Raw genomic sequence first — 53,696 nt, 5'->3', positions numbered from 1 at the left:
GGTGTTGCCCGGCCCCTATGGGCGGCATCAACAGGTAGACCGGCCCCGCGCGCGAATCTCATCGCCGTACGTCCCGGAAAATCGCCGCCTCCTCGCGGCCCGGCCGTACCAGCAGAGCACCGCGGCCGCCGGGCGGCAACATTTCCCGAGGGGCCGGGGCCTGGGCCCCGGCCGCGCCGGACAGGACTTGGCCCTAGCCCTCGGCGATCTCCCGCACCTCCGAGGTGACGTCCCACTCCGTCTCGTGGACCTGGAGGAAGCGCTTGGTCCACTCGATCGCCTCGGCCTTGTCCTTGGCCTGGATGATCGCGTAGCCGCCCACGACCTCCTTGGACTCGGTGAACGGGCCGTCGGTGACGGTCAGTTGGCCGCCGTTCCAGCGGACCCGGGTGCCCTCGGCGGTGGGGGTGAGCCCGGCGGTGTCGAGCAGGACCCCGGCCTTGGTCATCTCCTCGATCAGGTTGCCCATCCGCTCCATGAGCTCGGGGCTGGGGCCGCCCGCGGGGGCGTTGTTCTCGTCGATGCGGACCATCGTCAGATAGCGCGGCATGATCGTCTCCGTTGTCCGTGGATCCCGTTTCCGCGGGTTCCGTGCGGGGCGGGGATGGTTTCCCCGCCTCTCACTCATACGTCGAACGGGAGACGGCCCGATCGACACCGTCCCGGAAGTCCGCCGGATTTTTTTCCGGAGCCGGTCGGAAGCCGGTCAGGCGCTGGTCAGAACGACGAGCTGCTGGGTCGCCCGGGTCATCGCCACATAGCGGTCGACCGCCCCCTCGATGCCCTCGCCGAACTCCGCCGGGTCGACGAGCACCACCAGGTCGAATTCCAGCCCCTTCGACAGCTCCGGCGTCAGCGACCGGACCCGGGACGTGGCCCGGAAGCCGGGCGCCCCGATGACGCAGGCGATCCCGTCGGCGTGCTCGGAGAGCCAGCGCTCCAGGACCGCGTCGAGGTCCGCGACGGATCCGTGGACCACCGGGACGCCGCTGCTGCGGATGGACGTCGGCACGTTGGCGTCCGGGAGCGCGTCCCGGATGACCGGCTCGGCCTCGGCCATGACCTCTTCCGGCGTGCGGTAGTTGATGCTGAGCGAGGCCACGTCGTTCCGGTCGAGCCCAATCCGCTCCAGGCGTTCCTGCCACGACTCGGTGAAGCCGTGCCGGGCCTGCGCGCGGTCCCCGACGATGGTGAAGCTGCGGGACGGGCAGCGAAGGAGCAGCATCTGCCACTCCGCGTCGGTCAGTTCCTGGGCCTCGTCCACGACGATGTGCGCGAACGGTCCGGCCAGGAGGTCCGGTTCGGCGGTGGGCAGGGCGCTCTCGTCGATCAGGGTGTCCTGGAGGTCCTTTCCGCGCAGCATGCGCAGCGCGCCTTCGCTCTCGTCGCCGGCCGAGTTGAAGTTGGAGGCCGAGATGATCTCGTCGATGACGCCGGCCATGCGCTCGCGTTCGGCGGCGACCACGGCGTCGTGCTGCCGCTTGCGCCGTTCCGCCTCCCGGTCGCCGAGCCGCAGCCGTGCCGCGTCCAGGAGTGGCAGGTCGGACACGGTCCAGGCCTTGGCGTCCGCGCGCCGCAGCCTGCGTACGTCGTCGGGGGCGAGCCAGGGCGCGCACATCCGCAGGTAGGCGGGCACCGACCACAGGTCGCCGACGACATCGGCCGCGTCAAGCAGGGGCCACGCGTCGTTGAGGGTCTCGGCCAGCTCCCGGTCCTGGAGCACCGCTTTGCGGAACTCCTCGGGCGTGACGTCGTCGCCGTCGCGCTTGTCGAACAGGATCGAGACCAGCGCCTCCCGGACCAGCTCGCGGCCCTCGTTGTGCGGGGTGCCAGGACCAGGCGCGTCGAATGCCTCGGCCCAGTCGTCGGCGGTCAGCCGGACGTCGGACCAGGGGGTCGTGACGGTCATGCCCCGGGTGGGCGGGTCCTCGTAGAACCGGACGGCCGTCTCGATCGCCCGCACCATGTCGGCGGACGACTTCAGGCGGGCCACGTCCGGGTCGCTCTCGTCCTTCGCCGCGGCCCCCTCGGCGACGAGGTCCCGCAGGATGCAGGTCTGCACGCCCTCTTCACCGAGGCTGGGCAGGACGTCGGCGACGTAGTCCAGGTACGGCCGGTGCGGGCCGACGAACAGGACGCCGCCGCGGCGGTGGCCCAGGCGCGGGTCGGAGTACAGCAGGTAGGCGGAGCGGTGCAGGGCGACGACGGTCTTGCCCGTACCGGGGCCGCCGTCGACGACGAGGGCGCCGCGCGAGCCCGCCCGGATGATGGCGTCCTGGTCGGACTGGATGGTGGAGAGTACGTCGCGCATCCGGGCCGAGCGGTTGGTGCCGAGGCTCGCGATGAACGCGGACTGGTCGTCGAGGGCCGCGTGCCCTTCGAGCCCGTCGGCGCTGAACACCTCGTCCCAGTAGTCGCTGATCCGGCCGCGGGTCCAGCGGTAGCGGCGGCGGCTCGCCAGGCCCATCGGCTCGGCGTGGGTGGCCGCGAAGAACGGCTCGGCCGCGGGGGAACGCCAGTCGAGCAGCAGCCGGCGGCCCTCGCTGTCGGTGAGGCCGAGCCGTCCGACGTAGAGGGGTTCGGAGTCGTCCGCGCCGACGATGCGGCCGAGGCACAGGTCGAGGCCGAAGCGGCGCAGCGCGCGAAGGCGGCCGGTCACGTGGTGGACCTCGACGTCCCGGTCCATCACGGCCCGGCCGACGCCGCCGGGCGCCTTGCGCAGGGTGTCGAGGCGGTCGGACAGCTCGGCGATCGTCTGCTCAAGGCTCTCCGCGATGGCGGCGAAGTGCCGCTCGTCGTCGCCGATCAGGGTCGGATCGGCCTTGGCGGCAAGGCGGTCGGGAAGGTCGAAGGCGCTCGTGGTCAGGTTGTCCATGCCATCAGCTCCGCACAGCACACGCACTGAGTGAATCTCCCGTTTCCGCAGGTAGGGGACCTAGGCGAGAGATTGTGCGGCACGATGGGGGCCTTGCCGCAAGCCCCCCGGTGCGCTATATCTTGAGAGTGGCAGGGAGAGTAATTACTCCTTGCCTTCTTCTTTTGTGCTGTCCGCTGATGGACGCGGCGTGCTGTTCACTGATGGATGGTGCGGCGCGTGCCGATGGACGCGGCGTCGGCCACGCACCCCGTGGCCCTAGACGTAGTCCTCCAAGCGGGCCACCGTGAAGCCCTGTTCCTGGATGTGGCGGAGCATGTTCGCGGTCATCTCCGTCATGGACGTGCCCTTGAGCTCCTTGGGGCCGCGGAAGTGCGCCAGGATGATGTCGCCCGGGTGCAGCTTCTTGTCACCGCGCTGGTACTGCATGTTCGTGATCTGCATCGACTCGCGCCACAGCACGATCGCCTGGAGGTCGCAGGACTTGGCGGCGGACCGGGTGTTCTCGTTCCAGTTGCCGTACGGGGGCCGGAAGAGCCGGGGCGCCTTGCCGTACTCCTTGCCCAGCTTCTTCTCCTGGGTGCATATCTCGTTCTTCTGCGCGGCCTCGCCCAGCGTGCGCAGGTTGGGGTGCGAGAGCGTGTGGTTCTCGATGGAGTTGCCGAGCTCCTGGAGCGGTTTGAAGTACCCGTAGTCGTTGCGGATGATGTCGTCGGTCAGGAACATCGTGAAGGGGATCTTCAGGTCCTTCATCATCTCGACGAACTTGGGGTCCTTCTCGGCCCCGTCGTCGAACGTCACGAAGACGATCTTGTCCTTGGTGGGGATGTCGCTCACCACCGGCACCTCGCCGGGCTTCGCCTTGACCGGCTTCTCGGCCGGGGGCGCGGGCGGCGCCGCGAACGGCTTGAGCCCCCACTTGCGGTACGCGGCCTCGGCTCCGGCCGCGTCCGCGCTCGGGGACGCCGTACCGCCGTCGTTCGCGGACGGCGCGGACGCGGAGGGCGTGCTGCCCGATCCACCGCCCGACGAGCAGCCCGCGACCATCAGAAGTCCGAAGACGGCCGCACCGACCGCCTTCTTGCGCACGAGCCAGCCCATGTTCAATTACCCGTCCGTTTCGGCCATCACCTGCTCATAGATTGATGCCGAAAACGGTTGCGAGGTTGCCTTGCGCGATCAGGAAGTGGCACGCGCCGCCCGGGGCGGCCGGCTCAGCCGACCGCCTCGAAGCGCCAGCGGTGCACCGGCCTGGCCACCAACTCCCCGTCGGGATCCGGTAGTTCGGGCAGTTCGGCCTCGTAGGGCGCGTCCCACCAGGTGATCACGAGGACCCGGTCGCCGGGCGCGCACAGGACCTCGCGGCGCAGCGGCGAACCGGCCACACCCCGCTCCCGCACCCAGGCGAGGAGCTCGGCGCCGCGGCCCTCGACCGCCCGGGCCTCCCACATCAGCGCGACGGTCATGAGTACAGGTTCTTCTTGCTGACCTCGTGCACGTGGTCGTGGGAGTGCGCGTGCGCCTCGCCCGGTACGTGCGGCTCGGTCACCGGCAGCGAGGAGTCCGCCGAGAGGTCGAGGTCGGAGGCGGGCCGGTTCCGGGCCACCATCTCCGCGCCGAGGGCCGCGACCATGGCGCCGTTGTCCGTGCAGAGGCCGGGCCGCGGCACCCGCAGCCGGATCCCGGCCCGCTCGCAGCGCTCCTGGGCGAGCGCGCGGAGCCGGGAGTTGGCGGCGACGCCGCCGCCGATCATCAGGTGGTCGACGCCCTCGTCCTTGCAGGCCCGTACGGCCTTGCGGGTCAGCACGTCCACCACGGCCTCCTGGAAGGACGCGGCGACGTCGCGCACCGGGACCTCCTCGCCGGCGTTGCGCTTGGCCTCGATCCAGCGGGCCACGGCGGTCTTCAGGCCGGAGAAGGAGAAGTCGTACGCCGGGTCGCGCGAGCCGGTCAGGCCGCGCGGGAACGCGATCGCCTTCGGGTCGCCCTCCTTGGCGAGCCTGTCGATGACCGGGCCGCCGGGGAAACCGAGGTCGAGGACCCGGGCGATCTTGTCGAAGGCCTCGCCCGCCGCGTCGTCGATGGTGGCGCCCATGGGGCGGACGTCGGCGGTGATGTCGGGGGCGAGCAGCAGCGAGGAGTGGCCGCCGGAGACGAGCAGCGCCATCGTCGGCTCGGGCAGCGGCCCGTGCTCCAGCTGGTCGACGCAGATGTGCGAGGCGAGGTGGTTGACCCCGTACAGCGGCTTGTTCAGGGCGTACGCGTACGCCTTGGCGGCCGAGACGCCCACGAGCAGCGCGCCCGCGAGGCCGGGGCCCGCGGTGACCGCGATGCCGTCGAGGTCCTTCGCGGAGATCCCGGCGGTCTTCAGGGCGCGCTCGATGGTCGGCACCATCGCTTCGAGGTGGGCCCGCGACGCGAACTCGGGGACCACGCCACCGAACCGGGCGTGCGTGTCCACGCTGGAGGCGATGGCGTCGGCGAGCAGCGTCGTACCGCGCACGATGCCGACGCCGGTCTCGTCGCAGGAGGTCTCGATGCCCAGTACGAGCGGTTCGTCAGCCATCAGTCAGTCTCTTCTGTTCCTTGGACGTGTTCCTGGACGTTCAGCCGCATCACGAGCGCGTCGACGTTGCCCGGCTGGTAGTAGCCGCGTCTGAAGCCGATGGGCTCGAAGCCGAAGCGCTCGTAGAGCTTCTGGGCCCGGGTGTTGTCCACGCGCACTTCGAGCAGGACCTCGTCGCACTCGAAGGCGGTGGCGTGCTTGAGCAGATCGGTCAGGAGGCGGGCGCCGAGCCCGGTGCCCCACTGGTCGCGGGCGGCGGCGATGGTCTGCACGTCGGCGAGGCCGCCGGCCGCGGCGAGCCCGGCGTACCCCACGAGCCGCCCCTGCGGGTCCTCGGCGACCACGTAGTGGCGGGTGGCTCCGGGCCCGCGCGCGTGCGCGAGCTCGGACCAGAACATTCCCGCCGACCAGGCGTCCTCGGGGAACAGCTCGTGTTCGAGGTCGAGTACGGGCGCGATGTCCCACCAGCGCATCTCGCGCAGTACGGCTTGGGTCACTTGGGGGTGACCACCTTGTAGTTCTTGGGCACCTGCGCGTCCGGGCGGCGCAGGTACAGCGGCGTCGGCGGCAGGAAGGCCGAGCCCTCGGCGAGCTTCTCGGCGGCGAGGGCGGCGAGCGCGCCCGCCGACTGGTACTCGGGGCCTCGCGCGTCGGGGAAGGAGTCCGGGTAGAGCAGGGCGCCGGCGCCGACGACGGGCAGGCCGCTCAGCTCGTCCGCGATGTCGGCGGGCCGGTCGACGCCGGGCTCACCCGCGCGCGTACGGAAGTCGTCGTACTTGGCCCAGTAGACCTCCTTGCGGCGGGCGTCCGTCGCCACCGCGAAGGGGCCCTCGATGCCCGAGGCGTAGGCGAGGCCGTCCAGGGTGCACAGGCCGTGGACGGGGACGCCGAGCACCGAGCCGAAGGTCGCGGCGGTGACCAGGCCGACGCGGAGGCCGGTGTAGGGGCCGGGACCCACGCCGACGACCAGGTCCGTCACGGCGTCGAGTTTCAGGCCGGCCTCGGCGAGCACCCGGTCGACGGCGGGCAGCAGGAGCTCCCCGTGCCTGCGGGCGTCGACCTGACTGGACTCGGCGACGACGGCGGTGCCGTCGTGCAGGGCGACGGTGACGGCTGGGGTGGCGGTATCAACGGCGAGCAAGAGCACGCGAACAGCCTACGACCCCGGCGGCGGGGGCACGGCGTCCTGCCCAAGCCGTCACCTACTGCTACCGTCAGCCGCAGGTATGACCGTAGGCATGCACGTACGTACGAAAGGGGAAGCCCAGGTGGCAAGGAGCAGCACGGGGTTCGTGGCCGGGCTGACCGCGGCCGCTCTCGCGGTGGTCGGCTTCCTCGCCTACCAGGCCTCGGCGAGCGCGCCCCCGCGGGCCGCGCTCGCGGCGCCCGGCACGAGCGCGTCCCCGTCCGGCACGCCGTCGAACGCGCCCCCCGCCGGCTCCCCCGCCAACAAGCCCGACCTCACGGTGCCGGCGAACTCCGGCACCGGTGTCCGTGTCGTGTACGCGCTCGGCGCGAAGCGGGTGTGGCTGGTAGGGGTGACGAAGACGCCCAAGACCTTCGCGGTCGTACCGTCCACCATCAACCCGAAGCCCGGCACCTACTCCGTGCTCTCGCGCACCGGCGGCAAGATCACCGGCTCGGACGGGGTGATGGTCGAGCACGTCGTGCGGTTCGCCATCACCGAGAACGTGACGATCGGCTTCAGCTCGGCGGTGGACGGCTCGATGACGAGCCCCAAGACGGACAAGAAGGCCGGCGGGATCCGCATGACGCGGACGGACGGCAACGCGATGTGGGCGTTCGCGACCCGCAACTCGAAGGTCGTCGTCGTCCCGTAAACAGCCGGCGCCCCACCCGACGAACACCCGACGAACACCCGATAGGACTAAGCGGCGTCCTTGCGCGCGTCACCCTCGTCGGCCGCCGGGGCGCTCTCGCGCGGCGGGGTCGAGACGGCGGTGGCCGCGGCGCACGAGGCGAGCAGATCGTGTATCGACACCCCGAGCGGCACCGGGACGCCCCGCGGGGCCTGCGGCTTCGCTTCGCGTTCCGGCACGGTCATGGCGGCCTCCTGGGGCTGCGGAAGAAGGCGCGGTTAGGTAAACCTAACCAGGTCTCTGTCTCCATGTCACCATGCCCGGTGCAGCCGGCGCAACACTTTGCCGACGTCTTGTCGGAATGTACGGCCCCCTCCAGCCGCACCCGGCCGCGGCCTCAGAGACCCTCCACCCCGGCGCCGGTCCAGCGGGGCCCGATTCCGGTGACGGTGACGATCCTGCGGTCGTCGTCGGTCTCGCCCACGACCCGGTCGATCAGGACTTGGAGCCGGTCGTCGGACAGCTCCTCGACCTTGCCCTCGCCCCACTCGACGACCACCACGGACTCGGGCAGCGACACGTCGAGGTCGAGGTCCTCCATCTCGTCGAGCCCGCCGCCGAGCCGGTACGCGTCCACGTGCACCAGGGCGGGCCCGCCGGTCAACGAGGGGTGGACGCGGGCGATGACGAAGGTGGGGGACGTCACGGCGCCGCGCACGCCGAGGCCCTCGCCGAGGCCGCGGGTGAGGGTCGTCTTGCCGGCGCCGAGCTCCCCGGTGAGCATCACGAGGTCGCCGGGGCGGAGCAGTTTGGCGATGCGGCGGCCCAACTCCTGCATTTCGGAAGGGGAGTTGAGGGTCATGCGGGTGCCGGCGTCAGCCGCCGGGCTGCTGTGCGGTGCTTCCATACGTCCCAACGTTAGCGGCCTGCGGCACCGCGCCGACCCGGGCCAGGAGGTCCGCGAGGCGGTCGGTGACCGTCTCGGGGTGCTCCAGCATCACCAGGTGCCCGCCGTCCGGCACGATGACCAGCTCCGCGTCGGGCAGCAGATCGGCGATGGCCTCGCTGTGCGAGCTGGGCGTGACCAGGTCGCGGTCGCCGGCCAGGACCAGGACGGGGACCTCCGCGAAGATCGCCAGGGCCGCCGTCTTGTCGTGCTCGGAGAAGGCCGGGTAGAACTCCGCGACCACGTCGATGGGGGTGCCCTCGATCATCCGCTCGGCGAACCGGGCCACCGCCGGGTCGACGTCCTTGGAGGAGAACGAGTAGCGCTTGATCATGCCCGCGAACAGGTCGGCCGTCGCCCGCCGTCCCCGCTCCACCAGCTCGGCCTGCGAGCCCAGCGCCTTGAGCACGCCCGGCAGCACCCGGCGCACCGCGTTGACCCCGGCCACCGGAAGGCCGTAGTTGACCTCGCCGAGCTTGCCCGAGGACGTACCGACGAAGCCGACGCCGACCACCCGGTCCCGGATCAGTTCGGGGTACTGGTCGGCCAGGGCCATGATCGTCATGCCGCCCATGGAATGGCCCACCAGGACGAGCGGGCCCTTTGGCGCGGCCGCGTCGATGACGGCCTTCAGATCGCGGCCGAGCTGGTCGATGTCGACCGGGACGCCGTCGCGCTGAGCCTTGCCGCGGTCCGAGCGGCCGTGGCTGCGCTGGTCCCAGTGCACCGTGCGCAGCACTCCGCGCAGGGCGGCCCGCTGGAAGTGCCAGGAGTCCTGGCTGAGGCAGTAGCCGTGCGAGAACACCACGGTGACCGGGGCCGGGACCTTGCGCCCGAACAGCCGGCGCTTGCGCGAGCCGTTGGCGCCCGCCTCGGGCTCGACCTCGTCGGTCTCGTAGTAGAGGACCGTGCCGTCGTCGGCGACCGCCCTGCCGGGCATGCCCCGCAGCGACCCGTAGGGCCCGGACGCGTCGAGCGCGAGCCGCGCCTTTCTGCGCATGCCGCGCCCGACGGTGAGGCGCTCTATGGCGACCCCTGCCGCGGCGCCCGCCGCGACCACGCCGACCGCGGCGCCCGCGATCCCGGCAAGACGCCAGTTCCCCACCGCGGACTGGGCATCCTGGACCGCGGATACGACGGCGTCCCCCGTGCTGCTCTCGCTCACCGTGCCGCTCCGCTCTTACTCGTCGTCGGAACACTCATTCACGTAGACGCGGGGCACCCGTGAACCGATGCGCGTCACGATCTCGTAGCCGATGGTGTCGGCCGCCCGCGCCCAGTCCTCGGCCGTGGGCTCCCCGTGGTCGCCCGGCCCGAACAGCACGGCCCGGTCGCCCGGCTCGACCTTGTCCCCCTCAAGGTCGACCACGAACTGGTCCATGGCAATGCGGCCCGCCGCGGTACGCACTTTCCCGCCCACCAGAACCGGGCCGCGCCCGGAGGCGTGCCGCGGGATGCCGTCGGCGTACCCGAGCGGGACGAGGCCGAGGGTGGTCTCGCTCTTCGTGACGTAGTGATGCCCGTAACTGACGCCGTGACCCGCCGGAACCTGCTTGGCGAGCGCCACCGAGGCCGACAGCGTCATGACCGGCCGCAGGCCGAGCTCGCGCGCGGTGCCGAGCTCCGGCGCGGGCGAGATGCCGTACATGGCGATGCCGGTGCGCACGAGGTCGAAGTGGGATTCGGGGAGGGTGAGCGTGGCCGGGGAGTTGGCGATGTGCCGCACCTCGGGGGTGATGCCCGCCTTCTCCGCGAACGCGGTCATCTCCTGGAACACCGAGAGCTGAGCCGCGATCGAGGGGTGGCCGGGCTCGTCGGCGCAGGCCAGGTGCGACCACAGGCCGGTGACCGCCACCCCGGGGGCGGCGAGCGCCGCGTGGACGAGTTCCGGCCAGTCGGCGGGCTGACAGCCGTTGCGGCCGAGCCCGGTGTCAGCCTTGAGCTGGATCCTGGCGGTACGTCCGGCGGCGCGGGCGGCGTCGGTGACCTCCCGCAGCGCCCACATGCCGCTGACCGAGACGTCGATGTCCGCCTCGATGGCCTCGCGCCAGGGGCCGCCCGGCGTCCACAGCCAGCACATCATCCGGCCCTCGATGCCGGCCGCGCGCAGGGCGAGCGCCTCGTGCGGCGTCGCGGTGCCGATCCAAGCGGCGCCCGCCTGCCGCGCCGCCCTGGCGCACGGCACCGCGCCGTGCCCGTACGCGTCCGCCTTCACCACGGCCATGAGCTGCGCGCCGGGCGAACAGGCGCGCAGCGTACGGACGTTGGCGCGCAGCGCGCCGAGGTCGATCTCGGCACGGGCGCGCCCGGCGGGGTACTGAGTCATCGCGGTCATCGCGCCAAGTCTCTCAGAGCGCACGAGGACTCGGATTGTGCCGCAGGACACACCGGCGGGGGCGGGCTCAGGTGCCCTCGCGGTGCCCCCACACGTAGACGCCGTCGCCCTGGCGCAGGGCGTCCCACAGTTTGCGCGCATCATCGACGCTGAGGTTCACACACCCGTGGCTGCCCTCCGAGGTGTACACGCTGTGGTAGACGGCGTGGAAGGCCTGCCCGCCGTCGAAGAACTGGGCGTACGGCATGGACTGGTGGTAGATCGTCGACCAGTGGTTCTTGTGCCGCCAGTAGACCTTGTGCCACCCGCCCCGGGTGGGCAGCGAGGCCCGCCCACTACGGATGGGCACGGGCCCGAATGTCACCTTCTTCCCCATCTGCACCCACATCAACTGCCGCGTCAGATCCACGCAGGCCACCCGCTGCGCCTTCGCGGGGCAGTTGTGCGCGGCGTTGGGATTCTTGCGCGCGGACAGGAACTGCATCCGGGACCAGGTGACCGGCCCGGCGAACCCGATGGCCGGCGAAATCCCCTGCGTCTGCTGGAACTTGCGGATCGCGTCACAGTCGGCCGAGGACTGCCGCCCGTCCACCTTGAGCCCGAGCCACTGCTCGATCTGCCGCTGATACGGCCCGGCCTTGGCGGTGCAACTACCGGGCTTGGCGGCCACTTCGCTCTGCGGCACGTACTCGATGAGCCGGTACGTCTCCTCGGGCGCGGCAACCGGTTCGAGCCGGTCCTCGGCGGCGTCGGGCTGGTACACGAGCGGGGGCAGCACCTGGTCGGGGGTGTCGAGGGGGCCGGCCTTCGGGTCGAGCGCCTCACCGGGGACGAGGACCTCGGCGGTGGTGGTGTTGCCCGGCGCGGGGTCGCCAGGGGCGGGCGGCGCGGGGTTGCCCGGGGCGGGGTCGCCCGGCGCGGGCGGGACGGGGGCCGCGGGTGCCGCGGGTGCCGCGAGACGGCGGGGTGGCGGGGGCAGCGGGACGCCGGTGCTGGGCGCGGCGGCCCCGAGCGTGAGAGCGGCCGCGACCACCAGCCCGCAAGCCCCCCATTTCTGACGTTTCTGCGGCTTCTGACGTTTTTGACGAATTTGTGCTTGTCTCATAGGCCCAGAGAACCCCCGGCACCGGGCGTGTCGCGGAAGCCGCGCGGCGGATGTCACCCGGTGGCGGGGGTTGCCCTGGTGAGCCCCGGTGGGGAGCGGCGGGCCAGGCCCTCACCCACCTGTGGATGGCGGGGCATCCCGCCAGGCGCAGCACCGGGCCGCGAACTCCTCCACGCTCGCGAAGACCCGGTCCGGGGCGGCGGGCTCCGGACCGCCCGGGGCCACGGCGAACGCCGCCGCGAGGGCCGCCGCCTGCACCCCGCCCCCGCGCCCGCCGACGTACCCGAACTCGGCGAGCGCGCTCCACAGGTCACCGCGGTGCCGCCGGAGGGCCTCGGCGAGGCGCTGCGGGGTGCAGGCCTCGCCCTGCGCGGCGTACGAGGACGCCTCACCAAGCCTCAACAGCCCTGCGGAGGAGGTGAGTTGACCGTCCTCGGCGACGGCGACCTCCCGCTCGACCACCGCGATCCGCTCGACGGGCCCGAGGCCGGCGGGCACGGGCCGGACGACGGCGGTGAGCCCGTCCGCCATGGCCGGGGGCGCGGGGACGAGCACGACGGCAGGGCCGAGGAGCAGCGCGGCGATGCCGCCGGGTTCCAGGGTGACGCGGGGGTGGTCCATGCGAGCCATGAAACCGCCGGGGGCGGCGGAGGGGAGTGCACACACGCGGGGCACGTCCGAGCCGCCCCAGCGGGCTGGGGGTCTGGCGCCCTTCGGTCTGCGGGCCGTGGATGGCTGGTCGCTCCCCCCAACGCGGCGGAGCCGCACGTGTCACAGCCCCGCGCCCCTAGCGGGGTCGACCCTGACCCGCACCGGAGCATTTCAGCCTGTCCGGCGTTTGAGGACGAGCGCCCTTTAGGCGCGAACGGGGTCTGGGGCGGAGCCCCAGGGGACGACCACTGGGCCGCAGCCGAACGACACCCCCCCCCCGGAGGGTCTCGGGAAAGGGCGGGGTGGGGCCCCTCCTCACCCGCCCGACGCGGCAACATCCCGCCAAACCCCCGGCACCGCCTCAACCACCCCGTACGCAGTCGCAGGCGCCCCCTGCGAGGCATGGCGCCCGGCCAGACCATGGAGGTACGCCGCCACCGCCCCCGCATCCCTCGCCCGCAGCCCCGCCGCAAGCAACGAGCCCGCAAGCCCCGACAGCACGTCGCCGCTGCCCGCCGTCGCCAGCCACGGCGTGCCGGTCGGGTTGACCCGCACCGGGCCGGCCGCGTCGGCGACCAGCGTGGTCGAGCCCTTGAGCAGCACCGTCGCCCCGTACCGCGAGGCCAGTTCGCGCACCGAGGCGAGCCGCTCCGCCTCGACCTTCTCGCGCGGCACCCCGAGCAGCGCGGCCGCCTCGCCCGCGTGCGGGGTGAGCAGGGTGGGCGCCGGGCGGGCCCGTACCGCGTCGGGGTCGAGACCGCGCAGCCCGTCGGCGTCCACCAGGACGGGCACGTCCGAGTCGAGCACCTCATCAACGCCCGAACCGTCCCCCAGCCCGGGCCCCACCACCCACGCCTGCACCCGCCCGGCCTTCGCGGGCGAGTCGTCCGACACCAGGGTTTCGGGGAAGCGCGCGATCACCGCGTCGCCGCCGGGCCCGACGTACCGCACGGCGCCGGCCCCGCCGCGCAGCGCGCCCGCGACCGCGAGGACCGCCGCGCCGGGATAGCGGGCCGAACCGGCCACGACCCCGACGACACCCCGCCGGTACTTGTCGCTCTCGGCGGCCGGAGTGGGCAACAGGTCCGCCACGTCGGCGTGCTGGAGCGCCTCGACGCCGGGGACGGAGGGCAGGTCGAGGCCGATGGGGACGAGCCGCACGGCCCCCGCGTACTCGCGCGCCGGGTCGATGAGCAGCCCCGGCTTGTACGCCCCGAACGTGACGGTCGCATCCGCCCGCAGCGCCTCGCCGGGCACCTCGCCCGTGTCCGCGTCCACGCCGCTGGGGAGGTCGACGGCGACGACGACGGCGTTGGACCCGCGGGCCGCCCGGGCGAGCGGGATCGCGTCGGGACGCAGGCCCCCACGGCCGCCGATGCCGGTGATGCCGTCCAGTACGAGGTCGGCGACGGCCAGGACCTCGAAGGGGTCGTCGGCTACGCGGCCGCCGGCCCGGGTGAAGGCGGCGAGGCCCTCGGGGTGGGCGCGGTCCGGGGCGAGCAGCACCGCGCTGACGCCCGCGCCTCGGCGGGCCAGCCGGGCCCCCGCGTACAGGGCGTCGCCGCCGTTGTCCCCGCTGCCGACGAGCAGCACGACCCTGGCGCCGTAGACCCGGCCCAGCATGTCCGCGCAGGCCGCGGCCAGTCCGGCGGCGGCGCGCTGCATGAGCGCGCCGGGCGGGAGGAGGGCCATGAGCTCGCCCTCGGCGGCCCGAACGGTGTCGACGTCGTAGGCAGTACGCATGCCGCCAACTCTCCCCCGCCCCGCCCCTCCCCGAAACCCGCCGGGGGTGGAGGTGCCCTGCCCGGCGCCCCCGGCTCCGCCCCTCACCAGAACCCATGTCGCCTGCGGACCGTACGTGGCTGAGGGGGGATGCGGGCATCTTCAGCCCGTCATGGGGGTCCCCCCTGGCCCTTAAGGCCTTGGGGGAGTTTGAGGACGAGCGCCCATAAGGCGCGATACGGGGTCTGGGGCAGAGCCCCAGGAACGACCACCGGGCCGCACCCGGCAACCAATTCCCGGCGGGTCCAGGGAAGGGGCGGGGAGGGGAAAACTCACCCCTCCGCGATCACCACCGCGGAAGCGACCCCCGCGTCATGGCTGAGCGAAACGTGCCAGTGCCGAACCCCCAGCTCCGCCGCCCGCGCGGCGACGGACCCGCGCACCCGGAGCCGGGGCTGCCCGCTCCCCTCCACGTACACCTCCGCATCCGTCCACAACAGCCCGGCCGGCGCCCCCAGAGCCTTCGCGAGGGCTTCCTTCGCCGCGAACCGCACCGCCAGCGAGGCGACCCCCCGCCGCTCGCCGCTGGGCAGCATCAACTCGTCCTCCACGAACAGCCGTTGGAGCATGGCGGGGGTCCGCTCGATGGACTCCCCGAACCGCTCGATCTCGGCCACGTCGATCCCGACACCAATGATCACGCGCTCACTCCACCGTCACGGACTTGGCCAGGTTGCGGGGCTGGTCGACCTCGTTGCCCCGGGCCGTGGCCAGCTCGCACGCGAAGACCTGGAGCGGCACGGTCGCCACGAGCGGCTGGAGCAGCGTGGGCGTGACCGGGATGCGGATCAGATGGTCCGCGTACGGCGCCACCGCCTCGTCCCCCTCCTCCGCGATCACGATCGTCCGCGCCCCCCGCGCCCGGATCTCCTGGATGTTCGAAACGATCTTGTCATGGAGCACCGACCGCCCCCGGGGCGAGGGAACGACCACAACCACCGGCAGATCCTCCTCGATCAGCGCGATCGGGCCGTGCTTCAGTTCCCCCGCCGCGAACCCCTCGGCATGCATGTACGCCAGCTCCTTGAGCTTGAGCGCGCCTTCGAGGGCGACCGGGTAGCCGACGTGCCGGCCGAGGAAGAGCACCGTGTTCTTGTCGGCGAGCGAGCGCGCCAACTCCCGTACGGGCTCCATCGTTTCGAGGACGCGGTCGACCTCGGTGGCGATCTCGGCGAGGTCGTGCACGACGGCCCGGACCTCGTCGCCCCACTTGGTCCCGCGCACCTGCCCGAGGTACAGCGCGACCAGGTAGCAGGCCACCAGCTGGGTGAGGAAGGCCTTCGTCGAGGCGACGGCGACCTCGGGGCCCGCGTGCGTGTAGAGGACCGCGTCCGACTCGCGCGGGATCGTCGACCCGTTGGTGTTGCAGATCGCGAGCACCTTCGCGCCCTGCTGGCGGGCGTGCCGCAGCGCCATCAGCGTGTCCATGGTCTCGCCGGACTGCGAGATGGCGATGACGAGCGTGCGCCGGTCGAGGATCGGGTCCCGGTAGCGGAACTCGCTGGCCAGCTCCGTCTCGCACGGGATCCGTGTCCAGTGCTCGATCGCCAGCTTGGCGATCATGCCCGCGTGGTAGGCGGTCCCGCACGCCACGATGACGACCTTGTCGACCTCGCGCAGTACGGAGTCGGGGATGCGCAGCTCGTCCAGTGTCAGCGAGCCCGCCGCGTCGATCCGGCCGAGCAGCGTGTCGGCGACGGCCTTGGGCTGCTCGGCGATCTCCTTGAGCATGAAGTAGTCGTAGCCGCCCTTCTCGGCGGCGGAGGCGTCCCAGTCGACGTGGTAGGCCCGGGTCTCGGCCGGCGCCCCGTCGAAGTCGGTGACGGTGACACCGTCCCGGCGCAGCTCGACGACCTGGTCCTGGCCGAGTTCGATCGCGGAGCGGGTGTGCGCGATGAACGCGGCGACGTCCGAGGCGAGGAAGGCCTCCCCCTCGCCGACGCCCACCACCAGCGGCGAGTTGCGCCGCGCGCCCACGACCACGTCCGGCTCGTCCGCGTGCACCGCGACCAGCGTGAACGCGCCCTCAAGCCGTCGGCACACCTGCCGCATGGCCTCGGCCAGGTCCTCGGCCGAGGAGTGGCACTCGGCGAGGAGGTGCGCGACGACCTCGGTGTCCGTCTCGGAGGCGAGCTGGTGGCCGCGCTCGGCGAGCTCGGCCCGCAACGCGGCGAAGTTCTCGATGATCCCGTTGTGTACGACGGCGACCCGCCCGGCGTTGTCCAGGTGCGGGTGCGCGTTGGCGTCGGTCGGCCCGCCGTGCGTGGCCCACCGGGTGTGCCCGATGCCGGTCGACCCGGCGGGCAGCGGCGCCTCCAGGAGCGCCTTCTCCAGATTGACCAGCTTCCCGGCCTTCTTGGCCGCGGCGAGCCCACCGTCCGCGAGGACCGAGACGCCCGCCGAGTCGTATCCGCGGTACTCAAGGCGCTTGAGCCCCGCCACGACGACGTCGAGCGCCGACTGCCCGCCTACGTAACCCACGATTCCGCACATAGAAACCCCTCCATGGCCGCCCGACCAGCGACTTAAGGTGTCACTTACCGCCCCTGACACCCGCTGGGAGCCGGCAGGGAGCTCCAACTCCCGCCGACCCACGCATCGAGCGCTTCGAGGCCACGAGTGCCCGAGTCCGGCCATCACGCGCATGTACGTCCGCGTCCGCTCGCGCACGTACCCGCGGGTGAAGTCCGGGTCCTCATGACCGAGCCACCTTGCCACGAGAACGGGCGGCTCCCCCGCTTCCAGCGGTGTCGCGGCGCAGGTGTGGCGCAGAACGCAGCCCGACACGCGCCGCGCGGCGCTGAACCTGACGCCTCGTCACCCAGGCCCGCGCACCCGACGCCCCGCCTCGCGATCGAGCCGCGTCACGCCGCGCCCCTCCCGCCGTCGTCGAGGCGGAACCACACGGCCTTGGATTCGGGGAACATTCCGCCGTACCGTGTCACGCCCCACCCGTCCGTGAGCTGCTGCAAGATGCACAGCCCATAGCCGCCCACGGGGACGTCAGCGAGCTGCCGCACCTCGGTCAACTCCCTTGCCCACGGCTCCTTCTGGGGCTCGGCATCGTGCACGTGGATCACGACGTACCCCTCGGCGAGCGTCACGACGACGTGCACGAACGGGGAGCGGGTGTGCCGGTGCACGTTGCCCACCACCTCGCTCACGCAGAGGGCCGCGGACTCCGTGAGCCCCGCATGCCCGGTCGCGCCGAGCAGGGCGCACACCATGGAACGGACCTCACGGGCGGCCGTGTCCCGGTTGGCGGTAGAGAGGCGGTGGGTTCTGGTCGAGGCGGTGTCGGGTGGTGCGGGAGGCGTTAAGGCTGCGATCGTCATTGCGTTCTCTCCCAACGCGGCTGTAGCTCGCGCGTTGCCGGCGGACCGTGGCGATGGCCGCCCCCAGGAACGCCTCAACTAGGCGCGCAGCGGCTGCACTTCGGCCGTCCGGCATAGCGAAGCGGTGCTGGAACGAAGGTAGCGCACCCGTCTCACCTGTTGTACCTATTCAGCTAAACCATGGAACTTGTGGACCACCATTGCGGTACGGGGCCACACTGGGGGCCGACAGAAGGGGAACCAGATGCCGCCGAGGAAGGTTCCGACCGCACGGCAACGCCGGTTGGGTGCAGAGCTGCGAAAGATGCGCGAGCACGCCGGCCTACAGCTCACCGACGCCGCTGGGCTCCTGGGGACGGATCGCACCACGATCAGCAACAGCGAATCGGGACGGTTCGGCTTGAGCGGTGACCGCGTTCGCAGTTGGGCCGCCCTCTACCAGTGCCCCGATCCCAAGTACGTCGAGGCGCTGGTCGCCATGGCGGAGGAACGCGTCAAGGGCTGGTGGGACGACTACCGCGGACGGCTGTCGAGCGGCGCACTCGATCTGGCCGAACTCGAAGCGAACGCGGCCGGGTTGCGCGGGGTCACGATCATGCACGTACCCGGACAGCTCCAGACCGAGGAGTACGCCCGTGCCGTGTTCGAGGAGGCGGTGCCACCGCTGAGCCCGGTCGACCTGCGCACTCGCCTGTCACACCGCCTCAAGCGTCGCGACGTACTCGATCGCTCCCAGCCCTTGCACTGCACCTTCCTCATCCACGAAGCCGCGCTGCGCATGCAGTACGGCGGCCCAAAGGTCGCCCGCGCACAGCTCGACCACCTCCTCAAGGAGTCCGAGCGCGACAACGTGATCGTGCGCGTGATCCCGTTCGCGGTCGGCGGGTTCCCGAACGCGGGGAGTTCCACCCTCTACGTCTATGGCCTTGTGCCGCAGCTCGATACGGTGCAGATGGACACCCCAACAGGCCCGGCGTTCCTGGACGCCGAAACCCTTCTCGCCAACTACCGAGCCGTACTCGACCGCACCGAAGAGCGATCGTTGGCCCCGGCCAAGTCGCGAGACTTCATTCACGGAATCGCACAACAAGCATGAAGGCGTGGAGACAGTGGAAATAACGTGGCAAAAGTCCTCGTTCTCGACGGACTCGGAGGGCAACTGCCTGGAGATCGCAGAAGTCGGCGACGAGATCCTGCTTCGCGAGAGCGACAACGGCAACGTGATCGTGCGCACCAGCCGGGAGAAGCTCCGCGCTTTCCTGCTGGGCGCCCAGGCCAACGAGTTCGACCACTTCGTGAAGTAGCCCCGCTCCCACCGGCCCCCCGCCTGATGACGGGGGGCTTCCGCTTGCCGTACAACGAGTTGGCATATGCCGTCTCACTCGTTAGACGTCAAACAGTTGATACGCATCTGTAGCCAGCGCTACGGTCGCAGGGCGATACCGCGCCGGGCGCATGTGCGGAACGACAGCCCCGCGCGGCTCAACTCTCCACGCCATCAAGCCTGTTGGGGGAGAGTCGCCAGCGGTCGTCCTCTCCCCCGCCTGACGGTTGGCGGGGGAGAGAGAGGGCGGCCCCGACCTCGCACTGGAGGGCGGCCCATGCACTCACTGCGCGCACCATCAGAGCGAGCCAGCGGGGTGGCTCCACCGGGCCCGGCCCTCGCAGAGGCCCGTATCCAGCACAGGTACCTGTACGAGGTTCTGCTCTACCGGGCCGCCGAGGACAAGACACCCCGCCTGGTCCGAAGCGCCGTACTGGACACGGCGTCCCGGGCTATCCGCGCGCTGCGCCTCGACCTGCGCGCCGGCCACGTATTCGCCATGACCCCTCAGGAATCGCGCCGGGCCGTCCAATGGGCCGACGAGGGATTCATTTCTGCCCGCGCCCTGCTCGGACTCGGCGAATCCGTCGGATTCACCCTCCGCCTCCACACCGGAGAAATCGCCGAATGGACCGTACGACCGGCCATGTTCCTCTGCCTGACGTCCACCGACTGGTGTGATCCGAAACATCAACGCGGCGACGCAGAACCGGACTTGATGGCATTCCCGTGAACCCCCTCGCTCGCCCCTGCGCAAGGGGCGCGCGTTGCCCATGGGGCAGGGCGAGAAGCCCCGCCGTGTCCGGATCGGTTCTGCGGAGCGTCACCTTCCTTCGCGCGGTGGTGACAGGCCGTGGAACGCGGTGCCAGAGTGTGCGCCCACGCAACCCGTGCGGGACTCCGGCCGGACCCCGTCCCTGTCGCCTCCCGGTGCCGCCGTCCGCGGTGCCGGGTCCTTGGAGCACGCCTCAGCATGCCCCGCCGGTGTCACGCCGGGCCGCGGGCCGGAGAGGGAAACCCGATGGGTTCATGGCAGTGGAACGACCAGCAGAGGCCCACCAGCACGGTCGGCGTCCGGGCCACGGCCGGCGCAGTCACCATGAAAGATGATCCGCAGGCACCCCAGCGGCCGTACGTCTTCGTACGTGGCCTGGACTCGAAGCTGCACGTCAACTGGTGGGACGGCAAGGCGTGGCACTGGAGTGCCCAGGGCGCGCCGAGCGGGCGCAGCATCATCGAGAAGGTCGGCGCGGTCACGGTCCAGGACAGCCCGAACGCGGCGCAGCGGCCGTACGCGTTCGTCATCGGCGACGACTCGAAGCTGTACGTGAACTGGTGGGACGGCGCCAAGTGGAACTGGAGCGACCAGGGCACCCCCAGCGGCCGCCTGGTACGTGAAGGTGCCGGGGTCGTCACGGTTCAGGACAATCCCAGTGCGCCGCAGCGGCCGTACGTCTTCGTCATCACCGACGACTTCCGGCTGTGGGTCAACTGGTGGGACGGCTCCAAATGGAACTGGAGCGACCAGGGCACGCCGCCCAGCCGCACCATCTCCCGCCCTCTCGGCGTCACCACCATGCGGGACAACCCGAACGCCTTCACCCGCCCGTACGCCTTCGTGATCACCGACGACTCCCGGGTATGGGTCAACTGGTGGGACGGCTCCAAATGGAACTGGAGCGACCAGGGCGCGCCGTCGGGCCAGCCGGTCAAGAAGGGCGCCGGAGTCATCAGCGTCCAGGACAACCCCACCGCGGTGGAGCGGCCGTACGTCTTCGTCCAGGGCTACGACTCGAAGCTCTACGTGAACTGGTGGGACGGCGCAAAGTGGAACTGGAGCGCCCAGGGCGCCCCCAGCGGTCGGCTCATCCTCGACTCCGTGGGCACCGTCACCATGAAGGACGACCCCAACGCCTTCAGCCGCCCCTACGTCTTCGTCATCGGCGACGACTCCAAGCTGTATGTGAACTGGTGGGACGGCAAGGCCTGGAACTGGGCCGCACAGGGCACCCCGGCGGGCCGCGTCATCGAGCGCCCCGGTGAAGCGATCACGGTCCAGGACAACCCGAACGCGGCGCAACGCCCCTACGCCTTCGTGATCACCGACGACTCCGACCTCCAGGTCAACTGGTGGTCCCTGCCCTAGGGCCTGTCCGGCGGGCTCCCCAGGGGGCCCGCCGTCCGGTACGCCTCCCCCTCCGTCCGGATTCAGGACGGAGGGGGAGGCCGAGTGACCCACCCCACCCCCCACGCAGGTCATACAGCCGCAACAATGGACCCGTGATCACTTCGCCGCCACGGAGCGCCCACCGCAAGCCGGAGGCGACTCCCTACGTGGACCTGACGCGCGCAGAGTGGAGCGCCCTGCGCGACAAGACGCCGCTGCCGCTGACCGCCGACGAGGTCGAGCGGCTGCGCGGGCTCGGTGACGTCATCGACCTCGACGAGGTGCGCGACATCTATCTGCCGCTGTCCCGGCTGCTCAACCTGTACGTGGGGGCCACCGCCAATCTGCGCGGCACCCTCAACACGTTCCTGGGCGACGCGGGCAACGGGCACGGCACCCAGCACGGCACCCCGTTCGTCATAGGGGTCGCCGGTTCCGTGGCGGTCGGCAAGTCGACCGTGGCACGGCTGCTCCAGGCGCTGCTCGCCCGCTGGCCCGAGCACCCCCGGGTCGAGCTGGTCACCACCGACGGCTTCCTGTACCCGATGGCCGAGCTCCAGCGGCGCGGCCTGATGTCCCGCAAGGGCTTCCCCGAGTCGTACGACCGCCGGGCCCTGACCCGGTTCGTCGCCGACATCAAGGCGGGCAAGGACGAGGTCACCGCGCCCGTCTACTCGCACCTGATCTACGACATCGTGCCGGACGAGCGCCTCGTCGTGCGCCGCCCGGACATCCTGATCGTGGAGGGCCTCAACGTCCTGCAGCCCGCCCTGCCCGGCCAGGACGGCCGCACCCGGGTCGGCCTCGCGGACTACTTCGACTTCAGCGTGTACGTGGACGCGCGCACCGAGGACATCGAGACCTGGTACCTCAACCGCTTCCGCAAGCTGCGCGAGACCGCCTTCCAGAACCCGTTCTCGTACTTCCGCAAGTACACCCAGGTCTCCGAGGAGGAGGCCCTCGACTACGCCCGGACGACCTGGCGCACCATCAACCGGCCCAACCTGGTGGAGAACGTGGCGCCCACGCGCGGCCGCGCCACCCTCGTCGTGCGCAAGGGCCCCGACCACAAGATCCAGAAGATCTCGCTCCGTAAGCTCTGACCTGTGCCGGTCGACGGCAGCCCCAAATTCCGGAAACGCGAAAGCGCCGGCCCACCCTCACAGGGCGGACCGGCGCAAGCACCAACTCCCTCAGCCCAGCGCCGACTTGACGACGTCGGCCAGGCGGCCGGCCACCGAGCGGGCCTGCTCGATGTCCGCGGCCTCGACCATCACGCGGACCAGCGGCTCGGTGCCCGAGGGGCGGAGCAGCACCCGGCCGGTGGCGCCCAGCTCGCGCTCGGCCTCGGCGACGGCCGCGCCGAGCTCGGCGGAGGTGGACACCCGGGACTTGTCGACGTCGGGGACGTTGACCAGGACCTGCGGCAGGCGCTCCATGACCCCGGCGAGGTCGGCCAGCGGACGGCGGGTAGCGGCCACGCGGGCGGCCAGCATGAGGCCGGTCAGCGTGCCGTCACCGGTGGTCGCGTGGTCCAGGATGATCACGTGGCCGGACTGCTCGCCGCCGAGCGCGTACCCGTGCTCCTTCATCGACTCCAGGACGTAGCGGTCGCCGACCGCGGTCTGGACGAGCTGGATGCCCTCGCGCTCCATGGCGATCTTGAAGCCCAGGTTGGACATGACGGTGCCGACGACGGTGTTGCCGCGCAGCGTGCCCGCCTCGCGCATGGCGAGGGCGAGCACCGCGAGGATCTGGTCGCCGTCGACCTCGTTGCCCGCGCCGTCCACGGCCAGGCAGCGGTCGGCGTCGCCGTCGTGCGCGATGCCGAGGTCGGCGCCGTGCTCCACGACGGCCGCCTTGAGGAGGTCGAGGTGGGTGGAGCCGCAGCCGTCGTTGATGTTGAGCCCGTCCGGCTCGGCACCGATCGTGACGACCTCGGCGCCGGCCCGCGTGAACGCCTCCGGCGAGACCCGGGCGGCCGCGCCGTGCGCCTCGTCCAGGACGACCTTGAGGCCGTCGAGACGGTTGGGCAGCACCCCGATGAGGTGCGCGACGTAGCGGTCGAAGCCCTCGTCGTACGAGCGGACGCGGCCCACGCCGGCGCCGGTCGGGCGCTCCCACGGCTCGCCCGTGCGGTGCTGCTCGTAGATCGACTCGATGCGGTCCTCCAGCTCGTCGGCGAGCTTGTGGCCGCCGCGCGCGAAGAACTTGACGCCGTTGTCCGGCATGGCGTTGTGGCTGGCCGAGAGCATCACGCCGAGGTCGGCGCCCAGCACGCCGGTGAGGTACGCCACCGCGGGGGTGGGCAGCACACCGACCCGCAGGACGTCCACGCCCGCGCTCGCGAGACCCGCGACGACCGCGGCCTCCAGGAACTCTCCCGACGCCCGGGGGTCACGACCGACCACGGCGGTCGGCCGATGCCCCTCAAAGGTCCCCGCCTCGCCGAGCACGTGCGCCGCCGCGACCGACAGGCCGAGCGCGAGCTCAGCCGTCAGATCCGAGTTGGCGACACCGCGCACGCCGTCCGTGCCGAAGAGTCGTCCCACGTCTGTCCTCCGAAAACCTCAAAGTGCGGGGTAGATAGACGAACGCCCCGGCAGCACAGAGAAGTGCTGCCGGGGCGAACGAAAGCCGTACAGGCAGGCGCGGATTTAGCGCTTGCTGTACTGCGGAGCCTTGCGGGCCTTCTTGAGACCGGCCTTCTTGCGCTCGACCGCACGGTCGTCGCGGGAGAGGAAGCCGGCCTTCTTGAGGGCGCCGCGGTTGTTGTCCACGTCAGCCTCGTTCAGCGCACGGGCCACGCCGAGGCGCAGGGCGCCGGCCTGACCGGACACGCCGCCACCCGAGATGCGGGCGATGACGTCGTAGCGGTTGTCGAGTTCGAGCACCTTGAAGGGCTCGTTGACTTCCTGCTGGTGGACCTTGTTCGGGAAGTAGTCCTCGAGCGTACGCCCGTTGATCTTCCACTTGCCGGTGCCCGGAACGATCCGGACGCGGGCGATGGCGTTCTTGCGACGCCCCAGGCCGGCGGCCGGCTGCGGGTCACCGAAGCGGGAAGCCATCGACTCGGAGGTGTACTCGCCCTCGACGGGCACCTCGGACTCGAAGGTGGTCACTTCGGCGTAGGTCTCGTCGCCCTCAAGCGGGGTCTCGACGGTGGTCTCGGCCACGATTCTCCTCAGATTTCTTTACGTCTTAGGGGGTGGCCGGAACTACTGCGCGACCTGGGTGATCTCGAACGGCACCGGCTGCTGGGCAGCGTGGGGGTGCTGGTCGCCCGAGTAGACCTTCAGCTTCGAGAGCATCTGACGGCCCAGGGTGTTCTTGGGGATCATGCCCTTGATGGCCTTCTCGACGGCCTTCTCCGGGTTGTTCGCCAGGAGGTCGTCGTAGCGCACCGAGCGGAGGCCGCCCGGGTAGCCGGAGTGGCGGTAGGCCATCTTCTGGGTCTTCTTGTTGCCGGACAGGTGAACCTTGTCGGCGTTGATGATGATGACGAAGTCACCCATGTCCATGTGGGGCGCATAGACGGGCTTGTGCTTGCCCCGGAGGAGGTTCGCGGCGGTGGTCGCCAGACGACCCAGGACGACGTCCCGGGCATCAATGACGTGCCACTGGCGAGTGATGTCGCCGGGCTTGGGGCTGTACGTACGCACTTCGTAGCCTTCGCTTCTTAGTGGATGGGGTCCAAACACACTGCACCCTGAAGCGATCATGCAGCTGGGACTCACAGTGCCGGGGACGCTGCCCGTATGCGAGTCACTGGTAACTGCTCCAGAGAACTTGCGCAAGAGCTCTTCGCGTGAGAACGACCGAGCCAATACGCATAACAAACCTGAACGATACCCGGGCGCCCCCAGGCGGGTCAAAACCGCCCGGGCCCGACCTGGCCGAATTCCGCCACATCGGGCCCTGGCCTGCACAAACGCACTACCTCGCCCGCTCCACCCGTCGCTCGTCCCACACCGGCTCCGCCGTCTCGCGCACCACGCCGTCCGAGCCGAAGACCAGATAGCGGTCGAACGTCTTCGAGAACCAGCGGTCGTGGGTGACGGCGAGCACCGTGCCGTCGTACGACTCCAGACCGTCCTGGAGGGCCTCCGCCGACTCCAGGTCGAGGTTGTCCGTCGGCTCGTCGAGCAGCAGCGCCGTCGTGCCGGCGAGCTCCAGGAGCAGGATCTGGAAGCGGGCCTGCTGGCCGCCGGACAGCTTGTCGAAGGGCTGGTCCCCCTGCCGCTCCAGCTCGTAGCGGCGAAGGACCGACATCGCGGCCCCGCGGTCCTTGGCGTGCTCGCTCCACAGGATGTCGACGAGCGTGCGCCCGAGCAGCTCGGGGTGGGCGTGGGTCTGCGCGAAGTGCCCGGGCACGACCCGCGCGCCCAGCTTCCAGTTCCCGGTGTGCGCCACCGACGGATCCCCCGCGAGCAGCCGCAGGAAGTGCGACTTCCCGGAGCCGTTGGAGCCGAGGACGGCGACCCGCTCGCCGTAGAAGACTTCGAGCGAGAACGGCTTCATGAGGCCGGTCAGCTCAAGGTTCTCGCAGGTCAGGGCGCGGACACCGGTACGTCCACCGCGCAGCCGCATGGTGATCGCCTGCTCGCGCGGCGGCTCCGGCGGCGGGCCCGCCTCCTCGAACTTCTTGAAGCGGGTCTGCATCGCGTGGTAGCGCGAGGCCATGTCCGGGCTGATCGCGGCCTGGTTGCGCAGCCGCAGCACCAGCGCCTTCAGGCGGGCGTGCTCCTCGTCCCAGCGCCGCTTGAGCTCCTCGAAGCGCGCGAACCTCTCCCGGCGCGCCTCGTGGTACGTGCCGAATCCGGCGCCGTGCACCCACACGTCCGTCCCGGCGGGGCTCGGCTCCAGGCTCACGATCCGCTCGGCGGCCCGCGAGAGCAGCTCCCGGTCGTGCGAGACGAACAGCACGGTCTTACGGGTCTCCCGCAGCCGCTCCTCCAGCCAGCGCTTGCCCGGCACGTCCAGATAGTTGTCCGGCTCGTCCAGGAGCAGCACCTCGTCGGGCCCGCGCAGCAGCGCTTCGAGCACCAGCCGCTTCTGCTCGCCGCCACTGAGCGTGCGCACCTCGCGGAACTGGGCCTTGTCGTACGGCATCCCGAGGGCGGCCATGGTGCACATGTCCCAGACCGTCTCGGCCTCGTACCCGTGCGCCTCGGCCCAGTCGCTGAGGGCCTGCGCGTACTTCATCTGCGCGGCCTCGTCGTCGACCGTCATGATCAGGTGCTCGGCCGCGTCCACCTCGGCCGCGGCCTTCCGGATCCGCGGCTGCGCGACGGAGACCAGCAGGTCACGCACCGTACGCTCATCGCGCACCGAGCCCACGAACTGCGGCATCACGCCGAGCCCGCCGCTCACCGACACCGAGCCGCCGTGCGGCTGGAGCTCGCCGGAGATCATGCGGAGCAGTGTCGTCTTGCCGGCCCCGTTGGCGCCGACCAGGGCCACCACCGAGCCCTCCGCCACCCGGAACGAGGCGTCGCCGAGCAGCACCCGCCCGTCCGGCAGGTAGTACTCCAGATGTGCAGCCTCAAGATGTCCCATGGGCGGATTGTCGCGCAGGCCCTGCCCCCCTGAACAATCGAATTAAGAGCCTGTGTCCAAGCCCCGTCCGGATCAGGCCGCGGCGTCCGGTGCGTGCGATCGCAAGGCGGCTGGAAGTCCTTGTAGCGGAGCTACTAGGGCTTTCGGCCAACGCTGCGAGCGTGCGTGCCAGACGCCGCGGGCCCGGGCGGGGCTTGGACACAGGCTCTAAGATGCGCGGCATGAGCTTTGGGCAAGGGGGACCCGCGTGGGGCCCGGGGGATCAGCAGACACCGGACTGGGCGGCGCTCGCCGATGCGTCGGCCGCGCGCAGCCGGCGGAAGAAGTGGCTGTTCATAGGCGGCGGCGCGGTCGCGACGGCGGCCGTCGTCGCGGTCGTGGCCACCGTGATCGTCAACGCGGGCAACAAGGACGACGGCAAGTCGGCCAGTGAACTGCCCTCTCCCCCGGCACTGCCCAGCAACAGCGCGCAGCCGGGGCCCTCGTTCTCGCAGGTGGCCCCGCCGCCCCCGCCCAACCCGTACGACTACGTCTCCAACGCGAAGAAGGACACGGCGCCGCTCAGCGCCGACACCCTCTTCCCGGGCAAGAGCCTGACGCTGGGCAGCGGCGTCTATGCCAAGGGCCCGACCGACAAGGTCACCGACTGCGCCTCGGTCACCCAGGGTTCGCTCGGCTCGGCCCTCAACGGCAACGGCTGCCGCCAGGTCATCCGGGCCACGTTCACCAAGGACGGCATCGCGGTCACCGTCGGCGTCGCCGTGTTCGACACGGACACCGCGGCGACGAAGGCCAAGGAGCAGGCGAACGGCGGCATCGCATCCCTCTCCGGCTCGGGCGTGAACACGTTCTGCCGGGGCGGTTCGGTCTGCCGCAACACCACCAACTCCTATGGCCGGTACGCCTACTTCACGACCGGTGGCTTCGCCAACGGCAAGAGCGTGACGAAGGCCGACGGGGCCGTGTTCACGGCGGGCGACGAGCTCGCGAAGTTCACCTTCGACCAGATCGTCGCCCGCGGCCGCAACCAGGCCTCAGCAGCAGCCACCCGGCCCGCCACCTGAACTCCCGGGCAGCGTACGCATGTTGCGCGCCTCCTTGCTGCGCGCGGCGAGCAACTCGTCGGCGGGGTAACCGACTTCCTCCAGGGTGAGGCCGTGCGGCTTCACCACGTGCACGGAGGAGTCGCGCACCGCAGCCGCGAGGACCTTGCCGGGCCACTCGGGACCCCGGTGGCCGTCGCCGACGTACAACAGCGCGCCCACGAGCGAGCGCACCATGTTGTGGCAGAAGGCGTCCGCGCGCACGGTCGCGGTGACGATCCCGTCGTCGCCGCGCACCCAGGAAAGCTCCTGGAGCGTGCGGATGGTGGTGGCACCTTCCCTCTTCTTGCAGTACGCCGCGAAGTCGTGCTCGCCGAGCAGCGCGGCGGATGCCGCGTTCATCGCGTCGACGTCCAACTCCCAGTCGTGCCACAGGACATGACCGCGCAGCAGCGGGTCGACGCCGCCGACGTTGTCGGTCACCCGGTACGCGTACCGCCGCCAGATCGCCGAGAACCGCGCGTTGAAACCGCTCGGAGCCTCGGCGATGCGCCAGATCCGCACGTCGTGCGGCAGCCGCCCGGCCATGCGCCGCAGCAGCTTCTCGCGGTGCTCGGCCCACACCGCCTCGGGCAGGTCGACGTGCGCGACCTGCCCGCGCGCGTGCACGCCGGCGTCGGTGCGCCCGGCGACGGTCAGGTCGTACGTCACGTCGGAGCGCGTCACCGTGCGCAGCGCGTCCTCGATCTCGCCCTGCACGGTCCTGCGCCCCAGCGGCTGCCGGGCCCAGCCGGAGAAGTCCTTGCCGTCGTACGACAGATCGAGCCGCACCCGGACGAGGCCGGGCTCCACCTCATCACTCACGTAACAGATCCTCTCAAAGCATCCACACAGCAGAACGGGCCCGCCCCCCGAAGGGAACGGGCCCGTTCACCAGCCTTCAGAACGCTTACGCGTCCTTCGCCTCGGCGTCCTCGGCGACCTCGGCCTCAGCGGCCTTGGCGTCGGACTCCTTGACGGCGCGCACGGTGGCGGCCTCGGCCTCGGCGACGGTCGCCTTCTTGGCGATCTCGCCCTCGACCAGCTCGATCACGGCCATCGGAGCGTTGTCACCACGACGGTTACCGATCTTGGTGATACGGGTGTAACCACCCGGACGCTCCTCGTAGCGGGGCGCGATCTCGGTGAAGAGGGTGTGGACGATGCCCTTGTCGGTGATCGTCTGCAGCACCAGGCGACGGTTGTGGATGTCGCCCTTCTTCGCCTTGGTGATCAGGCGCTCGGCGACCGGACGCAGGCGGCGGGCCTTGGCCTCGGTCGTCGTGATGCGGCCGTGCTCGAAGAGCGACTTCGCCAGGTTGGCGAGCATCAGACGCTCGTGAGCGGCACCGCCACCGAGGCGGGCACCCTTTGCGGGACGCGGCATGTTGTTTCTCCTAGTGATCTGCACCGGCCGTACGAGGTACCGATGTCAGTGTCCGAGCAGGCGGTCGCCCATCGGAGATCCGGAAGCAGCCCCAGAAGGGGCGCTTCCGGAAGGGGCGCGGGGAAGAGTCGATTTGCGACTCCATCGCGTGTGCGCGACCAGCCGAGGCCGGCCCGCAGAAGCAGTACAGCCTCCCCGCGGAGCGTCTTAGTACTGCTCGGTCTCGACGAAGCCGGCGTCCGCGTCGTCATCCGCGCCGAACGCGTCAGCCGCGGCGGTCGGGTCGAAGCCGGGAGGCGAGTCCTTCAGCGCGAGGCCCATACCGGCCAGCTTCGCCTTGACCTCGTCGATCGACTTCGCACCGAAGTTGCGGATGTCGAGCAGGTCCGCCTCGGAGCGCGCCACGAGCTCACCCACGGAGTGGATGCCCTCACGCTTGAGGCAGTTGTACGAACGAACGGTGAGCTCAAGCTCCTCGATCGGCAGCGCCAGGTCGGCGGCGAGGGCGGCGTCCGTGGGGGACGGGCCCATGTCGATGCCTTCGGCGTCGATGTTGAGCTCGCGCGCCAGACCGAACAGCTCGACCAGGGTCTTACCGGCCGACGCCATGGCGTCACGGGGACGCATGGCCTGCTTGGTCTCGACGTCGACGATCAGCTTGTCGAAGTCGGTGCGCTGCTCGACACGGGTCGCCTCGACCTTGTACGTGACCTTGAGCACCGGGGAGTAGATGGAGTCGACCGGGATGCGGCCGATCTCCTGGCCCAGCTGCTTGTTCTGCACGGCGGAGACGTAGCCGCGACCGCGCTCGACGGTCAGCTCCATCTCCAGCTTGCCCTTGCCGTTGAGCGTGGCGAGCACCAGGTCGGGGTTGTGCACCTCGACACCGGCCGGCGGGGCGATGTCAGCAGCGGTGACCAGGCCGGGACCCTGCTTGCGCAGGTACATCACGACCGGCTCGTCGTGCTCCGAGGAGACGACCAGCTGCTTGATGTTCAGGATGAGGTCGGTGACGTCCTCCTTGACGCCCGGCACGGTGGTGAACTCGTGCAGGACACCGTCGATCCGGATGCTGGTGACAGCGGCACCGGGGATCGAGGAGAGGAGCGTACGACGCAGGGAGTTGCCGAGCGTGTAGCCGAAGCCCGGCTCCAGGGGCTCGATGACGAACCGCGAGCGGTACTCGTCAACAACCTCTTCGGTCAGCGAAGGGCGCTGAGCGATAAGCATGTGGAGATCCTTCAGTCATGGGCACCCACTATTTGATGCCCTGCTGGGTTACTGCGTACTGCAAGGGTACGGGCGGCACGCCTCAAAGGAGCCGTACCGCCCAGAACCCCAGCTCAAGCGACGTGCGTCAGACGCGGCGGCGCTTGGGCGGACGGCAGCCGTTGTGCGGCGTCGGGGTGACGTCCTGGATCGAGCCGACCTCCAGGCCAGTGGCCTGGAGGGAGCGGATCGCGGTCTCGCGACCGGAGCCCGGGCCCTTGACGAAGACGTCAACCTTGCGCATGCCGTGCTCCTGCGCGCGGCGGGCGGCCGACTCGGCGGCCATCTGCGCGGCGAACGGAGTCGACTTGCGGGAGCCCTTGAAGCCGACGTGGCCGGCGGACGCCCAGGAGATCACGTTGCCCGAGGGGTCCGTGATCGAGACGATGGTGTTGTTGAACGTGCTCTTGATGTGCGCGTGGCCGTGAGCGACGTTCTTCTTTTCCTTGCGGCGCACCTTCTTGGCAGCGCCCTGACGACCCTTGGGGGGCATGTCTTACTCCAGCTGGAGAGGGGAGGTGATCGGTCCTACAGCGAAGACCGCTGAAAAGCGTCCGCTGTGGACTACTTCTTGCCCGGCTTCTTCTTACCGGCGATGGCGCGACGCGGGCCCTTGCGGGTACGAGCGTTCGTGCTGGTGCGCTGACCGTGGACCGGCAGACCACGACGGTGGCGCAGACCCTGGTAGCAGCCGATCTCGACCTTGCGGCGGATGTCGGCGGCAACCTCACGGCGAAGGTCACCCTCGGTGCGGAGGTTGGCGTCCACGTACTCGCGGATCTTGACCAGGTCCTCTTCGGCCAGGTCACGAACGCGGGTGTTCGGGTTCACGCCGGTCGAGGCGAGGATCTCCTTGGACCGGGTGCGCCCGATACCGAAGACGTAGGTGAGTGCGATCTCCACACGCTTTTCGCGCGGGATGTCAACACCGGAAACGCGTGCCATTTACTGGCTCCAGTTGTTTTCGGGGGTCTTCCGCAGCACCGCTCCCGACCGCCGTACTAGGTACGTTTCGGGTCCCCGGCCCCCGCCGGAGGTGTCACCAGCCGGGGAAACCGGCCAGGTGGATGCTGCGTATGTACGTTTTGCTCGCGTCGCGGGAAGAACTGCGAAATGCAGGTCGGTCGGCGTGCGTCAGCCCTGGCGCTGCTTGTGGCGCAGGTTGTCGCAGATGACCATGACCCGGCCGTGACGGCGGATCACCTTGCACTTGTCGCAGATCTTCTTGACGCTCGGCTTGACCTTCATGGGATGTCAGGTTCTCCGGGTCAGTGCCACCGCCGCTGGAACAGCGACGTGGGCAAGATCTACTTGTACCGGTAGACGATCCGGCCACGCGTCAGGTCGTAGGGAGAAAGCTCCACCACAACCCGGTCATCCGGGAGGATACGGATGTAGTGCATCCGCATCTTGCCGCTGATGTGCGCGAGGACCTTGTGACCGTTCTGGAGTTCCACCTTGAACATGGCGTTCGGGAGGGACTCGATCACGGTGCCCTCGATTTCGATGGCACCTTGCTTCTTGGCCACGCTTCGCCTTTCGAATCGGCTACCTTGATCGACTCCCGCAGCCGTGTGTGGACACACGGGTACACGAGAGCCGACGCATCAGTCTACGTCAGGGCACTCGAAAAGACGAATCAGATGAGTTTGCCCCGACGTGGAGATCGTTACGCCGCAGGGTCGGGGGCGATGGTGATGCCGTACTCCGCCAGCTTCGCCTTGCCGCCGTCCGGCATCGTCAGGACCAGCGGACCGTTCTCCGTCAGGGCGATGGAGTGCTCCCAGTGCGAGGACCAGGAGCCGTCGGTCGTGACGACCGTCCAGTCGTCCTCCAGGACCTCGGTGCGGGCCGTACCCAGCGAGACCATGGGCTCGATCGCGAGGCAGAAGCCCGGGACGAGCTTCGGGTTGTGGCGGCCCAGCATGCGGCGCTTGTCGACGTAGTTCAGGAGGTGCGGGTCCATGTGCATCTCGGACCCGATGCCGTGGCCCCCGTAGTCCTCGACGATCCCGTACTTACCGGTCGAGGGGCGCGGCTGACGGCGGATGTACGACTCGATCGCGCGCGAGACGTCGAGGAGCTTGTTGCCCTTCTTCACCGCGGCGAGGCCGGCCCACATCGACTCCTCGGTGACCCGGGACAGCTCGATCAGCTCGGGCGCGTGCCCGGTGCCGACGAAGGCGGTGTACGCGGCGTCGCCGTGCCAGCCGTCGATGATCGCGCCGGCGTCGATGGAGATGATGTCGCCGTCCTTCAGGACGGTCTTGTCGTCCGGGATCCCGTGCACGACGACCTCGTTGACCGAGGTGCAGATCGTGGCGGGGAAACCGCCGTACCCCAGGAAGTTCGACTTGGCGCCGTGCTCGGCGATCACCTTGCGGGCGACCTCGTCCAGGTCCTTCGTCGTGGACCCGGGCACCGCGGCCTCGCGGGTGGCGGCGTGGATCGCGGCGACGACCAACCCCGCCTCGCGCATCTTCGCGATCTGCTCGGGGGTCTTGATCTCCACCATGTGCGGCTCACGCCTTTCTGGACAGGTACGGGTCACCAACAACGATAAGGCTTCCCTGCCCAGTGCCGTCAGCCCAGCCCGTCCGGGACGGAGCCCCGCTCGTCCTTGGGGCACACCCAGCCCGTCCGGCCTCTTGCATGCCACCCATGCAGGCACACCCAGCCCGTCCGGCGTTTGAGGACGAGTGCCCTTCAGGCGCGAACGGGGGTCCGGGGGCGGAGCCCCTGGCAACGGGCGCCGGGGACGCAGAACGGCCGCGGCACCCCCGTGAGGGGCACCGCGGCCGTAGGCAGCGTTGAGTGCGGGGACTACGCCGCTTCGCGGCGCAACGCGTCCATCGCCTTCTTGGTGACCTCGTCGACCTTGCCGAGCGCGGAGATCGTGATGACCAGCCCCTGCGCGCGGTAGTAGTCGATGATCGGCTCGGTCTCGCTGTGGTAGACCTCAAGCCGCTTGCGCACGGTGTCCTCGGTGTCGTCACCGCGCTGGTACAGCTCGCCGCCGCACTTGTCGCAGACGCCGTCCTGCTTCGGGGCGTTGTACGCCACGTGGAAGACGTGCGCGCTGTCGTTGCGGCAGATGCGCCGGCCCGCGATGCGCTTGACGACCTCGTCCTCGGGGACTTCCAGGTCGAGCACGGCGTCCAGCTTCACGCCGTCCGCCTTCAGCACCTCGTCCAGCGCCTCGGCCTGCACCACGTTGCGCGGGAAGCCGTCGAGCAGGAAGCCGTTCACGGCGTCCGGCGCTTCCATGCGGTCCTTGGCCATCCCGATGGTGACCTCGTCCGGTACCAGGTTGCCGGCGTCCATGTACGCCTTGGCCTGCTTGCCGAGGTCCGTGCCCTGGCTGATGTTGGCACGGAAGAGGTCGCCCGTGGAGATGTGCGGGATCGCCAGGTTCTGGGCAAGGAACGCGGCCTGCGTTCCCTTGCCTGCACCGGGCGGTCCGACGAGGACGATTCGCATCAGCGGAGGAACCCTTCGTAATTGCGCTGCTGAAGCTGGCTCTCGATCTGCTTAACGGTTTCCAGACCCACACCCACGATGATGAGGATGCTCGTCCCGCCGAGCGGGAAGCTCTGGACGCCGCCGAAGATGATCAACGCCATTGTCGGTACGAGCGCGATCAGCCCCAGATACAGCGACCCCGGCCAGGTGATCCGGTTGAGTACGTAGCTCAGGTACTCAGCGGTCGGTCGGCCAGCCCGGATGCCCGGGATGAAGCCACCATACTTCTTCATGTTGTCGGCGACTTCCTCGGGGTTGAACGAGATCGCCACGTAGAAGAAGGCGAAGAACACGATCAACAGGAAGTAGCTGACGATGTAGTAAGGATGGTCGCCCTTGGTCAAGTTGTCCTTGATCCAGGTCGCCCAGCCCGCCGTCGAGTTCGAGAACTGGACGATCAGCGCCGGGATGTAGAGCAGCGACGAGGCGAAGATGACGGGGATCACACCCGCCTGATTGACCTTCAGCGGGATGTAGGTCGAGGTTCCGCCGTACGACCGGCGGCCGATCATGCGCTTCGCGTACTGCACCGGGATGCGCCGCTGGGCCTGTTCGACGAAGACCACGAGCCCGACCATGACCAGGCCGACCAGCACCACGGTGCCGAACTCGATCCAGCCACCGGCGAGGTGGCCCTGCTTCTTGATGGCCCACAGGGAGCTCGGGAAGCTGGAGGCGATCGAGATGAACATCAGGATGGACATGCCGTTGCCGATGCCGCGGTCGGTGATGATCTCACCGAGCCACATGACGCAGGCGGTGCCGGCGGTCATCGTGATGACCATCGTGATGGTGGTGAAGATCGACCGGTTCGGGATGATCTCCGTGGCGACCTGACAGCCGTTGAAGAGCGCGCCGTTGCGAGCGGTGGCCACGAGGCCCGTGCCCTGGAGGATCGCCAGCGCGACGGTCAGATAACGCGTGTACTGCGTGATCTTCGCCGTACCCGCCTGACCCTCCTTCTTGAGGGCTTCCAGGCGTGGGATCACCACGGTCAGCAGCTGCAGGATGATGCTCGCCGTGATGTACGGCATGATGCCGAGCGCGAAGATCGTGATCTGCAGCAGCGCACCGCCGCTGAACATGTTGACCAGGCTGAACAGACCGCTGTTCTGCTGGGCCTGGTCCACACAGGTCTGTACGTTCTTGTAGCTCACCCCGGGCATGGGCACATGCGTACCGAGCCGGTAGATCACGATGATGCCGAGTGTGAAGAGCAGCTTCTTGCGCAGGTCAGGCGTCTTGAACGCCTGGGCGAACGCGGTGAGCACGGTGCCTCCTGCGACCCCCGCGCAAGTGCGTCAGGGTGACGGTCTTGAGGATCGACGAATAAGGACTGAAGTCTTGAATCTGCCAAAAATCCGTACTGTAGCCGTCCAGGCACACAGCACGGAACTTAGACAGTGCACGCCACCTTACCGGCGACTATGCCCCCCTAGGAACGACCAACCGGGGATGCCCCATTTGAGAGGCATCCCCGGTCGGATGTTCAAGCCATCAAGCTGTCTCAGACGAGCTCGGTGACGGTGCCGCCGGCAGCGGCAATCTTCTCCTTGGCGGAGCCGGAGACGGCGTCAACCGAAACCTGCAGCGCCACGGAGATCTCGCCCTGGCCCAGGACCTTGACGAGGCTGTTCTTGCGCACCGCGCCCTTGGCGACCAGGTCGGCCACCGTGACCTCTCCACCCTCGGGGTAAAGAGCGCCGAGCTTGTCCAGGTTCACGACCTGGTACTCGGTGCGGAACGGGTTCTTGAAGCCCTTCAGCTTCGGAAGACGCATGTGGAGGGGCATCTGGCCACCCTCGAAGCGCTCCGGAACCTGGTAGCGGGCCTTCGTACCCTTGGTACCACGACCTGCGGTCTTACCCTTGGACGCCTCACCACGACCCACGCGGGTCTTGGCGGTCTTCGCGCCCGGGGCAGGACGGAGGTTATGGGCCTTCAGCGGGCTGTTCTCACCCATGTCAGTCAACCTCCTCAACCGTCACGAGGTGGCGGACGGTCTGCACCATGCCGCGGAACTCGGGGCGGTCCTCCTTGACAACCACGTCGTTCAGGCGCTTGAGCCCGAGCGAACGCAGGGTGTCGCGGTGGTTCTGCTTGCTGCCGATGTACGACTTCGTCTGCGTGATCTTGAGACGGGCCATTACGCACCCGCTCCCGCACGCGCACGAAGCAGAGCCGCGGGGGCGACGGCCTCGAGGGGCAGACCACGGCGAGCCGCGATCTCCTCGGGACGCTGCAGGCCCTTGAGGGCCGCCACGGTCGCGTGCACGATGTTGATCGCGTTGTCGGAGCCGAGCGACTTCGACAGGATGTCGTGAACGCCGGCGCACTCGAGCACCGCGCGCACCGGGCCACCGGCGATAACACCGGTACCGGGGGAAGCAGGCTTCAGCAGGACAACGCCGGCCGCCTTCTCGCCCTGGATCGGGTGCGGGATGGTGCCCTGGATGCGGGGAACCTTGAAGAAGTTCTTCTTGGCTTCCTCGACGCCCTTGGCGATGGCCGCGGGAACTTCCTTGGCCTTGCCGTAACCGACACCTACGGTGCCGTCACCGTCGCCCACCACGACCAGCGCGGTGAAGCTGAAGCGGCGACCACCCTTGACAACCTTGGCAACGCGGTTGATCGCGACAACGCGCTCAACGTAAGCGGTCTTCTCGGCGGCAGCGCCACCGTCGCGACCCTTCCGGTCCCGCCGCTCGCCGCCACCGGCACCGCTTCCGCGGCGCTGGGGTCCAGCCATTGGATTTACCTCTCTCTGTTACGTCCGTTAGTCCCGGAACCGGGGCTTAGAACTTCAGCCCGGCTTCGCGGGCGGCGTCAGCCAGAGCGGCAATGCGCCCGGCGTACCTGTTGCCACCACGGTCGAACACGACGGTCTCGACGCCGGCGGCCTTGGCGCGCTCAGCGACCAGGGCACCGACCTGCTTGGCCTGCGCGGACTTGTCGCCCTCGCCCCCACGGATCGAAGCGTCCAGGTTCGACGCCGACGCCAAGGTGTGACCCTTGAGGTCGTCGATGACCTGAGCGGTGATACCGCGGTTGGAACGCGTCACGACGAGGCGCGGACGCTCCGCCGTACCCGACACGTTCTTGCGGATGCGGACGTGGCGACGTGCCTTGGCGGCACGCTTGTAAGCGTCGCCCTTGGCGATCTTCACACCGTATGCCATGGCTTACTTACCAGCCTTTCCGACCTTGCGGCGGATGACCTCGCCGGCGTACTTGACACCCTTGGCCTTGTACGGGTCGGGCTTCCGCAGCTTGCGGATGTTGGCGGCGACCTCGCCGACCTTCTGCTTGTCGATGCCCTCGACCGAGAACTTCGTGGGCGACTCGACCTTGAAGGTGATGCCTTCGGGGGCCTCGACGGTGATCGAGTGGCTGTATCCCAGCGCGAACTCCAGGTTGGAGCCCTTCGCCTGGACGCGGTAACCGACACCGCTGATCTCGAGCGCCTTGGTGTATCCCTGGGTCACACCGGTGATCATGTTGGCCACCAGCGTGCGGGACAGGCCGTGCAGGGCCTTGTTCTGACGCTCGTCGTTGGGGCGGATGACGTTCAGAACGCCGTCCTCACCCTTCACGATCTCGATGGGGGACGCAACGGCGTGCGTGAGGGAACCCTTGGGGCCCTTCACGTGGACCGTACGGCCATCGATGGTGACGTCCACACCGGCGGGAACCTGGATGGGGAGCTTGCCGATTCGCGACATTAGCTTTTCCTCCGTTCCCGACTACCAGACGTAGGCGAGGACTTCCCCACCTACGCCCTTCTTGCCTGCCTGCTGACCGGTGAGCAGACCGTGCGACGTGGAGATGATCGCCACGCCCAGGCCGCCGAGCACCTTCGGCAGGTTGGTGGACTTCGCGTACACACGCAGACCGGGCTTCGAGATCCGCTTGATGCCCGCGATGGAGCGCTCACGGTTCGGCCCGAACTTCAGCTCGAGGACGAGGTTCTTGCCGACCTCGGCGTCCTCGACCTTCCAGCCGGTGATGAAGCCCTCCTGCTGGAGGATCTCCGCGATGTGCGACTTGATCTTGCTGTGCGGCATCACGACAGAGTCGTGGTACGCCGAGTTTGCGTTACGCAGACGAGTGAGCATGTCTGCGATCGGGTCAGTCATGGTCATGAATCGGCCTTCGGCCTCTCTCGCCGCGGTTTCCTGTATGCGCCATCCCTCTCCCCACTCAGTGGCGGGACGGGTGCGGTGCGGGGACCTACGGCGTAGTAAGTCGTTATGGGCGGCGGACGCCCAACCCCACAAGCCTACGGCATATGGAGGAGGGCATCCGCCGACCAGATACTTACCGAGAGCGTCCGGAAATTCCCAAGTCCCTAAGGACAGAGGGGAATTACCAGGAGCTCTTGGTCACGCCCGGCAGCTCGCCACGGTGAGCCATCTCACGAAGGCACACGCGGCACAGGCCGAACTTGCGGTACACGGAGTGGGGGCGACCGCAGCGCTGGCAGCGGGTGTACGCACGCACACCGAACTTGGGCTTGCGGGCAGCCTTCGCGATGAGAGCCTTCTTCGCCATCTCGCTTACGCCTCCTTGAAGGGGAAGCCGAGGTGACGAAGGAGCGCGCGGCCCTCGTCGTCGTTGGTCGCCGTGGTGACCACGGTGATGTCCATACCCCGGGTACGGTCGATCTTGTCCTGGTCGATCTCGTGGAACATGACCTGCTCGGTGAGACCGAAGGTGTAGTTGCCACGGCCGTCGAACTGCTTCGGCGACAGACCACGGAAGTCACGGATACGCGGCAGCGCGAGCGACAGCGTACGGTCCAGGAACTCCCACATGCGGTCACCACGGAGGGTGACGTGGCAGCCGATCGGCTGACCCTCACGCAGCTTGAACTGCGCGATGGACTTGCGGGCCTTGGTGACGGCCGGCTTCTGACCGGTGATCGTGGTGAGGTCGCGAACCGCGCCATCCATCAGCTTGGAGTCGCGGGCGGCGTCGCCCACACCCATGTTGACCACGATCTTCACGAGGCCGGGAACCTGCATGACGTTCTCGTACGAGAACTCCTCACGCAGCTTGCCCGCGATCTCCTCGCGGTACTTCGTCTTGAGACGCGGAGTGGTGGTGGTAGCCATCAGATGTCCTCACCCGTCCGCTTGGCAACGCGGATCTTGTTGCCCTCGTCGTCGAAGCGGAAACCGACGCGGGTAACGACCTTGTTGCCGTCCTTCTCCACGACGAGCTGAACGTTGCTCACGTGGATCGGGGCCTCGGTCGTCACAATGCCACCGGTCTGCGAACCGCGAGCGGTCTGGCCGGCCTTGGTGTGCTTCTTGACCCGGTTGACACCCTCGACCAGGACGCGGTCCTCGCGGGGGAAGGCCGCGATGACCTTGCCCTGCTTGCCCTTGTCCTTACCGGTGATGACCTGAACCAGGTCGCCCTTCTTGATCTTCATGCTTACAGCACCTCCGGCGCGAGCGAGATGATCTTCATGAACTTCTTCTCGCGCAGCTCCCGGCCCACCGGGCCGAAGATGCGGGTGCCGCGGGGGTCGCCATCGTTCTTGAGGATGACGGCCGCGTTCTCGTCGAAGCGGATGTACGAGCCGTCCTGACGACGACGCTCCTTGACGGTGCGCACGACGACAGCCTTGACGACGTCGCCCTTCTTCACGTTGCCACCGGGGATCGCGTCCTTGACGGTGGCGACGATGACGTCACCGATACCCGCGTAGCGGCGACCGGAGCCACCGAGCACACGGATGCAAAGGATTTCCTTCGCACCAGTGTTGTCGGCGACGCGCAGTCGCGACTCCTGCTGGATCACGTCTATCTCCTGATCGTCTGCCGGTTCCCGGCGGGGGCCACGGTCCTCTTACGAGGTGCGGCCCCCGCCGAGCCTGGCGGAACCACTCTGAGGGAAACCCCCCAGAGATTTGCTTACTTGGCCTTCTCGAGGATCTCGACGATGCGCCAGCGCTTGCTCGCCGACAGCGGACGCGTCTCCATGATGAGGACGCGGTCGCCGACGCCGGCAGCGTTCTGCTCGTCGTGCGCCTTGAGCTTGTTCGTACGGCGGATGACCTTGCCGTACAGCGCGTGCTTCACACGGTCCTCGACAGCGACGACGACGGTCTTGTCCATCTTGTCGCTGACGACCAGACCCTCACGGGTCTTGCGGAAACCGCGCTGCTCAGTCGTCTCAGTCACATTCTTCTCGCTCATCAGGCGCTCTCCACCGTCTCGATGCCCAGCTCGCGCTCGCGCATCAGGGTGTAGATCCGGGCGATGTCCTTACGGACGGACTTGAGCCGACCGTGGTTCTCGAGCTGGCCCGTCGCCGCCTGGAAGCGGAGGTTGAACAGCTCTTCCTTGGCTTCGCGGAGCTTGTTGAGAAGCTCCTCGTCGCCCAGCTCGCGCAGTTCGGACGCCTTGGTTCCGGCCGACATCACGCCTCACCTGCCTCGCGCCGGACGATGCGGCACTTCATCGGGAGCTTGTGAGCAGCTCGGGTGAGCGCCTCACGAGCAATCTTCTCGTTCGGGTAGGACAGCTCGAACATCACCCGGCCCGGGTGAACGTTCGCGACCCACCACTCCGGAGAACCCTTACCGGAACCCATGCGGGTCTCGGCAGGCTTCTTCGTCAGCGGGCGGTCCGGGTAGATGTTGATCCAGACCTTGCCGCCACGCTTGATGTGGCGGGTCATCGCGATACGAGCCGCCTCGATCTGGCGGTTGGTCACGTACGCCGGCGTGAGGGCCTGAATGCCGTACTCGCCGAACGCAACCGTCGTACCACCCTTGGCCATACCGCGGCGCTTGGGGTGGTGCTGCTTGCGGTGCTTGACCCTACGGGGGATCAGCATTTCGGTCAGGCCTCCGTTCCGGTGCTCTCAGCCGGAGCGGCGGCGGCGGGAGCCTCGGCCTTGGGGGCCTCGGCAGCCGGCGCAGCCTGCTGCGGCTTGCGGCCGCGACCGCCACGCTCGCCGCCACGGCCGCCGCGGCCACCGGCCGGACGGTCGTTGGCGCCACCACGGGCCGGGCGGTTACCCGCACGGGCCGCTGCGTTCTCGGCGCGAACCTCGGCGATGTTCTTGACGTCGCCCTTGTAGATCCAGACCTTCACGCCGATGCGGCCGAAGGTCGTCTTGGCCTCGAAGAAGCCGTAGTCGATGTTCGCGCGCAGGGTGTGCAGCGGCACACGGCCTTCGCGGTAGAACTCCGAGCGGGACATCTCGGCGCCGCCGAGACGGCCACCGCACTGGATCTTGATGCCCTTGGCGCCGGCCTTCATCGTGCCCTGCATGCTCTTGCGCATGGCACGACGGAAGGAGACGCGGGAGGAGAGCTGCTCGGCAACGGCCTGAGCAACCAGCTGAGCGTCCATCTCGGGGTTCTTGACCTCGAGGATGTTCAGCTGGACCTGCTTGCCCGTGAGCTTCTCGAGGTCGCCGCGGATGCGGTCGGCCTCGGCGCCACGGCGGCCGATGACGATGCCGGGACGCGCGGTGTGGATGTCCACCCGCACGCGGTCACGGGTGCGCTCGATCTCAACCTTCGAGATGCCGGCGCGCTCCATGCCGGACGTCATCATCCGACGGATGGCGACGTCTTCCTTGACGTAGTCCTTGTACAGCTTGTCGGCGTACCAGCGGGACTTGAAGTCCGTGGTGATACCGAGCCGGAACCCATGCGGGTTAACCTTCTGGCCCATTACCGGGTTCCTTCCTTGCTGCTGACGACCACGGTGATGTGGCTGGTCCGCTTACGGATCCGGTAGGCACGGCCCTGAGCACGCGGACGGAACCGCTTCAGGGTCGGACCCTCGTCCACAAACGCCTCGCTGATGAACAGCGAAGAGGCGTCCGTGTGGTCGTAGTTGTGCGCGGCGTTGGCAATGGCGCTGTCCAGCACCTTGCCGACCGGCACGCTCGCGGCCTGCGGGGCGAAACGCAGGACCGCCTGAGCCTCCGTGGCATCCATGCCACGGATAAGGTCCACCACTCGGCGGGCCTTCATGGGCGTGACGCGGATGTACCGCGCCTGGGCCCTGGCTTCCATGGTTGTCCCTTCGGTGTAAGTCATTAGTCGTTCCCACCCCGCGTTAGCGGCGCTTCGACTTCCGGTCGTCCTTGACGTGGCCGCGGAAGGTGCGAGTCGGCGAGAACTCGCCGAGCTTGTGGCCGACCATCGACTCGGAGACAAACACCGGGACGTGGGTCTTGCCGTTGTGCACCGCGATCGTGTGGCCGAGCATGGCCGGGATGATCATCGAGCGACGGGACCAGGTCTTGATGACGTTCTTGGTACCAGCTTCGTTCTGGGCGTCCACCTTCTTGATGAGGTGTCCGTCGACGAAGGGTCCCTTCTTGAGACTGCGCGGCATCTAAACCCGCTCCTAGCGCTTCTTGTTCGTCTTGCGGCGGCGGACGATGTACTTGCTCGATGCCTTCTTCGGCGAGCGAGTACGACCCTCCTTCTGACCCCACGGGGAGACCGGGTGGCGACCACCACTGGTCTTGCCCTCACCACCACCGTGCGGGTGGTCAACCGGGTTCATCGCGACACCGCGGACGGACGGGCGAACGCCCTTCCAGCGCATGCGGCCGGCCTTGCCCCAGTTGATGTTCGACTGCTCGGCGTTGCCGACCTCGCCGATGGTGGCGCGGCAGCGGGCGTCGACCAGGCGAATTTCGCCGGACGGCATACGAAGGTGGGCCATCGTGCCCTCCTTCGCCAGCAGCTGCACCGAAGCACCCGCGGAGCGGGCGAACTTCGCACCGCCGCCGGGACGCAGCTCGATGGCGTGGATGGTCGTACCGACCGGGATGTTGCGCAGCGCCAGGTTGTTGCCCGGCTTGATGTCGGCCCCGGGGCCGTTCTCAACGCGGTCACCCTGGCTCAGGCCACGGGGCGCGATGATGTAGCGCTTCTCGCCGTCTGCGTAGTGCAGGAGCGCGATGCGCGCGGTGCGGTTCGGGTCGTACTCGATGTGAGCGACCTTGGCCGGCACGCCGTCCTTGTCGTGACGACGGAAGTCGATCACGCGGTAGGCGCGCTTGTGGCCACCGCCCTGGTGACGGACGGTCACACGACCGGTGTTGTTACGGCCGCCCTTGCTGTGCAGGGGGCGGACCAGCGACTTCTCCGGCGTGGACCGCGTGATCTCGACGAAGTCGGCGACGCTGGAGCCACGACGGCCCGGAGTCGTCGGCTTGTACTTGCGGATACCCATTTCTCAGTCCTCGTCCGATATTCGGACCAGGGCGCTCCGTTAGGAGGCCTGGCCGAAGATGTCGATACGGTCGCCCTCAGCAAGGGTCACGATGGCGCGCTTGGTGTCGGCACGCTTGCCGAAACCGGTCTTCGTGCGCTTGCGCTTGCCCTGGCGGTTGATCGTGTTGACCCCGGTGACCTTGACCGAGAAGACCGCTTCCACGGCCTGCTTGATCTGGGTCTTGTTGGAGCCCGGCTTGACGATGAACGTGTACTTGTTCTCGTCGAGCAGCGCGTAGCTCTTCTCGGAAACAACCGGCTTGACAAGAATGTCGCGCGGGTCCGTGAAGGTCTTGCTGGTGATCTCGGCCATCAGGCCTCGCTCCCCTCGTTGTCATCGGCCTTGGGGCCAGACACGAAGGACTCGAAAGCGGCCTGGGTGAAGACCACGTCGTCGGAGACGATCACGTCGTACGTGTTCAGCTGGCCCGGCTCCAGGATGTGGACCTGGGGCAGGTTGCGGGCGGACAGCCACGCGGCCTCGTCGGCGCGCTCGACGACCAGGAGCAGGTTGTTGCGCTCCGAGATCTTGCCGAACAGCGTCTTGGCGGCCTTGGTGGAAGCCGTTCCGTCGACCACGCCGGTGACGACGTGGATGCGCGAGTGGCGCGCCCGGTCGGAGAGGGCACCGCGCAGGGCGGCGACCTTCATCTTCTTCGGGGTGCGCTGCGAGTAGTCACGCGGCTGCGGGCCGTGGACGACGCCACCGCCGGCGAACTGCGGCGCACGGGTCGAACCCTGGCGCGCGCGGCCGGTGCCCTTCTGGCGGTAAGGCTTCTTGCCACCACCGCGGACTTCGCCACGGGTCTTGGTCTTGTGCGTGCCCTGGCGGGCAGCTGCCAGCTGAGCGACGACGACCTGGTGGATCAGCGGAACGCTGGTCTTCGCGTCGAAGATCTCCGAGGGGAGCTCGACGGTACCGGCCTTGTCGCCTGCCGGCGAAAGGATGTCAATGGTGCTCATTACCTCAAGCCCCCTTGGCCGCGGTACGGACCAGGACGAGGCCGCCGTTCGGACCGGGGACCGCGCCCTTGATGAGCAGCAGACCCTTCTCCGCGTCAACCGCGTGGATGGTCAGGTTCTGGGTGGTGACACGCTCGTTGCCCATGCGGCCCGCCATGCGGACGCCCTTGAACACACGGCCAGGGGTGGCGCAGCCACCGATGGAACCGGGCGAGCGGTGCTTGCGCTGCACACCGTGACCGGCGCCCAGGCCCTTGAAGTTGTGACGCTTCATGACACCGGCGAAGCCCTTGCCCTTGCTCTTGCCCGTGACGTCAACCTTGACGCCGGACTCGAACACCTCGGCAGTGATCTCCTGGCCCAGCGTGTACTCGCTGGCGTCAGGGGTGCGGAGCTCCACCAGGTGGCGGCGCGGGGTCACGTCGGCCTTGGCGAAGTGGCCCTTGAGGGGCTTGTTCACCTTGCGCGGGTCGATCTCGCCGAAGGCGATCTGTACCGACTCGTAGCCGTCGACGTCGTTGGTGCGAACCTGCGTCACGACACACGGCCCGGCCTTGACGACGGTAACCGGGACGACCCGGTTGTTCTCGTCCCAGACCTGGGTCATGCCGAGCTTCTCGCCCAGGACGCCCTTGATGTTCTTGCTCATCTCGGCCCGTCCCTTCAGAGCTTGATCTCGATGTCGACACCGGCCGGGAGGTCGAGGCGCATCAGCGAGTCAACCGTCTTCGGCGTGGGGTCGAGGATGTCGATGAGGCGCTTGTGCGTGCGCATCTCGAAGTGCTCGCGAGAGTCCTTGTACTTGTGCGGCGACTTGATGACGCAGTACACGTTCTTCTCAGTGGGCAGCGGCACCGGGCCTGCGACCGACGCACCAGTGCGGGTCACCGTCTCGACGATCTTCTTCGCCGAGGAGTCGATGACCTCGTGGTCGTAGGCCTTGAGCCGGATGCGGATCTTCTGTCCCGCCATGGCTACCTAGTAGTCCTTTGTCTCGTAACGCTCTGGAACCCGGGGGTTCTACCAACTCTGTCTCCGACCCACGCGGTCGGGCGTGTCGCACTCCCTCTACGCAGAAATCCCATACGGGATTTCCCAACCAAGGGGATGCGGGCCACAGGACCTCGCAGACGGGGGCAGAACACCCACCGGACGCCTGGCCGGAGCCCCGCTGACACTTCCCGGAAGATTCCCGTACGTCCGCCCCTGATCAGGGGCGACGAGTACTGTGGGACTCGCTTCCGGTCCTCCCGGCGGGAGGCGCGCAGCATCGGCACTCAACCGAGCAACCCCGACAGTCTGCCATACGGGGCCATGGCCTGGCCAATCGCAGCGGGGAAGCGTACCCCACGTCACAGGGGCTCACGCATTCGGCACGCTGACGTGCGGCGCGGGCCAGTCGCCCTGCGGCTCAGCCACGCGCGGCAAGGATCATCCCGGGCTCCAGCACCGAAGCCCCCGGGCCGGACAGGTAGACCTTCGCGGCGTGGGGCGGATCGAAGAAATCCACGCTCCGGCCATACCGATCAATAGCGGTCAACGTGACGCCATGCTCGAAATCAACAGGCTCCGACGCCGTCTCCATAGCGAAATTCTGCCCGGTTCGCACCACTCCGCCCACGCATCGCGCAATGCAGACGGCGAAATCCCCGCTCGACTCCTCCACTGAATAAATTTGCAGTCTGTTATCCGCCGCCATGCTTGTATGCCTCCGCTACAAAATGCTTGATCTGTTCTGGTGATAGTTTCGGGACGTCGAACCCCAGGGCGTCACTGATCCCCTGATATCCGTGCACCTTCGGCACATGGATACCCATCTGGGAAAGGATGTCGTGAGCGGCTCCCACAGGTATCTCGACACTGGCCCGCTGGGCGAGTTCTGACGCCGGCAGACCAACTGCAACTTCCGCTTCGGCTCGTATGAAACCTGGCTCCAGCGGAATCCCTTCCAGCGCGCTCCGAGGGATCAGCTGGACTACAGCATCTCCGAACTGCTCCGAGTGCCTGGCGAAAACAGCCGCCACTCCTGGATCTGTAGACGTGGGCGTAAAACCAGATGCCTGCGTTCCGCTGCTCGCGTCATAGCCACGCGTCGTCCCTCGGAAGAGGTGCTCTTCGTCCGGGCACCCAAATAGCCCCAGCGGGTCTGCACTGACATGGGGGGTCGGAACGTAAGCTACGGAGTTCGGCGCCGCCACCAGCCCCAGTGGATCAGGCGAGAAATAGCGCGCCGATTCCGGGTCGTAATACCGAAAGCAGTTGTAATGCAGCCCCGTCTCCGGGTCGAAGTACTGGCCCGGGAAGCGGAGCGGGGTGTACGCGCGGGCGTCTGTGTTCCAGGTGGTCGTGCCCCACAGCGTCGAGCGGGTGCGCCAGGCTATTTCGCCCTGCTCGTCCACCAGCTCGCTCGGGGTGCCGATCAGGTCGGTGACTATCGCGAAGAAGCGTTCGTCGATCGAGCCGACGGGCAGGTCCGGGGACGATATTCGTTCGGTCTGAGCGATCGGGCGCAGGCCCGCGTGGTCCCAGGTCAGGGAGACCGCCGCCGGGGATGCGGACGACGTGGTCGTCTGTTCGCACAGCGTCGTGCCGTCCCACGTGAACGACACCCGCTCCGCCACCGCCTCGCCCGCCATCCGCTCCTTCGCGATGCGGCGGCCCAGCGGGTCGTAGCGGTAGCGCCAGACCGTGCCGTCGGGGGTGACGACCGAGGTCAGGCGGTCTTCCGGGTCCCACGTGTACCGCCAGGTGTCCGGCTTGCGAGAGAGGCGCTGCTTCTGGCGCAGGGTGACGCGGCCCTGGGCGTCGTGTTCGTAGCGGACCGAGCCCGCCCGGGTTATTCGGGTGCCCGTGTACGCGCGGGCGCCCAGGGCGTCCTGGCCCGGGTGGGCAGCGGGCCAGGACGCCTCCGTCTGGTTGCCCGCCGCGTCGTAGGCGTACCGCTCCGACCAGTCCCCCGCCCGGACCGCCGTCACCCGGCCCGCCGCGTCCAGGTCGAAGCGGCGCGAGCCGGAGAGCTGGTCGTCCACGCCGGTCGGGTTTCCGTCGGCGCGGTAGTGGTAGGCACGGCGCTGGATGGATTCGCCCCGCGCTCCGGTCACCGCCAGGTCCGTGAGGCGGCCCAGCGGGTCGAAGGCGTGGGCCAGGGTGATCGTTTCCCCGAAGCGGCGGATCAGCTCCCGCCCGGCTGCGTCGTGCGCGAACGACACCGTCCGGCCGGAAGTGGTCAGCTCGGTGCGGTTGCCCGCCGGGTCGTACGTCCAGGAACTGGCCGAGCCGCCCGGCGTCTTCCGCCCGTTTCGGCGCCCCAACTCATCGTAGGAGTACGACAGTTCACGGCCGTTGACCGTCTCCGACCTCACCCGGCCGTGCCGGTCCCGGAGCAGCATCACGGTCGCGTCGGGGCCGCTCGCCTGGGCGAGCTGGTCGAAGATGTCGTACGCGAAGGTGGTGACCGAGCCCTCGACGTCCTTGCGGACCGTCTGGCCGAGCTCATTGCGCTCGTACCGGATCGTTTCGCCGAGCCCGTTGGTGCGCGCGGCCAGGCGGCCCGCCGCGTCGTAGGCATAGGTCAGCGTGCGGCCGTCGAAGTCGGTCTCCGCGATGAGCCGCCCGGCCGGGTCGTAGGCGTAACTCCAGGCCAGGCCCTGGGGGTTGACGACTTTGGTCAGGCGCAGGTGGGCGTCGTGTTCGAAGGCGTAGCGCACGCCGTCCGGGCCAGTGCGGGCCGTCAGGAGGTCGAAGTCCGTGTACTCAAAGCGGGAGACGGCGCCCAGCGGGTCGGTGTGGCTGGTGCAGTTGCCCTCGCCGTCGTACGTCCAGGACTCCTCGCTGCCGTCGGGGGCGGTGCGGCGCGCGAGCCTGCCTTCCACCGTCCACGTCAGGCGCGTGGTCGAGCCCAGCGGGTCGGTGATCGCGATCGGCCGGCCGAAGGCGTCCCGCTCGTAGCGGGTGACCGCGCCCAGCGGGTCGGTGATGTCGAGCGGCAGCCCGGCACGGTCGCACCGGATGCGGGTGATGTGTCCGAGGCCGTCCGCCACCGCGGCGAGGTGGCCCGCCTCGTCGTACGTGAACTCGGTGCGCACCCCGGCTGCGTCGGTGACCGAGGTGCGGTTGCCGCGCTCGTCGAAGGTCTGACGCACGGTCCGGCCGTCGGCGCCGGTCACCCGGACCGGCAGCCCCGCCTCGTCGTAGGCGATCGTCGTCCGGCGCCCGTCGGGGCGTACGACCTCCGTGGGACGGCCCGCCTCGTCGTACGCCGACCAGGTCGTGTGCCCCAGCGGGTCGGTGCGGGACAGCGGGCGGTTGTAGCGGTCCAGCTCGAAGCGTGTCGTCCCGCCGGTCGCGTCGATGTGGCCGACGACCTGCTCGCGGTCATTGATCAGATAGCGCTCGTCGTGGCCTGCCGCGTTCGTGACGGTCGTCGTCCGCAGGCCGTCGGCCGGGTCCGGCTCGCTGTAGGCGAACCGCGCACTCATGTGCCCGTTGGTACCCGACTGGGCCACGCAGCGGTGGCGGTCGTCGTAGACGTAGTCGAAGTGGCTGTCGTTGGTGTCCGTCCACGACGTGATGCGGGCGTGCTCGTCGTAGCCGAAGCGCAGCGGGCGGCCACAGGAGTTGAGAACCTCGGTGAGATGGCCGTCGGTGTAGCCGTAGCACAGGATTTGCTGGTCGCTGCCGTCCGGCGCCGCGCCCGCCAGGTGCAGGGCGGTGATCCGGCCCTCGGCCGTGGTGAGCTTCAGGTGGTAACCGCCGTGGTGGGCGATCCCGGTGGGGGTGCCTTCGGCGTCGTACTCGAAGGTGATCCAGTTGCCGTTGCGGTCGTCGAGCTGGTCCAGCAGGGCGAGCTCGTCGTTGTGGAGCACGAAGTGCCGCGTCAGGCCGGTGCCCGGGTCCGTGACGGTGTACGTGTCGCCGTCGCGGTCCAGCGGCCAGCGGGAGCCACCGTGCGCGGGCAGCGTGGGCACGCCGGGCGCGGGGTGCGGATAGGACAGCAGGCTGCCGTCCTCGCGGACGAAGATCACGCCTGCCGCGTCGATCTCCAGGCGCTGGTCGATCGAGCTCGCCCAGCTCGGCCCGAACCAGCGGCCCAGGCGGTACGCCGATCCGAAGGTGCGCCGGAAGACGAACGGCAGGGCACCGGGCAGCGCGAGGTCCTTCTGCGGCAGCAGCATCCGGCCGGTGGCCACGTCAACCGGGTCCTCGACGCACTCCATCTCATTCTCGGTGCGGCTGGAGCCGTGCGGTTCGTGCTCATAGGCTCCGCGGGCCGTGTCGTCGACAGCGCCCTCGAAGCCCTCCCTGATCCCTGCGCCGGCGCCTTCCTTCGCGGCCTCCTTGACCCCGAGCTCGGCCGCGGTCCTCACTCCGGACGCCGCGAACGCCTCGGGATCGGCAAGGTTGTCCAGCAGACGACCGCCGAACTCGGCCGGGTCATGCTTGGCGTCGTTCCACGCGCTCTTGATCGCCCGCTCAGGGTGGGCGTCCATGGAGACGAGGCCGGTGAGCGTGGTGGCCACGCCCTTCTCGTACTCGGCCGGGTGCAGGAGGTTGTAGGGGTCCTGGGGGTTGAGGCTGCGGGCGAAGTTCAGGATGTCGGCGCCGCCCTTGATGACGCCCGTGAAGACATGGTCGAGCTCGATCGATCCGCCTGCCATGAGGTCTTTGTAATCGCGGCCCAGGCGGGACAGCGGCGGCGGTTCGGCCGGAGCGGCGGCCAGGGCTCCCTGCACCATGCCGCGCGCCGTGGCCGCGGCGCCGTTGCGCTGGCGGCGCGCCTCGGCGAGGACCTCCTGGGCCCGCTGCCGTTTGGCGAGGCCCGGGTCGGCGAACGGGCCCGGCTGCGGCCCGGGATCCTGATGGCTGCGTACCTTGTCGTTGTAGGCGTCGACCTGCTTGTTGTACGCCTCGACCGCCTTCTGGGAGTCCTGCTCGCCCTCCCGGTACAGCTCGATGGCCTCCTGCGCCTTGCTCTGCGCCCACTCGACCGTCCCGGCGTAGTGGCCGAGGGCGCCGGACGCGTCGTGGCAGGCGAAGGACGCCTCGTCCCACTTGGCGGGGTGCATCGCGAACTGGGCGCGGAAGGCGTCGGCGGCCTGCCCCTTCCAGCTCCCGGAGTCCAGCCGGCGCATGCCCTGGCCGACCTTGCCGAACGCGGTCGCGAAGTCGGCGAGATGCTTGGCGTTGGCCCGGATCGTCTTCGGGTTGCCGTGGACGAGGTCGTTGAACAGATCGGTCTGTCCGAGCTGCTTCTCATCAACGTGGGCGCCGAGTTCGGCCGCGACGGCGTCACCGAAGTCGTCCACCTGGTCGGCCAGGTGGTGCGCGCCGACCCGGTCCAGGAGACCGCTCGTGACGTGCGCGCCTTCATCGACGGCGCTGCCGACCGCCTTCTTGCCGGCGTCGACCCCCTCCTCGACCTTGCCCAGGCCCTTGTTCAGCAGGTTCTTCCCGCCGTCGACCAAGCCCCCGAAATCCACCATCAGCCCTGGCCGCCGCCGTTCGTGCCCTGCTGTTTCGCCCGCTCCTCGGGCGACGGGCCGAACTCGTCGTCCCGCCACTGGGCCAGTGCGTCACCCTGCCCGGAGGCCTCCATGCCCAGCACGAGCGGATTCAGCTTGCTGTCGGTGACGTCCCGGCCGGCGTCCTTCATGCTCTGCCAGATGTCCGCGTCGGCCTTCTGGAAGGACTCGGGGCTGAAATCGGCGTGCGCGTACATGTTGTTACGAGCCAGGTCACCCCAGGACATGCCGGTGACCTGGTCCTCGGTCGCATGCGGATTGCCCATCGCCGAGTTCGCGAGGACCTTGAACCCGCCCTGGATGTACTGGTCCTCCTCGTACATGATCCCGGCCGACAGGCCCGCCTTCAGGGCGAAGTCGTTGCCCTCCTGCACGAGCGCCCGCACGCCCCACTCCCAGCGCTCGCAGAACGACTTGAACGTCTCCGTCAGCCCGTCGTCACCCAGCTCAAGCCCGGTCATCGCCATCGAGTCGAACCCGCGGCCCATCCCGGCCTCCCCGATGAGCCCGAGTTCCTTCAACTCGCTCAGCGCGCCGTTGATCCCCTGCGTGATCAGCACCATGGCCTCCGGCGGAACCCGCAGATCCCCATCGCCCCCGCCGCTCATGCCCCGCCCGTCCCTTCAATTGCATACGCTCCGGCGTCGACCGCTACGGCCTCCGGCACGATCCCGGCGACCGGCGGGAACACCACACCGTCCGCGCTCCCCGCATCGAGCGCGACCCCGGCCGGCACCCCGAGCGCGGGCACCGCGACGTCCAACAGCCGTGCTCCGAGCACCCGTTGGTAGGCCCACTCCTCGGCGCCTTCACCGCGTGCGATCGCGAACCGGGCCAGCGCCGCCTCGTCAGAGAACGCGCAGATCCACCGGATCCCACCCCACTCGGCGGTCCACCATCCACCCTCGGTCTCGGGCACCAACACTGCCGCACGACGGAACTCACCCAGCAACGCCGCGAATTCACGCCGCCTCTGCCGCCCCACAGGCCCCCCGGATATCTCCACGCCCCGCAGAATCACATAGCCCCGTTTCGCATTGCAACGTGAATCGGGCCGGATTCAGGGCGGGTTGGTCAGCCCAACGCCCCCCGTACATCAGCCGAAGGAACCCGTACGGACACCCGGCTGCCCGGGTTCAGCTTGAGCGCGACATCGGCCGGGAGGAACGCGAGGAGTTGGGCACACGGGATCGCCCGTAGCTGGGGTGCCGAGCTCGGGGCGTGTTTCGGGTCGGTCAGTACCGGAACGAAGCGGCCTCCGGCATCGGAGTAGAGAGTCGGCCCCGCTTCGGCCGTGGGCACCAGGTAGACCGTGGCTCCGGCCAAGCGGCGCACCAGGTCCGCCTCGGACCCGTGTCCGGTCCCTGCCAGCTGCATCGCAGCGTCGACCGCATCCGTGGGGACGGGAAGCCCGAGCGCCATCGGCGACGGCCGGTAGTTGGGATTGCGGCTGAACGCCCCGGGCTCGCCCCGCTGGTCGACCGGCCAGGCCCCGATGACCGCGTACGGCGGCACCGTCCCCCTCGGGTCGTACGCCGGGTCGATCGAATAGAGCCAGCTGCCGGGTGCCCGCTTCGCCTGGGCTCTCAATGCCTCGGTGAGGGCGGGCCCCGGAGCCGTCAGCCTGTTCTTGGCAGCCGTCACGGAGTCCTCCCACGCCGCGTAAGCGGCACGCTGCTCGGTCACCGAGACCACGTTCGCCGCGTCGGCCCCGTCGAAGAGCTCGACCATGTCATCGGGTGACGTCCCCGCTCCCGGGTGCAGTCTGTAGGCACGGGTACTGCCACTGGAGCGGAGCATGCCGCTCTGCCAGACGTCGGGCCGCGCCCCGTTGATCAGGAGCCGCCAGCCGAGCGCCTCAAGCTGGAGACGTACGTCCATCAAGGAGCCGAAGAGGTCCTCGGTCGCCGCCGACGCACTCCCCCACGGGCCGTTGGCCTGCACTCGGTACGGAGTCCGGCTGCGCGCGGCGAGCCACCACGACACGCTGCACCAGACCCGCTCGTCACCACGCCCGGCAACGGCGTCGTCCCGCCGGCCCATCATCATCTCGGTCACGGCACCCATCCTGCCGACAGCACCCCGCACACCCCCGGCCACCCCCTCGGCCCCCACCCGCCGGATCGCACCCTCCGCGACCCAGCGGCCCGCGACCCGGTGAACCACGATCCGGTACGCCGCATCCCGGCGCCCCGCGACATCAAATGCCTTCAATCCCGAAGGGGATTACACCCTTCCCAACCCCCTCCAGCCTCCCGTCACTCACACGGGTGACATATCCCAACTGGGCTGGATTTGCTTGTTGTTGGCGGGCATATGCTCGCGGCGACAGCCCCGGGTGCGGACACGGACTCCGGGCGGCGAAACCCGATACATGCATCGGCCCCCGGCCGGGACTGGCATCCCGAACGAGGGCCTGACCACCAAGGAAGAAGAGACCTTCCCGATGGCTACCACAAAGGAAGAAAAGCCCCTTCCCCCATGGCTCCTCAGCACCTTAGCGCGCCCCCGCGCACCTCGCCCCGCGTTCCCGACGGCACCCCACACTCCGGTGTCATCCACGCCAACACCCGCCACACCACCCGCTACACGGTCGTCGGCAACCACCTCGCCCAGCACCGCGAACTCTCCCTGCTCGCGATCGGCCTCGCCGTCCACATCCAGTCGCTGCCCGCCGGATCCCGCGTCGGCATCAAGGCCCTCGCGGAGCGCTTCCCCGAGAGCGAGGCCCGCATCGCGGCCGCGCTGCGCGAGCTGGAGGCGTACGGCTACTTGAACCGCAGCCGGGAGCGGCTGTCCAGCGGCCGAGTCGTCACCCGCACGGTGTCGTGCAACCAGCCCGGGGCGGGCCGCCCGGCGCCGACAAGGCCGCGCCGCAAGAGCCCGGCTCCCCCGGCACCACAGACACCGGCACCCGCACCCGCACCCGCACCACCCCGGCCAGAACCCCCGTCCGAGCCGGAACCCGAAGCCGAAGCCGAAGCCGCAGGACAGCACCCCGCCGCCGTCGAACTCCTCGCCGCGCTACGGCGCCACGAGCCCCGGCTCCTGCTCGCCGAACGGGACGTACACCGCCTCGCCCCGGCCGTCGCCGTCTGGCTCGACCGAGGAGCCGACCCCGAGGCCGTACGCCGCACCCTGACCGCGAACATCCCCGAACCCCTGCACCACCCGGCGTCCCTGCTCGCCCACCGCCTCGCCGTGCTGCTGCCCCCGCCCCTTCCGGCC

Annotated in this window: 65 protein-coding genes; 8 read left to right on the top strand and 57 right to left on the bottom strand. The window is 69.2% G+C overall.

Annotated features, from left to right (window positions below; all coding sequences use genetic code 11):
• Window positions 1-193 precede the first annotated feature (193 nt).
• From ADK54_RS23400 to tsaB, 7 genes are all read right to left on the bottom strand, one after another.
• Window positions 194-550, bottom strand: coding sequence for a YciI family protein (locus ADK54_RS23400; RefSeq protein WP_053727647.1), 357 nt, complete (start codon window positions 548-550; stop codon window positions 194-196).
• Window positions 551-706: 156 nt separating this feature from the next.
• Window positions 707-2,875 carry an RNA polymerase recycling motor ATPase HelR gene (gene helR, locus ADK54_RS23395; protein ID WP_053727646.1) on the bottom strand — a complete coding sequence of 723 codons (2,169 nt, stop codon included), beginning with the start codon at window positions 2,873-2,875 and terminating at the stop codon, window positions 707-709.
• A 258-nt stretch (window positions 2,876-3,133) separates the two neighbouring features.
• The gene (locus ADK54_RS23390) at window positions 3,134-3,976 is read right to left on the bottom strand and encodes a polysaccharide deacetylase family protein (RefSeq protein ID WP_053727645.1); all 843 of its coding nucleotides are present in this window, start codon (window positions 3,974-3,976) and stop codon (window positions 3,134-3,136) included.
• Window positions 3,977-4,089: 113 nt separating this feature from the next.
• Complete coding sequence (locus tag ADK54_RS23385) at window positions 4,090-4,341, bottom strand: hypothetical protein (RefSeq protein ID WP_053727644.1); 252 nt, start codon at window positions 4,339-4,341, stop codon at window positions 4,090-4,092.
• Complete coding sequence (gene tsaD / locus ADK54_RS23380) at window positions 4,338-5,441, bottom strand: tRNA (adenosine(37)-N6)-threonylcarbamoyltransferase complex transferase subunit TsaD (protein ID WP_053727643.1); 1,104 nt, start codon at window positions 5,439-5,441, stop codon at window positions 4,338-4,340. The genes ADK54_RS23385 and tsaD overlap by 4 nt, the downstream gene beginning before the upstream one ends.
• Window positions 5,441-5,914 carry a ribosomal protein S18-alanine N-acetyltransferase gene (gene rimI / locus ADK54_RS23375; RefSeq protein WP_199827022.1) on the bottom strand — a complete coding sequence of 158 codons (474 nt, stop codon included), beginning with the start codon at window positions 5,912-5,914 and terminating at the stop codon, window positions 5,441-5,443. Before rimI ends, tsaD begins: the two co-directional genes overlap by 1 nt.
• Window positions 5,915-5,934: 20 nt before the next feature.
• The gene (gene tsaB / locus ADK54_RS23370; RefSeq protein ID WP_053727641.1) at window positions 5,935-6,588 is read right to left on the bottom strand and encodes a tRNA (adenosine(37)-N6)-threonylcarbamoyltransferase complex dimerization subunit type 1 TsaB; all 654 of its coding nucleotides are present in this window, start codon (window positions 6,586-6,588) and stop codon (window positions 5,935-5,937) included.
• Window positions 6,589-6,733: 145 nt separating this feature from the next.
• Here tsaB and ADK54_RS23365 point away from each other — a divergent pair, with 145 nt between their 5' ends.
• The gene (locus ADK54_RS23365; protein WP_053727640.1) at window positions 6,734-7,282 is read left to right on the top strand and encodes a hypothetical protein; all 549 of its coding nucleotides are present in this window, start codon (window positions 6,734-6,736) and stop codon (window positions 7,280-7,282) included.
• Between the two features lie 47 nt (window positions 7,283-7,329).
• Here the strand turns inward: ADK54_RS23365 and ADK54_RS46825 are convergent, their stop codons facing one another.
• From ADK54_RS46825 to ADK54_RS23320, 10 genes are all read right to left on the bottom strand, one after another.
• The gene (locus ADK54_RS46825) at window positions 7,330-7,506 is read right to left on the bottom strand and encodes a hypothetical protein (RefSeq protein ID WP_199827021.1); all 177 of its coding nucleotides are present in this window, start codon (window positions 7,504-7,506) and stop codon (window positions 7,330-7,332) included.
• A 152-nt stretch (window positions 7,507-7,658) separates the two neighbouring features.
• Window positions 7,659-8,168, bottom strand: coding sequence for a tRNA (adenosine(37)-N6)-threonylcarbamoyltransferase complex ATPase subunit type 1 TsaE (gene tsaE, locus ADK54_RS23360; RefSeq protein ID WP_053727639.1), 510 nt, complete (start codon window positions 8,166-8,168; stop codon window positions 7,659-7,661).
• A complete protein-coding gene (locus ADK54_RS23355; RefSeq protein WP_053727638.1) occupies window positions 8,137-9,372 on the bottom strand; it encodes an alpha/beta fold hydrolase in 1,236 nt (411 codons plus the stop codon). The genes tsaE and ADK54_RS23355 overlap by 32 nt, the downstream gene beginning before the upstream one ends.
• Window positions 9,373-9,387: 15 nt before the next feature.
• Complete coding sequence (gene alr, locus ADK54_RS23350; RefSeq protein ID WP_053727666.1) at window positions 9,388-10,533, bottom strand: alanine racemase; 1,146 nt, start codon at window positions 10,531-10,533, stop codon at window positions 9,388-9,390.
• Between the two features lie 76 nt (window positions 10,534-10,609).
• Entirely contained in the window at window positions 10,610-11,575 is a 966-nt protein-coding gene (locus ADK54_RS23345) for a L,D-transpeptidase family protein (RefSeq protein WP_234392171.1), read from the bottom strand.
• A 183-nt stretch (window positions 11,576-11,758) separates the two neighbouring features.
• Window positions 11,759-12,268 (bottom strand): hypothetical protein, encoded by a 510-nt coding sequence (locus ADK54_RS46180; protein ID WP_053727637.1) that lies wholly within the window; start codon window positions 12,266-12,268, stop codon window positions 11,759-11,761.
• Between the two features lie 345 nt (window positions 12,269-12,613).
• Window positions 12,614-14,041 carry a bifunctional ADP-dependent NAD(P)H-hydrate dehydratase/NAD(P)H-hydrate epimerase gene (locus ADK54_RS23335; protein WP_053727636.1) on the bottom strand — a complete coding sequence of 476 codons (1,428 nt, stop codon included), beginning with the start codon at window positions 14,039-14,041 and terminating at the stop codon, window positions 12,614-12,616.
• A gap of 311 nt (window positions 14,042-14,352) precedes the next feature.
• Window positions 14,353-14,721, bottom strand: coding sequence for a holo-ACP synthase (locus ADK54_RS23330; RefSeq protein ID WP_053727635.1), 369 nt, complete (start codon window positions 14,719-14,721; stop codon window positions 14,353-14,355).
• Between the two features lie 4 nt (window positions 14,722-14,725).
• Window positions 14,726-16,573 (bottom strand): glutamine--fructose-6-phosphate transaminase (isomerizing), encoded by a 1,848-nt coding sequence (glmS, locus tag ADK54_RS23325; protein ID WP_053727634.1) that lies wholly within the window; start codon window positions 16,571-16,573, stop codon window positions 14,726-14,728.
• 371 nt (window positions 16,574-16,944) lie between these two features.
• Complete coding sequence (locus ADK54_RS23320) at window positions 16,945-17,415, bottom strand: ATP-binding protein (protein ID WP_063802039.1); 471 nt, start codon at window positions 17,413-17,415, stop codon at window positions 16,945-16,947.
• Between the two features lie 244 nt (window positions 17,416-17,659).
• On the opposite strand from ADK54_RS23320, the gene ADK54_RS23315 reads away from it, so the two are divergent.
• The 5 genes from ADK54_RS23315 to coaA all read left to right on the top strand — a co-directional run bounded on the left by ADK54_RS23315 (window position 17,660) and on the right by coaA (window position 22,009).
• Window positions 17,660-18,511, top strand: a complete 852-nt coding sequence (locus ADK54_RS23315; RefSeq protein WP_053727632.1) for a Scr1 family TA system antitoxin-like transcriptional regulator — start codon at window positions 17,660-17,662, stop codon at window positions 18,509-18,511.
• Between the two features lie 13 nt (window positions 18,512-18,524).
• Window positions 18,525-18,719 carry a DUF397 domain-containing protein gene (locus tag ADK54_RS23310; RefSeq protein ID WP_053727631.1) on the top strand — a complete coding sequence of 65 codons (195 nt, stop codon included), beginning with the start codon at window positions 18,525-18,527 and terminating at the stop codon, window positions 18,717-18,719.
• A 297-nt stretch (window positions 18,720-19,016) separates the two neighbouring features.
• A complete protein-coding gene (locus ADK54_RS23305) occupies window positions 19,017-19,472 on the top strand; it encodes a hypothetical protein (RefSeq protein ID WP_159047879.1) in 456 nt (151 codons plus the stop codon).
• A gap of 288 nt (window positions 19,473-19,760) precedes the next feature.
• Entirely contained in the window at window positions 19,761-20,885 is a 1,125-nt protein-coding gene (locus ADK54_RS23300) for a hypothetical protein (protein WP_053727629.1), read from the top strand.
• A 134-nt stretch (window positions 20,886-21,019) separates the two neighbouring features.
• Window positions 21,020-22,009 carry a type I pantothenate kinase gene (gene coaA / locus ADK54_RS23295; protein WP_053727628.1) on the top strand — a complete coding sequence of 330 codons (990 nt, stop codon included), beginning with the start codon at window positions 21,020-21,022 and terminating at the stop codon, window positions 22,007-22,009.
• Between the two features lie 90 nt (window positions 22,010-22,099).
• Here coaA and glmM read toward each other — a convergent pair whose 3' ends face one another.
• The 4 genes from glmM to ADK54_RS23275 form a co-directional block, all read right to left on the bottom strand.
• Window positions 22,100-23,458: a phosphoglucosamine mutase gene (glmM, locus tag ADK54_RS23290; RefSeq protein ID WP_053727627.1), complete on the bottom strand. Its 1,359-nt coding sequence runs from the start codon at window positions 23,456-23,458 to the stop codon at window positions 22,100-22,102.
• A 105-nt stretch (window positions 23,459-23,563) separates the two neighbouring features.
• On the bottom strand, window positions 23,564-24,082 hold the full coding sequence (rpsI, locus tag ADK54_RS23285) for a 30S ribosomal protein S9 (protein ID WP_053727626.1): 519 nt from the start codon (window positions 24,080-24,082) through the stop codon (window positions 23,564-23,566).
• 42 nt (window positions 24,083-24,124) lie between these two features.
• Window positions 24,125-24,568 carry a 50S ribosomal protein L13 gene (rplM, locus tag ADK54_RS23280; RefSeq protein ID WP_053727625.1) on the bottom strand — a complete coding sequence of 148 codons (444 nt, stop codon included), beginning with the start codon at window positions 24,566-24,568 and terminating at the stop codon, window positions 24,125-24,127.
• Window positions 24,569-24,842: 274 nt separating this feature from the next.
• The gene (locus ADK54_RS23275; protein WP_053727624.1) at window positions 24,843-26,465 is read right to left on the bottom strand and encodes an ABC-F family ATP-binding cassette domain-containing protein; all 1,623 of its coding nucleotides are present in this window, start codon (window positions 26,463-26,465) and stop codon (window positions 24,843-24,845) included.
• A 221-nt stretch (window positions 26,466-26,686) separates the two neighbouring features.
• On the opposite strand from ADK54_RS23275, the gene ADK54_RS23270 reads away from it, so the two are divergent.
• Window positions 26,687-27,529 carry a hypothetical protein gene (locus tag ADK54_RS23270; protein ID WP_053727664.1) on the top strand — a complete coding sequence of 281 codons (843 nt, stop codon included), beginning with the start codon at window positions 26,687-26,689 and terminating at the stop codon, window positions 27,527-27,529.
• Here the strand turns inward: ADK54_RS23270 and truA are convergent.
• The 36 genes from truA to ADK54_RS42700 form a co-directional block, all read right to left on the bottom strand.
• Window positions 27,500-28,372, bottom strand: coding sequence for a tRNA pseudouridine(38-40) synthase TruA (gene truA / locus ADK54_RS23265; RefSeq protein WP_053727623.1), 873 nt, complete (start codon window positions 28,370-28,372; stop codon window positions 27,500-27,502). The genes ADK54_RS23270 and truA overlap by 30 nt on opposite strands.
• A gap of 85 nt (window positions 28,373-28,457) precedes the next feature.
• Window positions 28,458-28,934, bottom strand: a complete 477-nt coding sequence (gene rplQ, locus ADK54_RS23260; RefSeq protein WP_053727622.1) for a 50S ribosomal protein L17 — start codon at window positions 28,932-28,934, stop codon at window positions 28,458-28,460.
• Window positions 28,935-29,141: 207 nt separating this feature from the next.
• Window positions 29,142-30,164 (bottom strand): DNA-directed RNA polymerase subunit alpha, encoded by a 1,023-nt coding sequence (locus ADK54_RS23255; protein WP_010473911.1) that lies wholly within the window; start codon window positions 30,162-30,164, stop codon window positions 29,142-29,144.
• A gap of 127 nt (window positions 30,165-30,291) precedes the next feature.
• Complete coding sequence (rpsK, locus tag ADK54_RS23250; RefSeq protein ID WP_003956432.1) at window positions 30,292-30,696, bottom strand: 30S ribosomal protein S11; 405 nt, start codon at window positions 30,694-30,696, stop codon at window positions 30,292-30,294.
• A gap of 71 nt (window positions 30,697-30,767) precedes the next feature.
• Window positions 30,768-31,148 carry a 30S ribosomal protein S13 gene (gene rpsM, locus ADK54_RS23245; protein WP_053727621.1) on the bottom strand — a complete coding sequence of 127 codons (381 nt, stop codon included), beginning with the start codon at window positions 31,146-31,148 and terminating at the stop codon, window positions 30,768-30,770.
• Window positions 31,149-31,337: 189 nt separating this feature from the next.
• Window positions 31,338-31,451, bottom strand: coding sequence for a 50S ribosomal protein L36 (gene rpmJ, locus ADK54_RS23240; protein ID WP_003956441.1), 114 nt, complete (start codon window positions 31,449-31,451; stop codon window positions 31,338-31,340).
• A 59-nt stretch (window positions 31,452-31,510) separates the two neighbouring features.
• A complete protein-coding gene (gene infA, locus ADK54_RS23235; protein ID WP_003956442.1) occupies window positions 31,511-31,732 on the bottom strand; it encodes a translation initiation factor IF-1 in 222 nt (73 codons plus the stop codon).
• Window positions 31,733-31,872: 140 nt separating this feature from the next.
• Complete coding sequence (map, locus tag ADK54_RS23230; protein WP_053727620.1) at window positions 31,873-32,718, bottom strand: type I methionyl aminopeptidase; 846 nt, start codon at window positions 32,716-32,718, stop codon at window positions 31,873-31,875.
• 308 nt (window positions 32,719-33,026) lie between these two features.
• Window positions 33,027-33,683: an adenylate kinase gene (locus ADK54_RS23225; RefSeq protein WP_053727619.1), complete on the bottom strand. Its 657-nt coding sequence runs from the start codon at window positions 33,681-33,683 to the stop codon at window positions 33,027-33,029.
• Complete coding sequence (gene secY, locus ADK54_RS23220; protein ID WP_053727618.1) at window positions 33,683-34,996, bottom strand: preprotein translocase subunit SecY; 1,314 nt, start codon at window positions 34,994-34,996, stop codon at window positions 33,683-33,685. The genes ADK54_RS23225 and secY overlap by 1 nt, the downstream gene beginning before the upstream one ends.
• Before the next feature lie 236 nt (window positions 34,997-35,232).
• A complete protein-coding gene (gene rplO, locus ADK54_RS23215) occupies window positions 35,233-35,688 on the bottom strand; it encodes a 50S ribosomal protein L15 (RefSeq protein WP_053727617.1) in 456 nt (151 codons plus the stop codon).
• Window position 35,689: 1 nt separating this feature from the next.
• The gene (gene rpmD / locus ADK54_RS23210) at window positions 35,690-35,872 is read right to left on the bottom strand and encodes a 50S ribosomal protein L30 (RefSeq protein WP_053682614.1); all 183 of its coding nucleotides are present in this window, start codon (window positions 35,870-35,872) and stop codon (window positions 35,690-35,692) included.
• Window positions 35,872-36,474, bottom strand: coding sequence for a 30S ribosomal protein S5 (gene rpsE / locus ADK54_RS23205; protein ID WP_053727616.1), 603 nt, complete (start codon window positions 36,472-36,474; stop codon window positions 35,872-35,874). The genes rpmD and rpsE overlap by 1 nt, the downstream gene beginning before the upstream one ends.
• A gap of 46 nt (window positions 36,475-36,520) precedes the next feature.
• Window positions 36,521-36,904, bottom strand: a complete 384-nt coding sequence (rplR, locus tag ADK54_RS23200; RefSeq protein WP_053727615.1) for a 50S ribosomal protein L18 — start codon at window positions 36,902-36,904, stop codon at window positions 36,521-36,523.
• Window positions 36,905-36,907: 3 nt separating this feature from the next.
• The gene (gene rplF / locus ADK54_RS23195; protein ID WP_053727614.1) at window positions 36,908-37,447 is read right to left on the bottom strand and encodes a 50S ribosomal protein L6; all 540 of its coding nucleotides are present in this window, start codon (window positions 37,445-37,447) and stop codon (window positions 36,908-36,910) included.
• Between the two features lie 21 nt (window positions 37,448-37,468).
• Window positions 37,469-37,867: a 30S ribosomal protein S8 gene (gene rpsH / locus ADK54_RS23190; RefSeq protein WP_003966947.1), complete on the bottom strand. Its 399-nt coding sequence runs from the start codon at window positions 37,865-37,867 to the stop codon at window positions 37,469-37,471.
• A 223-nt stretch (window positions 37,868-38,090) separates the two neighbouring features.
• On the bottom strand, window positions 38,091-38,276 hold the full coding sequence (locus ADK54_RS23185) for a type Z 30S ribosomal protein S14 (protein ID WP_003956452.1): 186 nt from the start codon (window positions 38,274-38,276) through the stop codon (window positions 38,091-38,093).
• A 5-nt stretch (window positions 38,277-38,281) separates the two neighbouring features.
• Complete coding sequence (gene rplE, locus ADK54_RS23180) at window positions 38,282-38,839, bottom strand: 50S ribosomal protein L5 (RefSeq protein WP_053727613.1); 558 nt, start codon at window positions 38,837-38,839, stop codon at window positions 38,282-38,284.
• Window positions 38,839-39,162 (bottom strand): 50S ribosomal protein L24, encoded by a 324-nt coding sequence (gene rplX, locus ADK54_RS23175; protein ID WP_053727612.1) that lies wholly within the window; start codon window positions 39,160-39,162, stop codon window positions 38,839-38,841. The genes rplE and rplX overlap by 1 nt, the downstream gene beginning before the upstream one ends.
• Before the next feature lie 2 nt (window positions 39,163-39,164).
• Window positions 39,165-39,533, bottom strand: coding sequence for a 50S ribosomal protein L14 (rplN, locus tag ADK54_RS23170; RefSeq protein ID WP_053727611.1), 369 nt, complete (start codon window positions 39,531-39,533; stop codon window positions 39,165-39,167).
• Between the two features lie 113 nt (window positions 39,534-39,646).
• Window positions 39,647-39,931 carry a 30S ribosomal protein S17 gene (gene rpsQ / locus ADK54_RS23165; protein WP_008739702.1) on the bottom strand — a complete coding sequence of 95 codons (285 nt, stop codon included), beginning with the start codon at window positions 39,929-39,931 and terminating at the stop codon, window positions 39,647-39,649.
• Window positions 39,931-40,155, bottom strand: a complete 225-nt coding sequence (gene rpmC, locus ADK54_RS23160; protein WP_003966952.1) for a 50S ribosomal protein L29 — start codon at window positions 40,153-40,155, stop codon at window positions 39,931-39,933. The genes rpsQ and rpmC overlap by 1 nt, the downstream gene beginning before the upstream one ends.
• Window positions 40,155-40,574 carry a 50S ribosomal protein L16 gene (gene rplP / locus ADK54_RS23155; RefSeq protein ID WP_053727610.1) on the bottom strand — a complete coding sequence of 140 codons (420 nt, stop codon included), beginning with the start codon at window positions 40,572-40,574 and terminating at the stop codon, window positions 40,155-40,157. Before rplP ends, rpmC begins: the two co-directional genes overlap by 1 nt.
• Window positions 40,575-40,579: 5 nt before the next feature.
• A complete protein-coding gene (gene rpsC, locus ADK54_RS23150; RefSeq protein ID WP_053727609.1) occupies window positions 40,580-41,422 on the bottom strand; it encodes a 30S ribosomal protein S3 in 843 nt (280 codons plus the stop codon).
• Window positions 41,422-41,769: a 50S ribosomal protein L22 gene (rplV, locus tag ADK54_RS23145; protein ID WP_030359020.1), complete on the bottom strand. Its 348-nt coding sequence runs from the start codon at window positions 41,767-41,769 to the stop codon at window positions 41,422-41,424. The genes rpsC and rplV overlap by 1 nt, the downstream gene beginning before the upstream one ends.
• A gap of 43 nt (window positions 41,770-41,812) precedes the next feature.
• Complete coding sequence (gene rpsS / locus ADK54_RS23140) at window positions 41,813-42,094, bottom strand: 30S ribosomal protein S19 (RefSeq protein ID WP_053727608.1); 282 nt, start codon at window positions 42,092-42,094, stop codon at window positions 41,813-41,815.
• A gap of 12 nt (window positions 42,095-42,106) precedes the next feature.
• Entirely contained in the window at window positions 42,107-42,943 is an 837-nt protein-coding gene (gene rplB / locus ADK54_RS23135; protein WP_053727607.1) for a 50S ribosomal protein L2, read from the bottom strand.
• A 39-nt stretch (window positions 42,944-42,982) separates the two neighbouring features.
• Entirely contained in the window at window positions 42,983-43,297 is a 315-nt protein-coding gene (gene rplW / locus ADK54_RS23130) for a 50S ribosomal protein L23 (RefSeq protein WP_053727606.1), read from the bottom strand.
• Window positions 43,297-43,947 carry a 50S ribosomal protein L4 gene (gene rplD, locus ADK54_RS23125; protein ID WP_053727605.1) on the bottom strand — a complete coding sequence of 217 codons (651 nt, stop codon included), beginning with the start codon at window positions 43,945-43,947 and terminating at the stop codon, window positions 43,297-43,299. The genes rplW and rplD overlap by 1 nt, the downstream gene beginning before the upstream one ends.
• A gap of 4 nt (window positions 43,948-43,951) precedes the next feature.
• Entirely contained in the window at window positions 43,952-44,596 is a 645-nt protein-coding gene (rplC, locus tag ADK54_RS23120; RefSeq protein WP_053727604.1) for a 50S ribosomal protein L3, read from the bottom strand.
• A 14-nt stretch (window positions 44,597-44,610) separates the two neighbouring features.
• Window positions 44,611-44,919: a 30S ribosomal protein S10 gene (rpsJ, locus tag ADK54_RS23115; protein WP_003948644.1), complete on the bottom strand. Its 309-nt coding sequence runs from the start codon at window positions 44,917-44,919 to the stop codon at window positions 44,611-44,613.
• Window positions 44,920-45,358: 439 nt separating this feature from the next.
• Window positions 45,359-45,646 (bottom strand): hypothetical protein, encoded by a 288-nt coding sequence (locus ADK54_RS23110; protein ID WP_053727603.1) that lies wholly within the window; start codon window positions 45,644-45,646, stop codon window positions 45,359-45,361.
• Window positions 45,633-50,429 (bottom strand): putative T7SS-secreted protein, encoded by a 4,797-nt coding sequence (locus ADK54_RS23105; protein ID WP_053727602.1) that lies wholly within the window; start codon window positions 50,427-50,429, stop codon window positions 45,633-45,635. The genes ADK54_RS23110 and ADK54_RS23105 overlap by 14 nt, the downstream gene beginning before the upstream one ends.
• On the bottom strand, window positions 50,429-51,076 hold the full coding sequence (locus tag ADK54_RS23100) for a hypothetical protein (RefSeq protein ID WP_053727601.1): 648 nt from the start codon (window positions 51,074-51,076) through the stop codon (window positions 50,429-50,431). The genes ADK54_RS23105 and ADK54_RS23100 overlap by 1 nt, the downstream gene beginning before the upstream one ends.
• Window positions 51,073-51,489, bottom strand: coding sequence for an SseB family protein (locus ADK54_RS23095; RefSeq protein ID WP_420717355.1), 417 nt, complete (start codon window positions 51,487-51,489; stop codon window positions 51,073-51,075). The genes ADK54_RS23100 and ADK54_RS23095 overlap by 4 nt, the downstream gene beginning before the upstream one ends.
• 53 nt (window positions 51,490-51,542) lie before the next feature.
• A complete protein-coding gene (locus ADK54_RS42700) occupies window positions 51,543-52,517 on the bottom strand; it encodes a type VII secretion system-associated protein (RefSeq protein WP_234392173.1) in 975 nt (324 codons plus the stop codon).
• Between the two features lie 432 nt (window positions 52,518-52,949).
• Here ADK54_RS42700 and ADK54_RS23085 point away from each other — a divergent pair.
• Window positions 52,950-53,696, top strand: a 747-nt coding sequence (locus ADK54_RS23085; protein ID WP_053727598.1) for a DNA-binding protein, incomplete at its 3' end; no start/stop codon positions are given.

The sequence above is a fragment of the Streptomyces sp. WM6378 genome, assembly GCF_001279695.1.
Taxonomy (GTDB): Bacteria; Actinomycetota; Actinomycetes; order Streptomycetales; family Streptomycetaceae; genus Streptomyces.
The sequence above is the reverse complement of the archived record's forward strand: the minus strand, read 5'-3'. Positions and strand labels throughout refer to the sequence as shown.

Bases quoted from the DNA above. Each gene is read 5' to 3' on its own strand.
- ADK54_RS42700 (WP_234392173.1), bottom strand. From the start codon at position 52,517: ATGATGATGGGCCGGCGGGACGACGCCGTTGCCGGGCGTGGTGACGAG.
- ADK54_RS23315 (WP_053727632.1), top strand. From the start codon at position 17,660: ATGCCGCCGAGGAAGGTTCCGACCGCACGGCAACGCCGGTTGGGTGCA.
- helR (WP_053727646.1), bottom strand. From the start codon at position 2,875: ATGGACAACCTGACCACGAGCGCCTTCGACCTTCCCGACCGCCTTGCC.
- rpsE (WP_053727616.1), bottom strand. From the start codon at position 36,474: ATGGCTGGACCCCAGCGCCGCGGAAGCGGTGCCGGTGGCGGCGAGCGG.
- ADK54_RS23390 (WP_053727645.1), bottom strand. From the start codon at position 3,976: ATGGGCTGGCTCGTGCGCAAGAAGGCGGTCGGTGCGGCCGTCTTCGGA.
- rplO (WP_053727617.1), bottom strand. From the start codon at position 35,688: ATGGGTGAGAACAGCCCGCTGAAGGCCCATAACCTCCGTCCTGCCCCG.
- ADK54_RS23100 (WP_053727601.1), bottom strand. From the start codon at position 51,076: ATGAGCGGCGGGGGCGATGGGGATCTGCGGGTTCCGCCGGAGGCCATG.
- glmS (WP_053727634.1), bottom strand. From the start codon at position 16,573: ATGTGCGGAATCGTGGGTTACGTAGGCGGGCAGTCGGCGCTCGACGTC.
- ADK54_RS23110 (WP_053727603.1), bottom strand. From the start codon at position 45,646: ATGGCGGCGGATAACAGACTGCAAATTTATTCAGTGGAGGAGTCGAGC.
- rpmC (WP_003966952.1), bottom strand. From the start codon at position 40,155: ATGTCGGCCGGAACCAAGGCGTCCGAACTGCGCGAGCTGGGCGACGAG.
- ADK54_RS23305 (WP_159047879.1), top strand. From the start codon at position 19,017: ATGCACTCACTGCGCGCACCATCAGAGCGAGCCAGCGGGGTGGCTCCA.
- rpmD (WP_053682614.1), bottom strand. From the start codon at position 35,872: ATGGCCCGTCTCAAGATCACGCAGACGAAGTCGTACATCGGCAGCAAG.
- rpsH (WP_003966947.1), bottom strand. From the start codon at position 37,867: ATGACCATGACTGACCCGATCGCAGACATGCTCACTCGTCTGCGTAAC.
- rplP (WP_053727610.1), bottom strand. From the start codon at position 40,574: ATGCTGATCCCCCGTAGGGTCAAGCACCGCAAGCAGCACCACCCCAAG.
- rpsC (WP_053727609.1), bottom strand. From the start codon at position 41,422: ATGGGCCAGAAGGTTAACCCGCATGGGTTCCGGCTCGGTATCACCACG.
- rplV (WP_030359020.1), bottom strand. From the start codon at position 41,769: ATGGAAGCCAGGGCCCAGGCGCGGTACATCCGCGTCACGCCCATGAAG.
- ADK54_RS23185 (WP_003956452.1), bottom strand. From the start codon at position 38,276: ATGGCGAAGAAGGCTCTCATCGCGAAGGCTGCCCGCAAGCCCAAGTTC.
- ADK54_RS23385 (WP_053727644.1), bottom strand. From the start codon at position 4,341: ATGACCGTCGCGCTGATGTGGGAGGCCCGGGCGGTCGAGGGCCGCGGC.
- rpsM (WP_053727621.1), bottom strand. From the start codon at position 31,148: ATGGCACGCGTTTCCGGTGTTGACATCCCGCGCGAAAAGCGTGTGGAG.
- ADK54_RS23335 (WP_053727636.1), bottom strand. From the start codon at position 14,041: ATGCGTACTGCCTACGACGTCGACACCGTTCGGGCCGCCGAGGGCGAG.
- rpsQ (WP_008739702.1), bottom strand. From the start codon at position 39,931: ATGAGCGAGAAGAATGTGACTGAGACGACTGAGCAGCGCGGTTTCCGC.
- ADK54_RS23270 (WP_053727664.1), top strand. From the start codon at position 26,687: ATGAGCTTTGGGCAAGGGGGACCCGCGTGGGGCCCGGGGGATCAGCAG.
- ADK54_RS46825 (WP_199827021.1), bottom strand. From the start codon at position 7,506: ATGACCGTGCCGGAACGCGAAGCGAAGCCGCAGGCCCCGCGGGGCGTC.
- ADK54_RS23225 (WP_053727619.1), bottom strand. From the start codon at position 33,683: ATGCGAATCGTCCTCGTCGGACCGCCCGGTGCAGGCAAGGGAACGCAG.
- ADK54_RS23105 (WP_053727602.1), bottom strand. From the start codon at position 50,429: ATGGTGGATTTCGGGGGCTTGGTCGACGGCGGGAAGAACCTGCTGAAC.
- ADK54_RS23255 (WP_010473911.1), bottom strand. From the start codon at position 30,164: ATGCTTATCGCTCAGCGCCCTTCGCTGACCGAAGAGGTTGTTGACGAG.
- rplE (WP_053727613.1), bottom strand. From the start codon at position 38,839: ATGGCTACCACCACCACTCCGCGTCTCAAGACGAAGTACCGCGAGGAG.
- rplQ (WP_053727622.1), bottom strand. From the start codon at position 28,934: ATGCCGCGTCCCGCAAAGGGTGCCCGCCTCGGTGGCGGTGCCGCTCAC.
- rpsS (WP_053727608.1), bottom strand. From the start codon at position 42,094: ATGCCGCGCAGTCTCAAGAAGGGACCCTTCGTCGACGGACACCTCATC.
- rplX (WP_053727612.1), bottom strand. From the start codon at position 39,162: ATGAAGATCAAGAAGGGCGACCTGGTTCAGGTCATCACCGGTAAGGAC.
- ADK54_RS23300 (WP_053727629.1), top strand. From the start codon at position 19,761: ATGGGTTCATGGCAGTGGAACGACCAGCAGAGGCCCACCAGCACGGTC.
- rplC (WP_053727604.1), bottom strand. From the start codon at position 44,596: ATGAGCAAGAACATCAAGGGCGTCCTGGGCGAGAAGCTCGGCATGACC.
- rpsJ (WP_003948644.1), bottom strand. From the start codon at position 44,919: ATGGCGGGACAGAAGATCCGCATCCGGCTCAAGGCCTACGACCACGAG.
- rplD (WP_053727605.1), bottom strand. From the start codon at position 43,947: ATGAGCACCATTGACATCCTTTCGCCGGCAGGCGACAAGGCCGGTACC.
- map (WP_053727620.1), bottom strand. From the start codon at position 32,718: ATGGTGGAGATCAAGACCCCCGAGCAGATCGCGAAGATGCGCGAGGCG.
- alr (WP_053727666.1), bottom strand. From the start codon at position 10,533: ATGACTCAGTACCCCGCCGGGCGCGCCCGTGCCGAGATCGACCTCGGC.
- rplR (WP_053727615.1), bottom strand. From the start codon at position 36,904: ATGGCATACGGTGTGAAGATCGCCAAGGGCGACGCTTACAAGCGTGCC.
- ADK54_RS46180 (WP_053727637.1), bottom strand. From the start codon at position 12,268: ATGGACCACCCCCGCGTCACCCTGGAACCCGGCGGCATCGCCGCGCTG.
- rpmJ (WP_003956441.1), bottom strand. From the start codon at position 31,451: ATGAAGGTCAAGCCGAGCGTCAAGAAGATCTGCGACAAGTGCAAGGTG.
- rplB (WP_053727607.1), bottom strand. From the start codon at position 42,943: ATGGGTATCCGCAAGTACAAGCCGACGACTCCGGGCCGTCGTGGCTCC.
- tsaD (WP_053727643.1), bottom strand. From the start codon at position 5,441: ATGGCTGACGAACCGCTCGTACTGGGCATCGAGACCTCCTGCGACGAG.
- rpsK (WP_003956432.1), bottom strand. From the start codon at position 30,696: ATGCCCCCCAAGGGTCGTCAGGGCGCTGCCAAGAAGGTGCGCCGCAAG.
- rplF (WP_053727614.1), bottom strand. From the start codon at position 37,447: ATGTCGCGAATCGGCAAGCTCCCCATCCAGGTTCCCGCCGGTGTGGAC.
- rimI (WP_199827022.1), bottom strand. From the start codon at position 5,914: ATGCGCTGGTGGGACATCGCGCCCGTACTCGACCTCGAACACGAGCTG.
- rplW (WP_053727606.1), bottom strand. From the start codon at position 43,297: ATGGCCGAGATCACCAGCAAGACCTTCACGGACCCGCGCGACATTCTT.
- ADK54_RS23400 (WP_053727647.1), bottom strand. From the start codon at position 550: ATGCCGCGCTATCTGACGATGGTCCGCATCGACGAGAACAACGCCCCC.
- tsaE (WP_053727639.1), bottom strand. From the start codon at position 8,168: ATGGAAGCACCGCACAGCAGCCCGGCGGCTGACGCCGGCACCCGCATG.
- ADK54_RS23320 (WP_063802039.1), bottom strand. From the start codon at position 17,415: ATGACGATCGCAGCCTTAACGCCTCCCGCACCACCCGACACCGCCTCG.
- ADK54_RS23275 (WP_053727624.1), bottom strand. From the start codon at position 26,465: ATGGGACATCTTGAGGCTGCACATCTGGAGTACTACCTGCCGGACGGG.